We start from the raw sequence: 57,671 nt of genomic DNA, 5'->3' as shown, positions 1-57,671 counted from the left end.
GGCGATATATACCTGATTAGAGGAAATATCTATGAAAGTTTAGAACACCATGAGGATGCTTTAGAAAATCTTTTAATTGCCTTAGATATGGCCGAGTCTAAAGATGAGGTATTGATGCAGATTGCCTATGTATACCAAAACATGGGTGATTATGAAGAGGCCGTAAATTACCTTAAGCGCTGTTTAGAAAATAATATGGAAAACCAGGATGCACTTTACGAGTTGGCATTTTGTTACGATGTATTAGATAAACAGGATGAAAGCATACAGTTTTATAAACAATATATTGATAACGAGCCTTACTCTTTTGCCGCTTGGTACAATTTGGGTAATGCTTACCATAAAATTGGCCTTTTTGAAAAGGCTATTGATGCATACGATTATGCCATTTTAATTAAAGAAAATTTCTCATCAGCCTATTTCAACAAAGGCAATGCTTTGGTACAATTAGATAAATATGCCGAGGCAATAGACGTTTATAAACAAACTTTCGAGTACGAACCACCCAATGCGGATACTTACTGTGCTATTGGCGAGTGTTACGAGAAGTTAGAGAAAATGGACGAGGCTCGTTCTTACTACAAAAAAGCTGTTAAAATGGATACTAAACTGGCTGATGCTTGGTATGGTATTGGTGTAACGCTTGATTTTGAAGAACGCTATTTTGAATCTTTACATTTCTATAAAAAGGCGCTCCATCTTGATGATCAAAACCCAGATTTCTGGTTCGCTATGGCTGATGCTTATTATAAGTTAAACAACTTAGAAGAGTCTGTTAAAGCTTATGAAAAAGTGGTTGAGCTTAATCCCCTAGATGTAGAAGCTTGGCTAGATTATTCGTCTATAGTTTTTGAGCAGAGTAATCTTAAACTATGTATCGAAATTATTGCAGAAGGCATTAAAAATAATCCGGATGCTGCTGAGCTTTACTATCGGTTGGTAGCTTATTTATTTGCTGATGGGCAGTATAATGAGGCTTTAACGCAACTACAACTGGCATTACACACTGATGTTGATAAACATTATTTATTATTCGAATATCTGCCTCAGTTGCAAGATAATAAGGTTATTATCGATATCATTAACAGATTCTCTAAATAAGATTTCAAGAATTAGTAAAATCAAAAGCATCTAGTTAATAGAGTTTTGAATTTTTTTTTGAATTTTTGCACCCGAATATGAATTACACACTTAAAAATATTCCTGAGCGTACGCAAAAGCCACGTGAGAAAGGATTAACCATGGTCATGGATAAAGGCTTAAGCCTTCGCCAGGTAGAAGACTTTCTGGAAGTTTCGGGTACACATACAGATATTGTAAAATTAGGATGGGCTACTTCTTATGTTACACCTAATTTAAAAGAGAAGTTAAAACTTTATAAAGATGCCGGTATACCTGTTTATTTTGGCGGTACTTTATTTGAAGCTTTTATTGTAAGAGACCAGTTTGATGATTATCGTCGTGTTTTAGAACAATACGGTATGGAGTATGTAGAAGTTTCTGATGGTTCTATAGAAATCCAACAGGATGAAAAATGCGAATACATAAGAAAGCTAAGTGCAGATTTTACAGTAATCTCTGAAGTAGGCTCTAAAGATGCTACCAAAATTTTTGCTCCTTATAAGTGGATACAGCTCATGAAAACCGAAATTGAAGCAGGCTCATGGAAAGTTATTGCCGAAGCAAGAGAAGGTGGTAATGTAGGTATTTACCGTGATTCTGGCGAAGTAAGACAAGGTTTAGTTGATGAAATACTAACTCAAATACCAGAAGAAACTATCATTTGGGAAGCTCCTCAAAAAGCACAACAAGTTTGGTTTATAGAGTTGATAGGTACTAATGTAAATTTAGGAAATATTGCTCCGGCAGAAGTTATCCCGCTAGAAACCATCAGATTAGGTTTGCGTGGCGATACATTTAGTCATTTTTTGAATAAGAAGTAAAGGATCCGGTTTAAAACCGTTCCAGACAGATTGATGAAGAAATTTGGATTAATTGGCTACCCTTTAGGCCACTCTTTTTCTGAGAAATATTTTACAGAAAAATTTGAGAAATTAGATTTAGCAGCGCATGAGTATAAGCTTTATCCGCTTCAAAATTTAAGTGATTTTCCGGCACTACTGAAAGATGATAAAGATATTTGTGGATTAAATGTAACCATTCCGCATAAAATAGGTATCATGTATTATCTGGATGAAATAGATCCTGTAGCCAAAGAAGTTGATGCAGTAAACTGTATTAAAGTAACGCACCACCATGCAGTAAGGTCTTTATTTTCTGGCGAGTTATGCACCATGAATGCGCATAAACCAAAATTAAAAGGCTATAATACGGATGTTTATGGTTTTGAGCAATCCTTAAAACCGATGTTAAAAAGTTACCACAAAAAGGCTTTAGTTTTAGGAAATGGTGGTGCTGCAAGGGCCGTTAAATATGTGCTAGAGAAGTTAAAAATAGATTATACCTTCGTTTCCCGTAAGCCTTATGGTAATATCATTTCTTATCAGGATTTAGGTAAAGAACTCGTTAAAGAGCATAAAATCATTATCAATACCAGTCCAGTTGGCACTTACCCAAATACAGAAGAAGCACCTGCTATTCCTTATGATTTTATAGATGATAAACATTTGCTTTACGATTTAATTTACAATCCAGAAGAAACTGCCTTCTTAAAAAAAGGGAAAGAAAAAGGAGCGCAGATAAAGAACGGTTATGAAATGCTAGAACTACAAGCAGAAAAATCTTGGGAAATCTGGAATTCTAAATAATCTACACCATGAGGTTAGTAAAAATAGGTATTTGTATAAATTTCATAGCATTTATACTAGCATGTAATCAGCCTCATTATAGTCCAAAACCAAGAGGATATTTCAGGATAGCATTTCCAGAAAAGCAATATCAAACTTTTTCATCATCAGCACCATTTGAATTTGAGTATCCGGTATACGCCAGTATGTATCCCGATAGTTCTAAAAATGCTCAGCCATATTGGTACAATTTAACCTTTCCGGCCTTTAATGCTCGCTTACATATTAGCTATTACCCTATTCGTTCTCCGCAAGAGTTTACACAACTAACAGAAGACTCAAGAAAATTAGCCTTTAAACATACCGTTAAAGCTACAGGGATAGATGAGGCTTTAATTACCAACAGACAAGATCAAGTATATGGTATTTATTATACCATAAGTGGTAATACCGCATCGTCCAGCCAATTTTTCTTAACAGATAGTAGCCAGCATTATCTTCGGGCAGCTTTATATTTTAATGAAAAGCCACAGCAAGACTCTATACAACCTGTGATAGATTTTATCAAAAAAGATATGGATAAAATGATTAGAACCTTTAAATGGAGATAGAAAATATTTTTAATATAAATTTATTCTCTTTTTGAGAAATAAATAAACATTGATATAACAAAAAAAGAAAGTTATTTATTTTTATTAAAAATTAGTTTGTATTATAAATTAAATTAATAGTTTAGCTTCAATAAACTTAATTGTATGAAAAAAATAATTTTTACTTTGTTAACAGCGGTTTTAATAACGCTAACTTTTAATCAAACAAGAGCTGCATTCCCTGTAGCGCAAAAATCAAACGAAACTTCTAAAGTAATAAACACTTCGGCTACTCCGATTGCTGTTGAGGAAAAAGTTGTTAGTTCAGAAACTGCTAAAGAAAATCTTAAATCAGACACTAAAAAGAAGGTTAAAAAAGAAAAGAAATCTTTTATTGAGCGTGTTATGGCTGCTGGTGGCAAAAGTCAGCTTATAGCTTTATTGCTAGCATTTTTTGTTGGTGGTTTAGGTATTCACCGTTTTTATCTAGGTTATACTTGGCAAGGTGTTGTTCAACTATTAACTTTGGGCGGTTGTGGTATTTGGTCTTTAATTGATTTTATTAGAATTATTTTAGGTGATCTTCAACCAAAGAATGGTCCTTATGATAAAACGCTATAATTTAAAGCATAATAAGTATTTTTTAGCCGCTAAGTTAGTTTGCTTAGCGGCTTTTCCTTTATGGTTAATTTCAATTCCTAAATCATCATTTGATGACCATAGTCAAACTTTATGTTTGTTTACTTTATTAACGGATATAGAATGCTACGGTTGTGGCTTAACAAGAGCCTGTATCAGATTAATTAATTTAGATTTTGTAGGCGCTTGGAACTTTAATAAAGTTTCTTTCATCGTTTTTCCTATTTTGTGTTTTTTGCTACTTCAAGAATTCATTTTAACAAGCAAAAAATTTTATAAAGCATACCAATCTTCATGAAGCAGTTTCTTATTGTTTTTATTGCCCTTTCTATTTTCAAGACATTAGCTCATGCTGCACCTGTAGAAGAAGAATACTTAGGTACTATTACCGTAAAAGGTGTAGGAGATTATACCTATAAATTAATTCTGCTCATTAATGGAGAGCAACTAATAGGTACATCCGTAACTAATAGTGGTAATAAAGACGAAGCTGTTGTTAATATTATAGGTTCTATGAGTCAAGATGGAGCTATAAAATTCAGAGAAACGAGCATCATTAAAACTAAAATTAAAGAAGATAAATCTATTATTTGTTTCGTAGAAGCTACGTTAAAAAGAAAAAATGTTGATGGTATCGATTTTTTAGAAGGCACTTTTATAGGAAGAGATAAAAGAAAAAATATTTGTGGTAGTGGGACTATCAGATTATTAAAGAAAGTTTCTAATATCCAACAACTGTCTAACAGCTTTTCTATTGCGAATACTTCTACCTCTATAGAGAGGTTATCTAATCATTTAGTTAATACCATCCCATGCGCTAGTAATAAAGTAAAAGTTAGAATTTTTGATAATGGTAAATTGGATGGCGATGAGCTTAAAATTATCTATAATAATAAAGTGTTGAGTGAAAAACTAAATCTTAATAATGAGGGGAATATTTTTGAGCTGGAGCTAGGGCAGAGTAATAGTAATGTAATGCAGATATTTGTTTTAAGTGAAGGAAATTATCCCCCAAATACTGCAACTATAGAAGTTACATCAAATAATCAGGTAAGGGTTTATCAATTAAATTCTTTATTAAAAACCATGATTAATATCAAATTTGAATTGATAAACTAAAAAGGGGAAAGAAATTAATCCTCCCCCTTTACTAACCTAACCCAACCAAATTTTAATCATATCCCGGATTTTGTCCAAATTCTTCTGCATTTAGTAAAGCATTTAACTCTTCCTGCCTAATTGGACGTAGGCGGTGGAAGGGTTGTACTTGCGTAATATCAGGGTTTTGTGCTTTTATAAAATCAACAAATGCTTGTCCGTTATTAGCACCTAACATTCTTTTTAAATCAAACCAACGAAGATGCTCACCAGCCAATTCTCTGGCTCTTTCTTTCAATATAAAATCTTCATTGATGTTGGCTGCACTCACCTGCATGGCAGCTGTTTGGTTAACCGGCGTTTTTTTAGCTGCTCTAGTTCTTAAAACATTGATATAATCTGCTGCTGCACCTGGGTTATTTAATTTCCACTCGGCTTCGGCAGCTATTAAATACATTTCTGCTAAACGCATCACAATAACATCTTTAAAACCAGGTTGTGCATTGGCCGCAGTACGATCTGGGTCTCTAAATTTCTTGAAATTGATATGGTCTGCACCAGTAATAATGGTTCCGTTGGTATTGTAAACACTATCTCTATCAATAACGATATAAGGTTTTAACCTATCATTAGGAACAACTTTTTTAGTGATGTATAAAGCAGTATCAATACCTGCTCTAATCACTTTACCAATAACGCTAGGATCTTTCCTGTTTGCAGCAGCTAATGAAGCTGTCCAAGTGAAATTGGTATTGGCAATCCATACTTCTTGGAAAGAAGTCTCGTAACGACTATCAATATTTTCATTAAAATAATCTAAGAAACTAAGTGTAGGCATTAAACGTCTGCTGTTTTCAAAGCCATACTCTAAACTTTGTACCAAGCCAGGTTTACCATTATAGCGGGCTTGAAAAACTTGGTATAAACGGTTACCATTAGCATCGTAATTGATGGCTTGATTGGTAGAATTACTGACCACATAAAGCGCTTCTTTATTGCGTTTATTATTGGCTGGGTTCCACATATCGGCGTAGCTTGTCCAAAGATCTATTTCCAAAGCTGCTTTATTATCAATAACGGCTTTTGCAGCGTCTCTGGCTCTGGTAAAATAGGTTTGAGCATCAGTACCAGTTGAATAATAAGCTCTGGATAGTAAGGCTCTTGCTAAGAAGCCCATGGCAGATTTTTTACTTGCTCTGCTGTATTCATTGCCCCAAAAGCTTTGTAAAGGAAGATTGGCTACTGCAAACTCTAAATCAGAAATGATAAGGTTATAAAAGTCTTCAACCGGACTTCTTTGAGCTGTTAATAATGGTGTTTTGGTTTCTTCTGTACGTAACATCACACCACCGAAAGTTTCTACAATATGCCAATAGTAAAAAGCTCTTAAAAAGCGTAGTTCTCCTTCTCTTCTGTTTTTTTCTGCTTGGTTGGTAAAGCCAGCATCGTTAATACGGTTAATACCTGCATTACAGATATTTATAGCTTTCCATAAATCTCTCCATGCAGCTCTAACCGGGTTTCCCTGTAAAGGGGTTAAACCTGCGTATTGCGTTAATTGGCCAGCGTAGGTATTTTTATCTCGGTTAAACCATAAATCGGTACCAGATTCTGACATAAAAATACCGTCTTCTTTACCATACCATGCTCTTTGCTCAGAATAGGCTGCGTTAACATTGGTAACAAAACCCTCTGGGGTAGACCATACAGCGTCTGCAGTAGCACCGGATGGATTATATTCATCCAGCTTGTTACAAGAGACAGTTAATGTAATACTTGCTGCTAAACAGCTTAATTTTAAATATCTTTTAGTTTTCATTGTTTTCCTGTTTATCATTAAAAACCAACATTTAATCCAAATACAAAAGTTCTGCTTAATGGGCTGTTTTCTGCACCACCACGCTCTGGGTCGTAGTTTCTGATGAGTGAGCTTTTAGCTACGGTAAGTAAGTTATTGGCTGTAGCATATACCCTAACCCGGTTGTAAAACGATGGTCCTGATTTTATTTTAGGTAGCGTATAACCAAGGGTAACAGTTTTAACTTTGAAAAAAGAGCCATCAACAAAATTTAATGCTTGATAGCCAGTATAACCTGCGTAAGAGCTCAGGGTAGTACCTCTTCTTGGTCTAGGGAAATCGTTAGTAGGATTTTCTGGTGTCCAGTAATCTAATATTTCTGGTCCGTTACCTGTACCAGCCGGATTAAATCTTCCTAAAAATTCGGCATCAATGGTTTGGCCATAACGAGCTACTAAGAAAACACCTAAATCAAAGTTTTTGTAGGTGAAATTATTTTGTAAACCGGCAATCCAATCTGGTACGGTAGAACCCACATAAGTTAAATCAGAAGCGTTAATTAAGAAATCACCGTTAAGGTCTCTTACTTTGATATCCCCAGGTTGGAAAGTATAACCTCCAACTTTATATTTAGCAGCTTCTTCGGCTTCGTTTAGTTGCCAAATACCTAGTTTATCATACGTATAGAAAGAAGTAATAGGGCGACCAAGCAATAAAGAGCTTCTTTCAAAACCACTGCTAGGGAAAATATCTCTACCATCAATCAACTCTGTAATTTTTTCTCTTTTCCTATTATAAGTAAGTGTAGATGACCAACTGAAATTTTTAGTTTGTACATTTCTACTTGTAATTTCTATTTCTATACCCCTGTTTTTGGTGCTGGCAATGTTTTGTGTAACATCAACCATCCCGGTTGATAGTGGTAAAGTTCTACTTAATAAAATGTCTGATGTACGAGCTTCATACCATTGGGCAGAACCACTAATGCGGTTGTTAAAGAAACCAAAATCTAAACCAATATCTAAGGAAGCTGTTTTTTCCCAACCTAAATTTGCATTTCCAACTGTACCTCTAAAAACAAATGAGTTTACCGGGACATCGCCAAAGCTCATATTAGATGCCGAGTTTAGCGTATTTTGTGTGCTATAAACACCAATATTATAGTTTCCGCTAACGCCGTAACTAGCTCTTAGTTTCAGGTTGTTTATCTGGCGGATATTTTTCATGAAAGATTCTTCAAAAATATTCCAACCGATAGCTGCTGATGGGAAGAAATCCCATTTATTTCCAGGCGATAATCTGGAAGCACCATCATACCTGCCTGATGCGGTAAATAAATATTTGCCTTTATAACTGTAATTAACCCTAGCGGCGTAAGCCATATTGCTCCAACCTTCATAAGCAGAACCAATGGTTCTAGTGATAGAGGTGCTTGAAGAATTTAGGTCGTAAAACAGTTGAGATGCCAATATTTGTCCTTGTCCGGATGCAGATAAACGATCCTGATCACTCTGCTGATAACTGGTGATACCTGTTAAGACTAAGTTGTGATTATTTATATTCTTGGTATAAGTTAAAATATTATCCCAGTTGATGTAACGGTTAAAGGCGGTGTTTTGAGAAGCCACAGAAATACGTGGTCCGTTTTGTGCTAAGGATGTTCTATCGTTAAAAATACCTTGTCTGGAGTTATTAAAATTAGTACCAATATTAGACCTGAAATTTAATCCTTTTAAAGGCGATACAGACACATAAGCATTGGCTACAATATTATTTCTAAGGGTATTGTTTCTGGCAATAAACTCACTGCGCTCATCTGCTAGGGGGCTTATAGTTGTTCCGTCTGGTAAAGGGAACAACCTGATGGTACCATCCTCATTAAATGGAGTACCTAAAGGGCTAATTTGTGTAGCCTGCCCCAATGGGTTTTGACGGTTGTTGAGGGCCGAGTAAACAATTTGTGTATTGAAGCCCACTTTCATCCAGTTGTTAACCGTTTGGTCTAAATTTAATCTCAGGTTGTATCGGTTGAAATCATTCCCTCTTAACATACCGTCTTCTTTGAAATATCCGGCAGAACCAAATACAGCTGTTTTCTCTGAACCTCCGGTGATAGAAACATTATGACTTTGTTGTGAGCCATCTCTAATCACTAAATCCATCCAGTCTACAAACTGCCCCGCTTGTACAGCATCTAATTCTCCTGGGCCATCAAAAACCAGTTGATCATCGGTGATACCAATTGTTCTTGCGGCTTCACGTCTAAGTTTGATATAGCTTTCGCCAGTTCTTGAGGATGGAAAATCATAAGTATTGATACCATAGTAAGCATCATAATTAACTTTAACTTTTCCAGCAGTTCCTTTTTTAGTAGTTACAATAATAACCCCATTTGCGCCTTGGGCACCATAAATAGCTGTGGAAGATGCGTCTTTTAATACCTCAATAGATTCTATGTCATTAGGATTGATAGCGTCAATGCTATTTCCTTGGAAACCATCTACAATGATAAGAGGGCCATTTCTACTACCTACATCGTCTCTGTTACTGGTTATAGATCTGTTCCCTCTAATCACGATATTAGCATTTCCGCCTGCCGCACCTGAACTTCGTACAATATCGGCACCAGCCACTCTACCCTGTAAGGCTTCAACAGCATTATGGGTTGGTGTTCTTACAATATCCTCTGCTTTTACAGATGATACAGAACCTGTTAAATCTCTTTTTCTTACGGTTCCGTAACCAATCACTACAACTTCATCAAGCTCAGAAGCATTGGCAACTAAAACAATATTTATAGTAGTTTGGCTATTGCTAACAGTAACTTCTTGCTGCTTAAAGCCTAAATAAGTTACTACTAAAGTAGTAGCCTGTTGACCAGGGATATTGATACTAAACTTACCATCAACATTGGTTAAGGTGCCGTTAGTTGTACCTTTTATGGTAACAGAGGCGCCTGGCAAAGGTAAACCTTGCTCATCTACAATGGTTCCGTTAACTACATAATCAACCGCAGCAGTAGATGCAGATTTAATCACAATCATATCATCTATCAAATCAAAAACTAAAGCTTGGTTTTGTAAGACTTGCTTCATTACGGTTTTGATATCAGCATTTTCTGCGATGACTTTTATTTTTTTGTTGAGGTTAACCTGATCTTGCCTAAAGAAAATACTGTATTTACTTTCTTTTTCAATTTTCTGAAACATCTGTTTAACAGTAATATCTGTTTCATTGAGGTTAAAACTTTGCGAATATACCGCGGCATGTAGCTGCATGATAGTCGCAAATACTAAAAAGGTCATGAGCTTCATAACGATAAGCATTTTTAGCCAATAAGAGTTGGCAAATAGAAGTTTTCTATTTAAAAAAGTCATAATTTTGGTTTATTAGTTAATACTAGGCTTCCCCAAGCTTATAGGGTATTAGCTATTTCAATTGATTACCGGGATGTTGCAAGCTTCCCGGTTTTTTTTGCATACGATGTTTCTTTTCTATTTCATAAATGAGGGTTTAGGTTTTTGATGATACAATTGGTTAGTATTTTTCACAATAATGCGCTTCTCTTGAAGCGTATAGGTTATAGGGGTAGTTTCTTTAATGATTTGCAGAACGGTAAAAACATCTACGTCAGGTTTAAAAGTACCTGTATAATGGTAGTTTTCTAATTCTGGGTTTTCCAGAACAATTTCTACATTAAACCTTCTTTCTAAAGTATTAATGATTTCTTTGAAACTGGTGTTTTCAAACATTAAAAAATTGTTTTGCCAGCTGTTATACTCCTCTAAATAAGCCGGTTTAACATCAGTAATGATTAAAGGGGTATGAGTTTTTTTTGCTTGATGTAACTCGCTTTTCTTCTTAATATTTATTTTTAGAAGTTGGTTGGCATTGATAAATACTTTACCATCTTCGCCATCTTTCTGATTAAGTTTTCCTTCTACAGAAACCTTACCTTCTTTTACCGCAGTTTCAAAAACGCCGTCTTCCTGATAAGCCTTTACGCTAAAAGCTGTACCAATATCTCTTATGGTAAAGCCGGCGGCATAAATGATAAAAGGAACATCGGTTTTACTTTCGGCGATGTCAAAAAAAGCTTCTCCATTAAGTAAGACGGTACGTTCTGTTTTACCAAAATCTTTATTATAGCTGAGTTTAGTACCAGCATTAATCATAACTAAAGTGCCATCTGGCAAGGTTATTTTTTTTGTTTTTCCACGTGGAACGACAAGTTCTTGATAGGCTATTTTAATATTTTTTTGCTGATAGATATAAGTAATAAGTGTTATGGCACATAGCAACAATACACTAGCAGCATATTTTAGCCAGTTATAAGAAGTTTTTTTTCGGATGTTTTCTTCTATAAACCTATTGTATGCTTTGTTAGTATCAATGATGTCATGTTTTTGTGCTAATTGCTGGTGCCAATTTTCATATAAGGCTATAAATGCTTTTTCTTGCGCTTCGTTTTCGGCAATCCATTGTTTTGCCAAACGCTTTTCTTCATCAGAAGCTTGGCCTGTAATATATTTAACGAGTATTTCTTTGATACGATTTTCCATCCCTATGAAATGATATACAACTGTAAAAGGCTTTACCCCCAAAGCAGGCAGTTATTATTTTTAGAAAAAAAGTAAGCAGATAAAAGAAAGCAGGTGCTGTAACTTAAAACGAAGTTTTTCAAGGGCAATGGTCATTTGTCTTTCTACCGTTTTATGAGAAATTTGAAGTTGTTGTGCTATTTCTTTATTTCTTAGTTCTTCAAAACGGCTAAGTTTAAAAACTTCTTTACACCTTTGTGGAAGGTGTTCTATAGCTTCTTTGATGTAATGTTCAAATTCTTTTTTGTAGATAGGGTTTTCTTCAAAAGCAGGAGTTTCGGAAAGTAAATTATTTTTTTGCAGATAGTTTATATACTCATTTTCTATTTTTTTATGCTTCAAATAATTCAAAGCTCGGTTTTGTACCATTTTATATAAATAGCCCTTAAAATCTTCATCAAATTGGTATTGCTCTTTATGCTCCCACAAAAAGCTAAAAGCATCAGAAACTATTTCTTCTGCGGCATGCAAATCATTTACATATTTATTGGTAAAAAAGATAAGTTTAGCATAATAAGCTTTAAAAATAGCTTCAAAACCTTTTGCCATGTGCGTAAATTTATTTAATGGTTTAGAAAATGCTCTCACAAACATTTATCTGATTTTTTAGGGTAATTTTTTTAGACATATTACTAGCCATAAAAAACCGTAATTGGCTCTATCATTAGAGAAATAAAGTTATCGTAAGCCGTAAGAAGATTTCTGTATTATCCTTTCAGAAGTTTATAGGATTTTAGCAATTGTGTTCATCTTTGATGATTAAGAATAGGGCATGTATTTAACCATTGTAAAGTTTAATATTTTTAGAATTAATCTTATACAGCAATTTAAACTTGGTACAAGTTAACACGAAGAGTCAAAAATATATTTATAAAACATCTAATAACACTTCTAGCTTCATCCCTCTGGAGCCTTTTAATAACAGGAGACCATCTGTTAAAGGATTTTCTGAGAGGTATTGCTTACAAGCTTCGGCAGTTTCAAAAAATACGTAAGGATATTGATGTTTTAATTTATAAAAATTATGGCCAACCAAATACACTTCATTAAATTGATTATCTTTTATTTTATTTAAAATGGTAGTGTGTTCTGCCAAAGTCTCATCGCCAAGTTCAAACATATCACCTAAAATTAATACTTTGTAAGCAGCTTCTAATTTTACAATATTATCAATAGCTACTTGCATACTACTTGGGTTGGCATTATAAAAATCGCCTATAATAGTGTTTTTAGCCGTTTTAATAATTTGCGAACGGTTATTTTGTGGGGCATAGTTTGCTATTCCGTAGTTAATCTCTACAGCATTTAAGCCTAATCTTAGTCCAATAGCAATGGCTGCCAAGATATTTTCGAAGTTGTAAGTGCCTGTGAGTTGCGATTTAACCTTAAACGTTTCCTCTTTATAGTGCCATTCTACCTCTAAAAAGGGGTTATTAGCAATTAATTTACCCTGTACCAATCCTTTACCTGAAGTACCGTAGTAAATGGTTTCTTTAAATTTTCTATGTTTAAGTAGGTCTTGCAAGTGTAGGTTATCTTCATTTACAAAAACAGTTCCTCCATTTTGTTCTAAAAAAGTATAAAGTTCTCCTTTTCCCTTTTTAACACCTTCAAAACCACCAAAACCTTCTAAATGTGCTTTGCCTACGTTGGTAATTAAACCAAAATCAGGCTGGCAAATTTCACTTAACAAGGCAATCTCCTGTTGATGGTTAGCCCCCATTTCAACAATAGCTAGTTCAAAAGCTGGTGTAATGGCAAGTAAGGTTAAAGGTACTCCTATATGGTTATTTAAATTTCCAACGGTAGCATAAGTTTTAAATTTTTGAGAAAGAACAGCATATATCAATTCCTTAGTGGTGGTTTTGCCATTAGAACCTGTTAAACCAATAACTGGAATTTTAAGTGCTTTCCTGTGGTAGCTTGCTAAATCTTGTAATGTTTTAAGTACATCATCAACTAAAATAAATTTTTCGTTTTTTACAATCCTAGCATCATCAACTACAGCAAATGCAGCTCCTTGGTTTAAAGCTTCTTGCGCAAACTGATTAGCATCAAATTTATCCCCTTTTAAGGCAAAAAATAAACATCCTTGACTTATTTTTCTGGTATCTGTACACACTACAGGATGTTTAAGGTATATCTTGTAAATCTCAGAAATACTCATGCTTTTAATTTTTCACAATATTAAGTTTTATTACTCATTTTTTATATTTAAGGTTTACCAGAGATAAGAAACAGAGTTTTATATAAAAACAATATATTTTAGAATGTCTTCATTAACATCTCATAAATTAATGGTTTTTACTTAGCTCCCCCATCACATCCGGCAACGATTGCGTAGATTTTCATCTCAGCTGTTGAATTTTTAGAAATATTAATCCTTAAATTCAAATAACCAAAAACTAGATTAAACATGCATCGCAGGAAATTTATTCGTCAAACTGGCTCTGCTATGGCCGCAACTTTAATTGCTGATACTTTATTGGCAAGCACTTTAAACGCCCCTAAAAAGAAGGTGGCTTTGGTAGGTACTGGTGTTAGAGGTATTAGTATGTGGGGTACAGCTGTTATCAAAGAATTTAAAGACTCGGTAGAATATGTTGGCTTATGCGATATCAATCCTGGTAGGGTTAAAACAGCACAACAATTAATGGATTTGAGCTGCCCAACTTATACCAATCTTGATAAAATGCTACAAGAAACCAAGCCTGATATCTTAATTGTTACTACGATGGATAGCACCCATCACGAGCAAATTGTGAAAGGTTTAGAAGCTGGTGCAGATATCATTACAGAAAAACCTATGACAACAGATGAAGATAAATGCCAACTTATTTTAGATGCCGAAAAGAAAACAGGTAAAAAGGTTCATGTTACTTTTAACTATCGTTACTCGCCGCATCGTCAGAAAATATACGAGCTTATCCATAATGGAGAAATTGGTAAAGTTACCTCTGTAGATTTTCATTGGTACTTAGATACCTCACATGGGGCAGATTATTTTAGAAGATGGCATCGTAAAAGAGAATTTGGAGGTTCTTTATTGGTTCATAAATCTACCCATCATTTTGATTTATTAAACTGGTGGCTAAACTCAGACCCGGTAGAGGTTTTTGCCTATGGTTCATTAGAGTTTTATGGTAAAAATGGTCCATATAGATCTACCAATTGTAGGCCTTGTCCGCATAAAAACGAGTGTAAGTTTTATTTCGATATGACTAAAAACGACCGTTTAATTAAACTTTATGCCGATAATGAAAAGTACGATGGCTACCTCAGAGATGGCTGCGTTTTTAAAGAAGACATCGATATTTTTGATAAAATGGCGGTACAAATTAAATATGCCAACAATGTACAGGTAAGTTATTCTTTAACAGCTTATTCACCTTACGAAGGTTACAGGATATCTTTTAACGGCACAAAAGGAAAAATTGATGCTTGGATACACGAAAGTCAGCCTTGGCCAAAAGAAAAATACGACGAGATACAAATCACAAAAAATTTTGGCCAAACAGAATATATTAGAATAGACAATACCGAAGCAGGGCATGGCGGAGGAGATATCCGATTAAGAAAACAGCTGTTTAATCCTGGGGCAGACCCATTTAAGCAAGCAGCCGGAAGTAGAGATGGTGCAATGTCTTGCCTAACAGGTGTAGCGGCCAGAAAAAGTATTGATACAGGATTACCCGTGAAGATTAAAGATTTGTCTTCTATAGTTCCGCATCCTACCAGAGGAAATAGTTAAAGGTTTAAATTGACAAAGCCTTCTTTGATAAAAAGAGGCTTTATTTTTTAATATGAATAATAAATTTTTTTACCAAATTATTGAAATCGGATATTTTTCAAATTGAGCATCCTTGGTAATAATTTTTAGATTTTCTGAGATTGCTTGTGAAATAAGTATTCTGTCAAATGGGTCTCTATGGTGGGGCTCTAAATCTATAATTCCTGTAGTATGTTCGAAAGTTAATGGTAGAATTTCAAATCCGTTTTTTATAGCTTGTATCAGCAGCTCTTTAGAAGGAACGCCTAATTCTAATTTTTTGAGGCTTATTTTTATAGAAATTTCCCAAAATGAAGCAATGCTCATGTATTTAAGTTGATTGATGTCTTCTATTATTGCTTTAGCTTTTTCAGATAGCTCTTCGCTACCATTTAAGAACCATAAAAAGTTGTGTGTATCTAGCAAGAAAGACATTACATGTACTCTTTAAAATCATCAATTGGAGCGTCAAAATCACTTGAAATTTTAATTTTTCCTTTCAATTCTCCAAATTTAGGAACTTTGCTTTCCTTGTTTTTTTTCTTGTTTTTTTCAATTAAGAAATCAATAAAATCATTCGCCTCAGATTTTAATTCTGGAGATAATGTTTCAAGTTTGGCATATAAGGTTAAACTTGTCATAATAGTTCCTTTTTACATAAATTTCTATTTCCTGAGTGTCAAAATACTGTAAATCAAATTTAAGCAATAATTTCTAATCCTTTTTGTACTTAAGAGTTTTAAATCCTCATCACATACCTCTTCATGCCTTAGCTCTCCTAAAATACCTCGAAATGGCTTGCTTATTGTATCTTTGTAAAAAATATGGCGAGAAAGAAATTTTACGATACCGCACCAAAGCCCGAAAGAGCCGTTTTAGTAGGTATTATTACCCCCGGAACCACAGAACTACAGCAAAAGGAATACCTTGAAGAGCTTGCTTTTTTAGTTGATACAGCCGGTGGGGTAACAGAAAAAGTTTTTACCCAGAAAATGCAAAAGCCAGATAGGGCAACTTTTGTAGGAACGGGTAAATTGGAAGAGATACAAATTTATGTTAAGGCAGAAGAGATAGATATTGTTGTTTTTGATGATGAGCTTTCGCCGATGCAATTACGTAATATAGAAAACGAGTTAAAGGTTAAAGTACTTGATAGAAGCAATTTAATCTTAGATATTTTTGCCCGAAGAGCCCAAACTTTTCAAGCTAAAACACAAGTAGAACTAGCTCAATTGCAATATTTATTACCTCGCTTAACGCGGATGTGGACCCACTTGGAGAGACAAAAAGGTGGTATTGGTATGCGTGGCCCTGGTGAAACGCAGATAGAGAGTGATAGAAGGATGATTAAGGAAAAAATATCCTTACTCAAAGACCGCCTAAAAGAGATTGATAAGCAAAACGAGACCCAACGTAAAAATCGTAAAGAATTAGTGCGTGTGGCTTTGGTAGGTTATACAAACGTGGGTAAATCTACCATCATGAATATGCTTTCTAAATCAGAGGTGTTTGCAGAAAACAAACTATTTGCCACTTTAGATACCACCGTTAGAAAAGTAGTATTAGAGAATGTGCCTTTCTTAATGTCAGATACGGTAGGTTTCATCAGAAAATTACCACACCATTTAATAGAATGTTTTAAATCTACTTTAGATGAAGTACGTGAAGCCGATATTTTAATGCATGTAGTAGATATTTCGCATCCAAATTTTGAAGATCACATGCAAACCGTAAATGAAACTTTAAAAGATTTGGGTGCTATTGATAAAGAAACCATCACGGTTTTTAATAAAATTGATGCTTATAATCCTATAGAAGTAGAGCAAGATTGGGAGGTAGAGGATGAAGAAAAACCAACCATGGGTTTAGCAGAATTTAAAAATAGTTGGATGGCTAAAAATAGCAGTCCAGCAGTATTTATATCGGCAACAGCCAAAGAAAATGTAGACGAGTTAAGAGATGTTATTTACCATAGAGTAAAAGCGGTAAACGAAAAAATTTATCCCTACAATAATTTCTTATATTAGAAATAGTATTGGGGCCTTTTAGCTGATGATGAGTTGGGCAAAACCAAACAAAAATTAAGAAAACATGGAATCGAAAAGACAACAAAAATTTGCAAGAGTAATACAGAAAGATTTAGGGGAGATTTTTCAAAGAGATGCAGCTGCTTTTTTGCCTGGCGTTATGATAACAGTAACAAAAGTTAGAGCTACTGCCGATTTAGGAATGGCCCGTGTTTTTTTAAGTTTTTTTAATGCTCCAAATCCAAATTTAGCGATTAACACTATCAAAACGCACTCATCAGAAATTAGGTATATGTTAGGAAAGAAAATTAAAGATCAGGTGAGAGGTATTCCTCAACTAGATTTTTTCTTAGATGATACCAACGAATATGTGGATAGAATGGATAAAATTTTCAGCAAAATAAGCAAAGAAGAAGATACAGAATAAAGGTTTGGGATGCTTACAAATGCTGATAAGATTAACGAGCTACTAAAAGCTCATCAAAAGGATTTTTATCCGTTAGTTAAGTATAAGCATAAAGTAGATTTTTTACCGCTTGATTTTACGGCTTCCAATACACAGTTAACGGCATCCTTATTAAAAGATACCGCTTTATTTTCGAAATATATAGATGAAACCTTATCCAAAGCCAATGCTAAGTACGGTATAGGCGGTTACTTTGAGCATCGTACGGTTTATGCCAGAAGCCCCCATTTTGGTATTGATGAAAGCGAAGCAAGAAGATTGCATTTAGGTTTAGATATTTGGGCACCTCCAAACACTCCGGTTTATAATTTTATGGATGCTAAGGTGCATAGCTTTGCCTTTAACAGTAATTTTGGAGATTACGGCGCTACCATTATCCTCGAATACCAATTAGAAGGATTTATTTTTTATGGGCTTTATGGTCATTTGTCTTTAAAGGATATTGAACAAATAGCAGAAGGCCAAGAGCTTATGAAAGGTCAGGTTGTAGGCTATATGGGTACTTTTGAAGAAAATGGATTTTGGCCACCACATGTACACTTCCAATTGATGTGTAACATGGATGGTAAAAAAGGAGATTACCCTGGCGTAGTACGTTTTGCAGATAAACAGCAGTGGCTTGCTAAAATTCCTAATCCTAATTTGGTTTTTTCTTTTTAACAACAATTTTCATTTTTTAAACGTTATATGAGTATGATTTTGAATTACTTACATATCATACTGCTTTTGCTAAGCTCTTTTTTTATTGCTGATGTGCCTACTTTCAAAGGAGGTAAAGTTGCTTTAGAAAATTTCATTAATGAAAACATGAAATATCCTGATTTTTCTAAATCACACTGTATAGAAGGAAAAATTTTTGTGAAATTTCAGTTAGATGAGCAAGGGAATGTGCTAAACCCAAAAGTAGAGAAAGGTTTAGGGATAGATTTAGATGATGAAGCCATCAGGCTGATAAAATTAACGAGTGGTAAATGGCAAAATCCAAAGGCAGGAACAAGTTTAGTAATACCAGTAAGCTTCTACTTGCAAGATTTTAAATGTGAGAATGTTACTTCCGCTAGTATCAAAGAAGCTATTAATTATTATAAAATCAGAAAAGGCTTAGAAAGTTCTGTCATCAATTATTATAAAAATAAAGACCAAATTAAAACCAATAAGCAGGACGATGCCGTTATGCAACAGCTTAAAGAAGAGTTGGGTTTAGAAGAAGAAATATTAGAATAAATTGTGTATGTATAACAATAAAAAAAGCCTTTCGTATTTTTTTACGAAAGGCTTTTTGTCATTTATAGGTGCTTTAAGCTAAACCAAATGCTGCTTTTACTTTGTCAACAAAATCTAGTTTCTCCCATGTAAATAGTTCTACTTCAAGCGTTTTCTCTTCCCCGTTAGCACCTGTAAAAGTTTTCTTAACGACTTCGTTTTTACGTCCCATGTGGCCATAGGCAGCTGTTTCAGCATAAATTGGATTTCTTAATTTTAGGCGTTGTTCTATAAAATAAGGGCGCATATCAAAAACTTGCTCTACTTTTTTAGCAATCTCGCCATCCGTTAAATTAACTTTAGCAGTACCGTATGTATTGATGAAAATACCACAAGGCTCTGCCACACCAATAGCATAAGATACCTGTACTAAAACTTCATCTGCCACACCTGCAGCAACTAAGTTTTTAGCAATATGGCGGGTAGCATAAGCCGCAGAACGGTCTACCTTAGATGGGTCTTTGCCAGAGAAAGCACCACCACCATGCGCACCTTTACCACCATAAGTATCAACAATAATTTTTCTTCCTGTTAAACCTGTGTCACCATGTGGGCCACCAATAACAAATTTACCAGTAGGATTGATATGGTATTTTATTTGAGTATTAAATAAAGCTTGAAGTTCGGCTTTTAGCTGCTTTTGTACTCTCGGAATCAGAATATGAACCATGTCCGATTTAATTTTTGTCAGCATAGCTTCGTCCTCGTCAAAATCATCATGTTGTGTTGATATCACAATACTATCTATTCTGATAGGTTGATGATTGTCATCATACTCAATAGTTACTTGAGATTTAGCATCCGGGCGCAAATAAGTAATTTCTTTATTTTCTCTTCTTAAAGCGGCAAGTTCTATTAAAAGTTTGTGTGCAATATCTAAAGCCAAAGGCATGTAATTTTCTGTTTCGTTAGTGGCATAACCAAACATCATACCTTGGTCTCCTGCCCCTTGTTCTTCTGGTTTAGAACGGTCTACACCTTGGTTAATGTCTTGAGATTGCTCATGAATAGCGGAAAGTATACCGCAAGAATTAGCCTCAAACATATATTCAGATTTGGTATAACCAATTTTTCTAATCACATCACGAGCAATTTTTTGAACATCTAAATAGGTTTGAGATTTTACCTCACCAGCTAAAATTACCTGACCTGTAGTAACTAAAGTTTCACAAGCCACTTTTGATTCTTTATCAAAAGCTAAAAAATTATCAATTAAAGCATCGGAAATTTGGTCTGCAACTTTATCCGGATGACCTTCAGAAACAGATTCTGATGTAAATAAATAAGGCATATTTAATAAATTAATTATTCAAAAAAATAGGAAGGATAAAAGACTGCTGATAGTAAAAGCAATTTTGGCTTTAGCACTTTTTTACGTGGTTGCAATCCTGGCTTTAAAAGCGTCTCAAATCATTCCACCTGATGTGGCAAAGATATAACAATTTTTATTTTTTTAGAAAATAGAATTACTTTGCAGCCATGTACTTAATTAGGTTAAAGTTTTGAGAAGCAGGATTCTTTTTATTGTAAATCCTATTTCAGGAGGGCAGGTTAAAACCTTTATACCATCAATCATAGATCAATATCTTGATCATAACATCTATGATGCTGAAATCATTTTTACGGAATATGCTGGACATGCAACCAAAATTGCAGCAGAGGCAGTTGCTGCCCATATAGATGTTGTAGCCTCTGTTGGTGGCGATGGCACCATTAATGAAGTAGCATCTGCTTTAGAATCATCTGGTAAAACTATGGCCATAATCCCTTGTGGTTCTGGTAATGGTTTGGCTCGTACATTAAAAATTCCGCTTGATAATCGTAAAGCTATACAAAGACTTAACATCTGTAAAACAGTTAAGATAGATTCGGGAACTTTTAACGAGCGTAAATTCTTCAATATGGCAGGTATTGGTTTTGATGCTCATATCAGTGCATTGTTTGCAAAAGATAAGAATAGGGGATTTAAAGGATACATACAATCTACCTTTAAAGAAATATCTCAATACCATGCGCAGGCTTATGAAATTAGTGTTGATGGAAAAGTTTATCAAGAAAATGCTTTTATGATAAGCGTAGCTAATTCTTCTCAATATGGTAATAATGCACATATAGCTCCTTTTGCCTCCTTAAATGATGGTTTATTAGATGTTTGTGTGATAAAGCCGTTTCCGGTTTATAAGTTTCCTTTGCTGGCATACAGGATGTTTACTAAATTGACCCATACTTCTAATTATGTTGATATTTATAGAGGTAGAGATATAAAAATCACCAGAGCTACAGATGGTCCGGTACATATTGATGGAGAACCTTTATTTTTTCCAAAAGAGATAGCTATAGGTGTTAAGCCTTTATCGTTAACTTTATTAGTTTAAAATTATGAGTACTAAAAAGTCTAAAAAATTCAATAGCTTCGATGGTATAGTTTTTTCAACCAATCCAGATCATGTTTATGAAGCACCCGAAGAAGCAGTAAAAGAAACATTAGCAAATAAGCATCAGGATTTAAGAGTACAGTTAGATAAAAAACAAAGGGGTGGTAAAGCGGTAACTTTAATTACAGGTTTTGTAGGTCATGATGATGATTTGAATTTGTTAGGTAAGATGTTAAAAACCAAATGTGGCGTAGGCGGAACCGTAAAAGATGGAGAGATTTTAGTACAAGGAGACTTCAGACAAAAAATAATTGAAATTCTTTTGAAAGAAGGCTATAAAGTGAAAAGAATTGGCGGATAGCCCCAAAAAATTACAAGTTTCAACACGAATTATTGAAATCATTAGGAACTTGTTAATAATATGCACCAGTAAAACTGTATTATTTACCATTTTGTATATGAAGCTAATGTTAATTTTTTGTTCTTAATTTGCATTTTTAAATAAAAATAGTTTTAATTGCATTTGTATTGTCCTCATGAGGACAATTTTTTTTTAAAATTGCGTTAATAGAAATCCAGAATCTGCTGAAGAAGGTTAACAAAATTTTAATCGTAAATGATGTGGCAAAAGATTTGATATTAAAGGATAAATGATAAATTTGTTATTCATCTATACAAAATAAAACCAAGTAACACACATAAAAATTAATTCAAAAACTAAAAATTAAAACAAAAATGGCAAACGCACCAAAACCAAGTACAGCTAAGAAAGAGAAATCAGGCGGTTCAAGTATTTTCGCAGGATTAGCTATCGTTATTTGTATAGCTATTGCATGGGGACTTTATTTATTTGTTATGGGAAATCCAGCAAACTTTGAAGGTGGAGACCCGGCTAACCACCCACTTCCAGGAAACTATTTCGGTATGGTTTATAAAGGTGGAATTATCGTACCTTTCCTAATGGGTATGTTTTTAATGGTAATCGTATTTTCTATCGAACGTTTCTTTGTAATCAGCAAAGCAGCAGGAAATGGTAACGTTGATGCTTTCGTTAAAAAAGTACAACAGTTTTTATCTTCTAACAATGTAGAAAGTGCAATTTCTGAGTGCGACAAACAAAAAGGATCTGTTGCAGCGGTAATTAAATCAGGTCTTTTAAAATACAAAGAAGTAGAAATGGATTCTTCTATGGATACAGAACAAAAATGTTTAGCTATCCAAAAAGATATTGAAGAAGCTACTTCATTAGAAATGCCAATGTTAGAGCAAAACTTAACTGTAATTGCAACATTGGTATCAATTGGTACACTTGCTGGTTTGTTAGGAACAGTTGTAGGTATGATTAAAGCTTTCGGTGCGTTGGCAACTTCTGGTGCTCCGGATCAAGCAGCTTTAGCAAACGGTATCTCTGAGGCGTTAATTAATACAGCTACAGGTATTGGTACTTCTACTTTAGCTATTATTTCTTACAACTTCTTTACTTCTAAAATTGATAGCTTAACTTATTCAATTGACGAAGCAGGATTCTCAATTGTACAAACTTACGCTGCAACTCATAAATAATAAATTAGTGATACACGCTTTTAAAACTTAAAAGCAATGGTATTAATAAAGTAAAACACTAATTATTAAAATTTAAGAAGATGCCAAAAGTAAAAATTAAAAGAAAGAGTACCGCAATAGATATGACCGCCATGTGTGATGTGGCGTTCCTATTGCTTACTTTCTTTATATTGACGGCAACAGCTAGACAGCCGGAACCACTTCCGGTAGACACCCCTTCTTCTACCGTAACTATTAAGTTGCCAGATAGCGATATTTCTATGCTAACTGTAGGACAAGGAAAAGTGTTTTTTGGAGTTGTTGGCCAAGATGTAAGGATGAGAGCTTTAGAGAGAATGGCTGAAGAATATAAGGTTACTTTCACCGACGAAGAGAAAAAGCGATTTGCGCTTGTGGAGTCTTTTGGTGTACCTATGGCCAATTTAAAACAATTTATTGCTTTAAATGGTGCCGAGCGTAACAATTTAAATCAGCCAGGAATTCCTATGGATTCTACAAACAATGAGTTACACCAGTGGATTTTACAAGCCAGATACGCTACAAAAGAGCTTCATGGTCAAGAATTAAGATTCACTATCAAAGGAGACTCTAATGAAGAATATCCTACGATAAGGAAAGTAGTAGACATACTACAAGAACAAAACATTAATAAATTTAGTTTAGTAACCACTTTAGAAGGACTTAACTAGTAAAAACTTACAGCAATGGCAGAATTAGATACCTCCGGCGGGGGTGGCGGTAAGAAAGGGAAAAAAGTAAGAAGTAAAAAGATGTCAACCAGAGTAGATTTAACTGCGATGGTGGATTTGGCCTTCTTATTGATAACCTTCTTCATGTTAACCACTACCCTTGCTAAACCACAGGCAATGGATATGTTCATGCCGGATAAGGATGATAAACAGCAGGATGAATTGCCTGTAAAAGCTTCTAGAACCATGACCGTTCTTTTAGGATCAGACAATAAAATTGTTTGGTATATGGGCGTTATGGGTTCTACTGCACCTACAGTGGATAACTTTGGGAAAAGCGGAATTCGTCAAGCTTTTATCGATAACAACAAAAAGGTTTTAGCGCAAACTGGAGATCCTAAAAAAGGATTGATGGTGATTTTAAAACCTACAGATAAGTCTAATTATAAGAATTTTGTTGATTTGTTAGATGAAATCAAAATCGCAGGCGTTCCTTCTTATGGTATCGTAAATAAGATAGAACCTGAAGAGTTGAATTTGATGAAAGAACAAGGTGCTTTAAAAGACTAAAATATCATCGTAATTAACACGTTATTAATTAAAAAAGGAAAACATTATGTCTAAACTGGACATCCTAAATCAGAATTGGATAGACATAGTTTTTGAAGGTAGAAACAAAGAATACGGTGCTTACCAGCTTCGTAAAGAAAATGCTAAAAATACCAACAAAGCTGTGATCATAGGGGGATTGTTTTTTATCCTTGCTATTTCTTCTCCAATCATCATCAAATTATTAAGTGGTGGTGAAGAGGAAGAAGATAAAGTATTCCAACAAACAGAAGTAGTATTAGCTACTCCTCCGCCAATTGATAAAAAAGCACCTCCTCCGCCACCTCCGGTAGAGCCACCACCACCTAAAGTGGATCAGGTAAGGTTCCCGCCTCCTGTTGTAAAACCAGATGAACAGGTAGTAGAGGAAGAGCCACCAACCATTAAAGATTTGGAAAAAGCAGATCCAGGGCAAAAAACCTTAAAAGGTAATCCAGATGCTGATATTCAAATTGAGAACCCAACTTTCGGTGACGGTCCAGTTAACCAAAAAGTAACTGAGGATAGCAATGAAATCTTTACCAATGTAGAGCAGCTTCCTAGGTTTCCAGGTGGTGAGGCTGCATTCGGAAACTTCTTAAGAAAGAACTTAATGTATCCGGCGGTTGCTCGTGAGAACAACATACAAGGAAGAGTAATTGTAAACTTCGTTGTGGAAAAAGATGGTTCTTTAACAGATATAAAAGTTTTAAGAGGTTTAGAGGGTGGTTTAAGTGAAGAAGCTATCAGAGTATTAAAGAAAACTCCTAAATGGGAACCGGGAATTCAAAACGGACGTCCGGTACGTGTATCATTTACCATCCCTATCATGTTCCAATTGAGTGAATAATGGAATATCAAAAATTTAGAGATAGACAGAAATCGCCCACAAAGCGATTTCTGTTCATTTTAGGCCTAACCATGTTTGGCGTATATTTCGCTTTAGGCTTAATGATTATTTTTTGGGAAAATTTTCCTTTATTGATAGGGGTTGATAAGGTTTGGAAGATAGCTTTTGCAGTACTCTTAATTGTTTATTCTTTTTTCAGATTTGTAAGATTGATTAAGCAACAGCAATATGAATAGTTTATGTAAAGTTTTAGTGCTTCTCTTATTATTTTTTACGATAAGTTGCCAACAAAGAACGCCAGAATCTCAAGGCGAAGAAAATTATACTTTTGGTACAGCACAGATATTAGCAGATGAATCTCTTTTCACCATTATAGATGATGAGCATCAAATATTCTCTAATCAATATAAAAGAGCTCAAATTAAAATGGTGTATAAACCTTTAAAAGAGGTTTTAGATTTATTTGTTAATGATAGTATAGCTATTGCGGTTCTTCCAAGAGAACTTAAAGCAAACGAAGCTAAGTATTTTGAGGAAAAAAAAATTAAAGTTAGAGCAACTAAATTTGCTACTGATGGTATTGCTATTATCACGGGTAAAAGCAATATAGATAGCTTAATTACCTTAGAGGAAATTAAAGCCATTTTGTCAGGAAAATCTAATAAAAATACTGATTTAGTATTTGATAATCCTAAGTCTAGTACAGTAGAATACCTCATGGAGCTGGCTAAAATAAATAAATTACCAGATCATCATGTGTATGCACTAAAATCTAGCAAAGAAGTTATTCAGTATATTAAAAATAATCCTAATGCTATAGGCGTTTTAAGTGTAAGTTGGATAAAAAGACCAACACCAGATTTGGTATCGGGTTTAGAAAAAATTAAATTTATGGCGGTTAAAAATAGTAAGGGCGAGTATCAATTACCTACACAAAGTAATTTAAAAACAGGTTCTTATCCTTTGGTAAGAGATTTGTATTTAATAGATTGCCAGGGTAAAGCAGGTTTAGGTACAGGTTTTGCTGCTTTTTTAGCTAGCGATATAGGTCAAAGGATTATTTTAAAAGCTGGTTTAGCACCAGATTCTTTGCCATCTAGACAAATAAATGTTTATAATTAGAAAATAGGAACCATATATTTAAAAACGAAGATCATGAATATGAATAAGAGAGTTGCGATCGGAGTCATAGGTTTGTTAACGTGGGGAACGGTAACTATGGCTCAGAGTTTAGAAGATGCCCGCAAGGCGGTTACTGCAGAGCAGTTTCAAAAAGCAAAATCAATTTTTAATAATCTAATTACTACACAGCCTACAAATGCCGAAAATTATTATTATTTCGGAGATTTGTACTTGCAATTGAATAATCCTGACTCTGCAAAAATCATCTTCAATAAAGGTATTACAGCCAATCCAAAGTACTCCTTAAATTACATAGGTTTAGGAGCTACAGATCTTTTTGCTAAAAATGTATCGTCTGCACAAGCAAATTTTACTAAAGCTACTGCCGATATGAAAAAGAAGGACTACAAAGAGTTTATTTATATTGGCAAGGCTTATACTTATGAAGGCTCACAAGATTTAGATAAAGCTTTTGAGTGGTTCAACAAAGCCAAAGAAAATGGCGAGAAAGACCCCGAGTTACATATCGCTATGGCTAATGCCTACAAAGCACAAAAGAAAAATAGCGAAGCCGCAGATGCTTATAGAGCAGCAAAAGGCTATCAGGCCGATTTGTTAATTGTTGATGTTAATGTAGGTGAAATTTGGACTCAGGCTTATAACTTTGAACTGGCAGAAACTACTTTAAACAGCGTTATCCAGAAAGACCCAAATTTTGGTCCTGCTTATAGAGCTTTAGCAGAAAACTATTACCGTTGGGCTTCTCAATATCCAGCTAAAAGACCAGAGCTTTTACCCAAAGCAAAAGATATGTATTCTAAATATCTTGATTTAACAGATCGCTCAGCAGATTCAAGATATAGATATTTGATATTTTTGCTTAATGCAACAGATTGGGCTACTTTAGAAAAAGAAGCAAAAAGTTTTATTAGCGAAAATGGTAGTAATCCTGAGTATAAATTAGCAGAAAGATTCTTAGGTTACGCTGCCTCAGAAAATGGTAATAGTGATTTAGCTATCGAAACGCTTTCTAAATTTCAAAACTCTGTTGATAAAAGTAGATTAATTGCCACGGATTTTGTTTTCTTAGGTAGAGCTTATCAGAATAAAAAACAAGATTCATTAGCTATAAATAGTTATTTAAAAGCTTACGAATTAGACACTACCAATACAGAGGTTTTAGGTATCATTGCAAAAGCATATTTTGTTGCCAAAAAATATGGTAAAGCAGCAGAGTTTTATGAGAAAATTTCTAAGCTTCCAAATGCTTCTTTTACAGATTGGTTTTATTTAGGATACTCTAACTACTTCTATTATGCTATAGAATTAGCTAATAAACAACCCCAAGATACTGCACAAATTAAAAAGACTTTATTAGTTGCAGATAGCGCTTTTACTTATGTGGCAGAGAAAGCTAAAAATGCTGATGCTTACTTGTATTTAGCTAGAGTTGAGTATTATTTAGACCCAACAGACGCAGCACAAAAAGGGGTGGCAGCTTATGATAAGTTTATAGAACTTACTTTAGCTAAGCAAACCGCAACACCGCCTGTGGCTTTAACAGAAAGAGATAAAACAAATTTAGTAGAAGCTTACTCTTATAACGGTGGCTATTATATTACTAAAGATAAAGCCAAAGCCAAAGAATATTTTGATAAAGCACTGGCCATAGATCCAGGAAATGCAAAAATTCAGGATGCCTTAAAAGCTTTAAAATCTTAATTGTAAAAAATAAAAAGGGGTAGCTTAAAACTATCCCTTTTTCAATTTGTATTAATCATTATATTTGCGCCAAAATAAAGAATTATGAGTGCTCCTGTAGATTATCTTCCTATCATTATGCAACTTTTGGTTGCGCTAGGTTTTGTGGCTTTAACCATGGGAATTACACACCTGATTGGTCCTAAGCGTAAAACTACTGATGTTAAATTAACAGCATTTGAATCTGGTATTGAAGTAATAGGTAATGCTCGTCAGCCTTTTTCTATTAAATACTTTGTAGTAGCTATATTATTTGTACTTTTTGATGTTGAGGTTATTTTTATGTATCCATGGGCAGTAAACTTTAGAGAATTTGGTCTTAACGGACTAATTGAAATGTTTATTTTCATGGGAACATTACTTTTAGGCTTCATTTATGTGATTAAAAAGAAAGCCCTAGAGTGGGATTAAGTAGAATTATTCTAAATAAGCATAATCAGCTTCGTTTAGTTTAAATCTTAATAAATTTGCGGCTTACTGAAACATCAGTGAGCCTTTTTAGTTTTCTAAGAAAAGGGATACAGTTATGAGTGAAATTAATATTGTTGAAGCACCTGCAGGAGTAGAAGGATCAGGATTCTTTGCTACTTCACTGGATAAAGTAATTGGTCTGGCTCGTTCTCACTCGTTGTGGCCTCTGCCTTTTGCTACCTCTTGTTGCGGAATCGAGTTTATGGCAACCATGGGCTCTCATTATGATTTTTCAAGATTTGGATCAGAAAGACCTTCTTTTTCTCCTCGTCAAGCAGATTTATTAATGGTCATGGGTACCATAGCAAAAAAAATGGCTCCTGTTTTAAAGCAGGTTTATATACAAATGGCAGAGCCGCGTTGGGTAATATCTGTTGGTGCTTGCGCATCTAGTGGTGGTATTTTTGATACTTATTCTGTTTTACAAGGTATTGATGAAATTATACCAGTAGACGTTTATGTACCTGGCTGTCCGCCAAGACCAGAAGCTATCATTGATGGTTTCAATAAAATACAGGAGTTGGTTAAAAATGAATCTTTAAGAAGAAGAAATTCTCCTGAGTACGCACAATTATTAGCTAAATACGGAATCCAGTAATGGGCAAGATTTCAAATCAGCATTTAATAGAAAAACTAACAGCTAAGTATGGCGAGCAAATCTCTGCCATATCAGAGCCTTATGGTTTATTAACTTTTGAAGCTACAAGAACAGTAATTTCAGACCTTTTAGCATTTTTAAAAAATGATGAAGAACTGAAATTTAATTACTTAACTGATATTACGGCTATTCATTATCCCGAAAAGGAAAATGCTTTAGGTGTGATTTATCATTTACATAGCTTTTACAACAATGTAAGAATTAGGATAAAAGTATTTCTTCCTGTTTCAGACCCAACAATTCCTACCGCAACTTTGTTATGGGATGGAGCTAATTGGATGGAACGTGAAACTTTTGACTTTTTTGGAATCCAGTTTACCGGTCATCCAGATTTAAGAAGAATCTTAAATGTTGATGATATGACGGTATTTCCAATGAGAAGAGAGTATCCTTTGGAAGACCCTAACAGGGTAGATAAGAAAGATTATTTTTTTGGACGATAAGCTAAATCATGAGCAATTTTATTACAGAAATAACTCCGAACCGTCCGGTATATACAGATAACGACCCACAAGGTGAGTTAACAACGCTTAATCTAGGGCCAACACACCCTGCAACACACGGTGTTTTCCAGAACGTGTTGCAGATGGATGGCGAACGTATTGTAAGTGGCGTTTCTACCATAGGTTATATCCATAGGGCTTTTGAAAAAATTGCAGAGCACCGCCCTTTTTATCAAATCACCACCCTTACCGATAGATTAAACTATTGTTCATCTCCCATTAATAATATGGGATGGCACATGACAGTTGAAAAGCTTTTAGATATTAAAACCCCTAAAAGAGTAGACTACATGAGGGTTATTGTAATGGAGCTTAGCCGTATTGCAGACCATTTAATATGTAACGGTATTTTGGGTGTAGATACAGGTGCTTTCTCTGGTTTCTTATACTTAATGGAAGAGCGTGAGCATATTTACGAGATTTTTGAGGAAGTATGCGGAGCCCGTTTAACTACCAATATTGGAAGAATAGGCGGTTTTGAACGTGATTTTAATGAGATTACCTTCCAAAAAATCAAGAAGTTTATTAAAAACTTCCCTCCAATTCTAAAAGAATTTGAAGCGTTGTTTAACCGCAACAGAATATTTATAGAAAGAACATCGGGTGTTGGTGCAGTTAGCCCAGAAGTAGCAATGGGCTACAGTTGGAGCGGTCCAATTTTAAGAGCCACAGGTGTTGATTATGATGTTCGTGTAAACGAACCTTATGCTTCTTATGAAGATTTTGATTTTGAAATTCCAGTAGGTACCACAGGAGATGTTTATGACAGATTCATTCTAAGAAATGAAGAAATGTGGCAATCCCTAAGAATTATAGAGCAAGCATTAGAGAAAATAGAGAAAGAGCCAAAAGGCGTTTTCCATGCTGATGTTCCAGAATTTTACCTGCCACCAAAAGAGCAGGTTTACAATAATATGGAGGCTTTAATTTATCACTTTAAAATTGTGATGGGTGAGGTAGAAACTCCAAAAACAGAAGTTTATCATGCTGTAGAAGGTGGTAATGGCGAGCTTGGTTTTTATTTAGTAAATGATGGAGGAAGAACTCCTTACCGTTTACACTTCCGTAGACCAAGTTTTATAAATTACCAAATGTATGCACCTATGAGTGGTGGTATGCTACTGTCTGATGCGATTATTAACATGTCTAGTTTAAACATTATAGCGGGAGAGTTAGATGCTTAGAGTTGAAGAAGTACAATCGGTAGAATTTTCATCAGCATTAATTTCAAAGTTTGATGAAATTGTTAGCCGTTATCCAGAAGGAAGAAGTAAATCTGCTTTACTACCTATTCTACATGAAGTACAAGCGGTTTATGGTTGGTTAAGTTCAGCCGCCATGGATAAAGTAGCAGAATACCTAAACATACAACCTATTGAAGTTTATGAGGTAGCTACTTTCTACACCATGTTTTTCCTAAAGCCTCAAGGTAAATACGTGTTAGAGGTTTGCCGTACTGGACCATGTTGTTTAGTTGGCGCAGAGAAAATAATGGATTACATAGGTGAAAAGCTTGGCATAAAAGAAGGAGAAGTTACAGCTGATGGTTTATTTAGTTATCGCGGTGTAGAGTGTTTAGCTGCTTGCGGTTACGCTCCGGTTTTACAAATAGGTCCAGAGTATACATTCTATGAGAATTTAACTCCAGAATCTGTTGATCAATTAATAGAGGGTTTAAAAAATAAATAGAGAGAGTATTGAGATATGAGATTTTAGACCTTCATGGTCGTTTAAGTTTCATAATCACAGATAATATAAGGTTCAAAATGATGTGCGATTAAGTTGTTGGAATTTTAAATTTTCAATACTCAATACTCACATCTCATAGCTAGAAAAAGATGGGTCGTAAACTATTACTTGAGCATATTAACGTACCTGGTATCAACACTTTTCAGGTTTATAAAGAGAAAGGTGGATACAGAGCGGTAGAAAAAGCCTTAAAAACGATGTCTTCTGATGATGTAGTTGAAGAGGTTAAAAAATCGGGATTACGTGGACGTGGCGGAGCAGGTTTCCCTACCGGTATGAAGTGGAGCTTTTTGGCTAAGCCAGAAGGTGTGCCTCGTTATTTAGTTTGTAATGCTGATGAATCAGAACCTGGAACTTTTAAGGATAGGTATTTGATGACTCATATCCCTCATGCTTTAATTGAGGGGATGATAATTGGTAGCTATGCTTTAGGTGCAAATACCAGTTATATCTATGTGCGTGGTGAAATGATGCCACAAATAAGAATTTTAGAAAAAGCTATCGCTGAAGCAAAAGCAGCGGGTTATTTGGGTAAAAATATTCTAGGTTCTGGATACGATTTAGAGATTTACGTACAACCAGGTGGTGGTGCTTATATTTGTGGTGAAGAAACTGCGCTTTTAGAATCTTTAGAAGGTAAAAGAGGAAATCCTAGAATTAAACCTCCTTTTCCGGCAATTGCAGGTTTATATGGTTGCCCAACAGTGGTAAACAATGTTGAATCTATTGCGGCTACAGTGCCTATTGTGAATGAAGGTGGCGAAGAATATGCTAAAATTGGTATTGGCAGATCAACCGGTACCAAATTAATTTCTGCATCGGGCAATATTAATCAGCCAGGTGTTTATGAAATAGAGTTAGGCTTATCTGTAGAAGATTTTATTTATTCTGATGAGTATTGCGGAGGTATAGCTAACGGTAAGCGATTAAAAGCAGTTGTTGCTGGTGGGTCATCAGTGCCTATTTTACCTGCTAACCTGATCTTAAATTTAGCTAATGGCGATAAACGCTTAATGTCTTACGAATCTTTATCAGAAGGAGGCTTTGCTACAGGAACAATGTTAGGTTCTGGTGGTTTCGTGGTTTTAGATGAAGACCAATGTATTGTTAGAAATACTTGGAACTTTAGTCGCTTCTACCACCACGAGTCTTGCGGACAGTGCTCCCCTTGTCGTGAAGGTACAGGTTGGATGGAAAAAGTTCTACACCGTATAGAATATGGTCATGGTAAAATGAGTGATATTGACCTTTTAGTAGATGTATCTAAAAAGATAGAGGGAAATACCATTTGTCCGTTAGGTGATGCGGCAGCTTGGCCAGTAGCTAGCGCTATTCGTCATTTTAGGGATGAGTTTGAATGGCATGTTAAGGAGCCAAAACTAGCTTTAGAAAGAAACTACGGGTTAGCGCATTACGCTGATCCTTTAAAGATTGCAGAAGAGGTTTAAGAAACGATTAAACTTTTAGGCATCGTTTTTTTTAAATAGATAGGTTTGCGTAAGGGATTGAAGCGGCATCCTTTTTTGTCATCCTGAGCGGAGTCGAAGGATAAGACAAAAAAGATACAGCGGAAAGCCCGACCCTTTAAGGGATACGCCCAAGAAGAAAAATAGATTTAATTGAACATTTTAAATTTTTAAAATTGTCTGATAAAATTAAAGTTACGATAGACGGAATTCCCGTTGAAGTAGAGCCAGGAACCTCTATTCTAAATGCTGCAAGGCAAATAGGTGGAGATATTGTGCCTCCGGCAATGTGCTATTATTCTAAATTAGAAGGTAGCGGTGGTAAGTGTCGTACTTGTTTAGTTAAGGTGAGTAAAGGATCAGAAAAAGACCCTAGACCTATGCCTAAGCTGGTAGCAAGTTGCAGAACCACTGTGATGGATGGTATGGAGGTGCAGAATATTACTTCGCCAGAAGTAATTGAAGCCAGAAAAGGTGTGGTAGAAATGCTATTGATTAACCACCCTCTAGATTGTCCAATTTGCGATCAAGCGGGAGAATGCCATCTACAAGATTTAAGTTATGAGCATGGTGCGGCTACAACACGTTACGAGTTTGATAGAAGAACTTTTGACCGTGTAGATATCGGCGATAAGATTCAATTACACATGAACCGTTGTATTTTATGCTACCGTTGTGTGTTTACTGCAGATCAAATTACCAATAATCGTGTTCATGGAGTTTTAGGTAGAGGAGACCATGCAGAGATTTCTACTTACATAGAGAAAGCTATTGATAATGATTTCTCTGGTAACGTGATTGATGTTTGCCCAGTTGGTGCCTTAACTGATAAAACTTTCCGTTTTAAAAACAGAGTTTGGTTTACCAAGCCTGTAGAAGCACACAGAGATTGCCCTACTTGTTCTGGAAAAGTTACTTTGTGGTATAAAGGAGAAGAGGTATTAAGAGTAACTGCAAGAAAAGATGTGTATGGTGAAGTAGAAGATTTTATTTGCAATACTTGCCGTTTTGATAAGAAAAGCACAAACGATTGGGTAATTGAAGGACCAAGACAGGTATCAAGACAATCGGTTATTAACGCAAACCATTACGATACGCTACAACCTTTACCGGTAATTAAGAAAAATCCGGAGTTGATGGAAGCAAATAAAGAACAATTCGAAAGAGCAACTAAATTTTAATGGAACTAGAATTTTTAATAGAAAAGACAGCTTTGGTTTTAGTATTGTTTGTACTAACGCTAACTATTGCGGCTTATTCTACTTGGGCAGAGCGTAAAGTTGCTGCCTGGTTACAAGATAGAGTAGGGCCAAACAGAGCCGGTCCCTTTGGTTTATTACAACCTTTGGCTGATGGTGGAAAGATGTTCTTTAAAGAAGAGATTATCCCTAGCGGGGCAAATAAATATCTATTTATTGCAGGACCATCTTTAGCACTTTTAGTGTCTTTTTTAGGTACAGCGGTTATTCCTTTTGGGCAAAATATTGAAATATTTGGAAGAGTTGTTCCTTTACAAGTAACCGATATTAATGTTGGTATTTTATACATTTTTGGAGTTGTTTCTTTAGGTGTTTACGGTATCATGATTGGTGGATGGGCATCAAACAACAAGTACTCTTTAATGGGTGCTATACGTGGTGCATCACAAAATATTAGCTATGAGATTGCAATGGGGCTTTCTATCATTGCACTTTTAATGGTAACCAATACACTTTCATTTAAAGAAATTGCTGCACAGCAACACGGCTGGCATTGGAATGTTCTTTATCAGCCTCTCGGGTTTTTAATCTTCCTGATTTGTGCTTTTGCAGAAACTAACCGTGTACCGTTTGATTTGCCAGAGTGTGAAACCGAATTGATTGGAGGATATCAAACAGAATATTCGGCCTTTAAAATGGGTGCTTACATGTTTGCAGAATACATCAATATGTTTGTGTCTTCTGTAGTGATGGCAGTGCTGTATTTTGGCGGTTATAATTATCCAGGTATGGATGCTGTAAACCAAGCTTTAGGCCCAACTTGGGGTCCTTTGATTGGTGTTGGCGTTATGTTCTTCAAGATTATAGCTTTCATTTTCTTTTTCATGTGGGTGCGCTGGACAGTACCACGCTTCCGTTACGATCAGTTAATGGATTTAGGGTGGAAAGTATTAATTCCGCTTGCTATTGCCAATATTGTAATAACAGCAATTGTAATTGTAGGATTTGATTTATTTAATAAACTATAAAATTTAATACCCTTTTAGGGATTAAAGGAGGATTCATGGAATCATTAAGTGGTAGAAAAAAAGTACTAGAACAAAAGCCGATGAATTTTTGGGAGCGTATGTACCTTCCAGCAATTTTCAAAGGTATGGCTATTACTTTTAGTCATATGTTCAAGAAAAAAGAAACCATACACTATCCAGAACAACAAAGAGAGTTTTCTGAGAACTGGAGAGGTATGCACTCTTTAAAAAGAGATGAACACGGCAGAGAGCGTTGTACGGCATGTGGTTTATGTGCTTTGTCTTGCCCTGCAGAAGCTATTACCATGATTTCTGCCGAAAGGGCTAAAGGTGAGGAACATCTTTACAGAGAAGAAAAATATGCAGCAGTTTATGAAATTAACATGCTACGTTGTATTTTCTGCGGCTTATGTGAAGAAGCCTGTCCTAAAGAAGCTATATATCTAGATGGTCCAATTGTGCCTTCTGATTATTTACGTAAAGATTTTATATACGGTAAAGATAAATTAGTAGAAAAACCACTTAAAGAGATTGAAGCTGAAAAAGCGATGTCTAGATAAGGGTTATTTAATGATATAATTAAATCAAAAATTTTACCTTTGCCCCATTTTAAAGGCAAATTACAATCATAAACAAATGAGTTTATTTTACGTTGTTGCGTTTCTGTCCATAATCTTCGCTCTGCTCGTGATTTTTACAAAAAATCCTGTTCATAGTGTTTTGTATTTGATAGCAACTTTCTTCACTTTTACCATTCACTACATTATTTTAAATGCCCAATTTTTAGCAGTGGTGAATTTCATTGTTTACATGGGAGCAATTATGGTATTATTCCTTTTTGTTTTAATGTTGATGAATTTAAATACGGATACAGAGCCCATGAAGTCTACCTTATTGAAGGTGGTTGGTGCTATTGCCGGGGGCTGCTTACTGGTAACTTTGATAGGTTCAATGAAAACTTTATCAACAGCAAGTACTACGGCAATGGATAATACCGGCATTGGTTTAGTAGAAAATTTAGGTAAAGTGTTATTCAGTGATTTCTTACTTCCGTTCGAGTTAAGCTCTATATTATTGTTAGCTGCAATGGTAGGGGCTGTATTGTTAGCTAAAAAAGAAAATAAAACCGCATAATGGAAAATATAACCTCAACCATTCAGGCAGTTCCACTTAATCATTATATTTTATTAAGTGCCATTATCTTCACCATAGGTGTGATAGGTGTATTGGTTAGAAGAAATGCGATTATCATCTTCATGTCGGTAGAACTAATGCTAAATGCCGTAAACTTATTATTGGCAGCATTTTCATCATACAGTGGCGATGCATCAGGGCAAGTATTCGTTTTCTTTATTATGGCCCTAGCTGCTGCAGAAGTTGCGGTAGGCTTGGCAATTATAGTAATGGTATATCGCAATACCAGCTCTATAGATATTAATATTCTTAATAGGTTAAAGTGGTAATTATATAATAAGGATGATAGATTTAGTTTGGTTAATTCCTTTGTTGCCTTTTATAGGTTTCTTAATAAACGGACTGGGTAGAAACGTTTTACCTAAGCCTTTAATTGGTACTATTGCCAGTTTAGCAGTAATAGGCTCTTTTGCTATTAGTTTAAGCATATTTTTAACTTTTGATGCAGCGCAACCACAAGTTATTCATCTTTTTGATTGGATAAACGTTGGTTCATTAAGCATACCTTTCGCTTTTCAGATAGATCAATTAAGCATCATGATGTTGCTGATTATTACTGGAATAGGTTCTCTGATACATATTTACTCGGCAGGTTATATGAGCCATGATGCTGGTTTTGGTAAGTTCTTCGCTTACTTAAACCTGTTTGTATTCTTCATGCTATTGTTAGTCATGGGTTCAAACTATGTCATCATGTTTATTGGCTGGGAAGGTGTAGGTTTATGTTCTTACCTATTAATAGGTTTCTGGTATTCTAATGGCGCTTACGCTGATGCAGCTAAGAAAGCCTTTATCATGAACCGTATTGGTGATTTGGGATTCCTATTAGGCGTATTCTTAATCATCACCACATTTGGAAGTGTAAGCTTTACAGAAATTTTCCCTAAAGCAGCAGGAATGGTATCTGGTGATGCTACCTTAGTTTTAATTACCATATTACTATTTATAGGAGCAACTGGTAAATCAGCACAATTACCATTATTTACCTGGTTACCAGATGCGATGGCTGGTCCAACTCCGGTTTCTGCTTTAATACATGCTGCAACCATGGTTACAGCAGGTATTTACATGATAGCAAGATCTAATATTTTATTTGCTTTATCTCCAGTAACTTTAGATATCATTGCAGTTATAGGTTTACTAACCGCTGTAGTAGCAGCGTTTATTGCGTTAACACAAACCGATATTAAAAAAGTATTGGCATACTCAACCGTTTCACAGTTGGGTTATATGTTCTTAGGCTTAGGTGTTGGTGCTTTTACAGGTGCATTTTTCCATGTATTAACACATGCTTTTTTCAAGGCCTTATTATTCTTAGGCGCTGGTTCAGTCATCCATGCTATGAGTAACGAGCAAGATATGCGTAATATGGGTGGTTTGCGTAAAAAGCTTCCAATTACTTTCTTAACCATGTTAATAGGTACTATTGCTATTGCTGGTTTACCACCATTTGCCGGTTTCTTTTCTAAGGATGAGATTTTAGCACATGTATATGAGCACAATAAATTACTATGGATAATAGGTTTATTTGGTGCTTTCTTAACAGCAGCTTATATGTTCAGGATGATGTTTTTAACTTTCTGGGGTAATTTCCGTGGGACAGAAGATCAAAAGCATCATTTACATGAGTCGCCAGTTTCGATGACATTCCCATTAATTGTATTAGCTATTTTATCAATAGTTGGTGGTTTTATGGGTGTGCCACATGCTTTAGGGGGTCATCATTGGTTAAACGAATACTTAAGTCCAGTTCTAGCGGCTACTAACAATATTTTACCAGCATTAAGTTTAGACCACGCAACAGAATATATGTTGATGGGAATTTCTGTAGGTGGGGTTATCATTTCTATCATCATTGCTTATGTTAAATATGTAAGCAAAGGATATGTACCAAAAGAAGAAGAGCTGCAATCTGGTTTCAGTAAATTATCTTACAATAAATTGTATTTAGACGAGCTTTACACAGCTATCATACAAAAACCTTTAGACGCTTTATCTGCATTTTTCTTTAAAGTGGTTGATAAATCTGGTATAGATGGTTTAGTTAACGGCTTAGGTAAAGTATCTATAGAGGCAAGTAAAACATTAAGGCTTTTACAAACCGGAAATGTTGGTTTCTACATTTTTGCAATGGTAATAGGTATTGTTGCCGTATTAGTTTACAGTTTTATAATTATTTGAGCTTAGCGATTACAGATAGATGAACTTATTATTATTACTTTTCTTTCCCTTAGTGGGAGCGCTTGTAACCCTGCTAAATGGCAAGTTTGCTAAACAATCGGCTTTGATAAGCTCTTTGGTAACCTTAGCTTTTGCTTTGCTTTTAATGGGAGATTTTGTTCCAGATGCAAGCAGTCAATTTGTAGTTAACTACCCATGGATTCCGGCATTAGGAATTAATTTTGCAGTTGCCATAGATGGTATCAGTATGCCTTTAGTGCTTTTAACTACGGGCTTGTTTCCATTAATTATACTTTCAAGCTTTGGTAGAAATATTAGCCAGGCATCTTTTTATGCGCTAACCCTGTTTATGCAATTTGGCTTATTATTGGTGTTTACAGCTACTGATGCATTTCTATTTTACGTTGGATGGGAAGTTGCTTTAATTCCAATCTATTTTATCTGTGCATTATGGGGTGGCGAAAACAGGATAAAAGTAAACATGAAGTTCTTTGTTTACACCATCGCTGGTTCACTATTTATGCTTTTAGGTATTATATATCTTCATTTACAAACAGCGGATAACTCTTTCTCTATAGCCTCTTTTTATAATTTAAACTTAGATGCCGCAACACAAGGATGGTTATTTTGGTGCTTCTTTTTAGCTTTTGCTATCAAGATGCCAATTTTTCCTTTCCATACTTGGCAGCCAGATACTTATACAGAAGCACCTACAACAGGAACGATGTTGCTTTCAGGTATCATGTTGAAGATGGGTATTTACGGAGTTATCAGATGGTTAATACCAGTTACTCCTTTTGGCTTTTTAACTTGGGGTCATTTAGCTTTGGTATTATCCGTAATAGGGATTGTTTATGCGTCTATTATCGCGTTCACGCAAAAAGATATTAAGCGTCTAATAGCATATTCATCTATTGGTCACGTAGGTTTAATTGCAGCAGGTATATTTGTTTGGAATGTACAAGGCTTACAAGGAGCCATGATACAAATGATTAACCACGGTATCAACGTAGTGGGTATGTTTTTAATTGCTGATATTCTTATCGATAGATTAAAAACAAGAGAAATTGCTACAATGGGCGGTATTGCTAAAGTAGCACCTAAATTTGCTATTGCATTTTTAATTATTGTTTTAGGTACTGTAGCTTTACCATTAACGAATGGGTTTATTGGTGAGTTCTTATTACTTCATGGTGTTTACCAATTTAACATTTGGTATGCAGCTGTTGCAGGTTTAACCATTATTTTTGGTGCGGTTTATATGTTAAGAATGTATAAAGCCGTGATGCAGGGAGAAACTAATGAAACAACAGCATCTTTTAAAGATATCAACGGTTCAGAATATTTAGTTTTAGCAGTGGTTTGCCTTTTAATTATTATAATTGGGGTGTATCCAAACGCACTTCTTCATATTTCAGAAGCTTCAGTAGAAAATCTGATCAATCAGGTAAATAGTAAATTAGCATTTTAATCATAGGAATGAGTACTTTAATAGTAATATCTATATTAGCCATCGTAGTTCTTTATTTAGGATTATTTAAAGCAAAAGAAGCTTTATTGCCGGTAAGTGTCTTAGGCCTTGTTGGTGCTTTGGCATTAGCTATCATGGAGTGGAATTCTAATGCAGCTCCAATTTTTAGCGGCATGATGCATTTTGATAATTTTGCTGTGGCTTTTTCTTCTATCTGTATCATTACTACTATTCTGGTTTTCTTATTATCTAAAAATTATTTTGAAAAAATCAGTAATAACGTAGCAGAATACTATACGCTGATATTATTTGCTTTAACAGGTATCATTGTGATGGTATCTTATCATAACTTATCTATGCTTTTTGTGGGCCTAGAAATCATGTCGGTAAGTTTATACATTTTAGCGGGTATCAAAAGGAAAGATTTTGCTTCTAACGAGGCAGCTTTGAAATATTTCTTGATGGGAGCTTTCTCAACAGGATTTTTATTATTTGGTATAGCTTTAATATATGGTGCTTCAAAATCTTTTGATTTAGCAGTTATAGCGCAGTATGTGATAGACCGCCCTACAGGGATTGATCCTATTTTCTATGTAGGTTTAGTTCTGATGATTGTAGGCTTATGCTTTAAAGTAGGTGCTGCACCTTTCCATTTCTGGACACCAGATGTTTACGAAGGCGCACCAACTTTAATTACAGCTTTTATGTCTACCGTAGTTAAAATTGCCGGTTTTGCTGCATTTTTAAGACTGTTTAGCATTTGCTTTGCACCATTACAAGACTTCTGGATGCCTACTTTATTAATAATTACTATTTTAACATTATTTGTAGGTAATATTACAGCACTTTATCAAACCAATTTTAAAAGGATGCTAGCTTTCTCTAGTATCTCTCATGCTGGTTATATGCTTTTTGCAATAGTTGCTTTAGGTGCAGCGTCAACTAATGCTATTTTTATATATGCGGCTGCTTACGCCGTATCATCTATCACAGCTTTTGCCGTGTTAATGTTAGTAAAGGTCAAAACTGGTGGCGAGAATTTTGAAGATTTTAATGGTTTAGCAAAATCAAATCCTTTCTTAGCTTTTGCTTTAACAATAGCTATGTTATCTTTTGCTGGTATACCTTTAACAGCCGGCTTTATAGGTAAATTCTTTGTTTTTAACGCGGCCTTAACTCAATATCATACATGGTTAGTAGCTATAGCTGTTATAAACGCCATTATCGGGGTGTTTTACTACTTTAAAGTTATCGTAGCTATGTATTTTAAAGAAAACCAAACTAAGCAAATTGCTACACCAGTTTACTTTAACTTTGTATTAGGTTTAAGCCTAATTATAACACTTGTTTTAGGTATTTATCCAAGTTTCATCACTAATTTATTTTAATGCCATAGCTATACTGCAATAATATTTGTAGTTTTATGGCAAGACTATGCATGAATATTGGGAATATTTAACAAGCTTGGCAGACGCTCAGCAAATCATACATAAAGGTGGCTTCTACCTCATCATGTTTGTAGTATTTGCAGAGACGGGTCTTTTCTTTGGTTTTTTCTTACCAGGTGATTATTTGCTTTTTCTTGCAGGTATGTTTGTAGCAACCCAAAAGTTAGATGTAGGTATTACTACTATGATTGTTGGCTTAATAGGGGCCGCTATAGCAGGTAATTTTGTAGGTTACTGGTTTGGTTATCGTACAGGACCTGTTTTGTATAAACGACAAGATTCTTTTTTCTTTAAGAAGAAATATTTGGTAGCAGCCGAAGAATATTATAAAAAACAAGGCGCTTTTACTTTAATTATTGGAAGATTTGTACCTATTGTAAGAACATTTGCACCTATTTTTGCCGGTATTGTGAAGTTAGATTTTAAAAAGTTTGCTTTTTACAATATTTTAGGTGCGTTTTTTTGGATAACTTCTTTAACCTTATTGGGTTATTTTCTGGGAATGAAATTTGAGAAAGAAGTAAACCAATATTTATCATACATCATATTAGGATTTATTGTGATTACAACCATACCGTTAATCACAACATTTTTTAAAAAGAGTTTTAACAAATAAATACATATAAATTTTAAAATTAAATGGCCGATAATCATCCGTGGCATTCAATCCCTCCAGGAGAGGATTCACCTAATACAGTTACAGCAATTATAGAGATTCCTAAAGGTTCTAAAGCGAAGTACGAAATAGATAAAGATTCTGGTTTATTAAAATTAGACCGTATACTTTTTTCATCTGTAATGTATCCTGCAAACTACGGATTCATCCCTCAAACTTATTGTGATGATCATGATCCGCTTGATATTTTAGTTCTTTGCTCTGCAGATGTATATCCGATGTCTATTATAGAAGCCAAAGTTGTGGGTGTGATGCACATGGTAGATAATGGTGAGCAAGATGATAAAATTATCGCGGTAGCTAAAAATGATATGTCTGTTAATTATATTAATGATTTATCAGAGCTGCCTCCGCATACCATGAAAGAAATTGTTCGTTTCTTCCAAGATTATAAAGCCTTAGAAGAAAAGAATGTAACCATAGAGCACCTTCTTGGTAAGAGATATGCTTATAAAGTGATAGAAGAAAGTATAGAACTTTATAAAAAAACATTTAATAAATAATCTTTATGGACCCCGATTTTGAAATAAGCGGTTTTCAGATTTTCCTGACCCTGTTTTTAGTTTTACTAAATGGATTTTTTGTTGCAGCAGAATTTGCAATAGTTAAAGTTAGGGGTTCACAAATAGAGATTAAAGCTAAAACTGGCAGCAGGGTAGCAGGTATTGCTAAGCACATGACATCACATTTAGATGGCTACCTTGCCGCTACACAGTTGGGTATTACGCTGGCATCACTAGGTTTAGGTTGGGTTGGCGAGGAAGTGATGTCTAACATCGTTCTCAAAACACTAGGATTTTTTTCTTTACCTATTTCTGATGCTGTAGCCACTAATTTGGGGCATATATTAGCTTTCTTAGTCATCACTATTTTACATATTGTTTTTGGTGAGCTAGCTCCTAAGACTTTAGCTATACAAAGACCAGTAAATACAACCATGGCTATTGCATTGCCATTACAGTTCTTCTATTTGGTGTTTAAACCATTTATTTATGTTTTAAATGGTTTTGCCAATGTTATTTTAAGGTTATTGGGTATTAACACTGCCAATGCACATGAAGCCATACACTCATCAGAAGAGTTACAATATTTGCTAGATCAAGGTAAAGAGTCTGGTGCTTTAGATAAAGCAGAGCATGAACTGATTAAAAACGTATTTGACTTTAATGAGCGTGTAGTTAAAAATATTATGGTTCCCAGAACCAAAATTTCTGCTATTGATATTACCGCAACACCCGAAGAAGTATTAAATATTATCATATCAGAAGGCTATTCTCGTGTTCCTGTTTATGATGATACCATTGATAAAATTATTGGTATTGTACACGCTAAGGATATTTTGTCTTTAGTAGTCAGGAAAGAAAGTTTTAACCTACAAGACATCCTAAGAAAGCCTTTATTTGTTCCAGAATCTAAGAAAATAAACGATTTAATGGCCGAGCTGAAACTGAAAAGAATTCAGATTGCTATTGTGTTAGATGAGTTTGGTGGCACTGCCGGTATGGTAACCTTAGAAGACATTGTTGAAGAACTTGTAGGCGAAATTCAGGATGAGTATGATGAAGAAAAGCCTATTGTAGAGAAAGTTTCTGAAACAGAGTTTATCGTAACGGCATCTGCTACAGTTTACGATGTTAACGAGTTTTTACCTCACGATTTACCAGAAGATGAAGATTACGATACCATTGTTGGTTTGGTGAGTGAAATTTTTGAAAAAATACCTGAAGTAGGAGAAACCAAAGAATTTAATGGTTACAATTTTACCATCTTGAAAAAGATTGGTCAAAATATAGAAGCTGTTAAATTAGAGCTTTTACTTTCAGAAGATCAGGCGGTTAATAATCATTAATCAAGATGCATATTTTCTATACTCCTGATATTGAAAGTACTCAATATACTTTAAGTGAGGAAGAGAGTAAACATTGCTCAAGAGTTTTGCGCTTACAGAAAAAAGACCATGTTCATTTGGTTGATGGAAAAGGTGGTTTTTATTTAGCCGAAATTTTAGATGATCATCCTAAAAGAACTCAACTTCAAATTTTAGAAACACTGCTAGAATATCAAAAAAGAAATCATTACCTACATATTGCCATAGCGCCTACCAAAAATATGGATAGGTTGGAGTGGTTTTTAGAGAAAGCAACAGAAATAGGTATTGATGAAATTACGCCTATTATTTGCGAGCGCTCTGAAAGGAAAGAGGTAAAAACAGAAAGATTGGAGAAAGTTGTTGTAGCAGCTATGAAACAATCTTTAAAGGCTTATATCCCAAAAATTAATGAGCCTATTACCATCCAAAGATTTATAGTTAAAGCTGATGCTAGTTTTAAATACATAGCGCATTGCTTACCTCAAGATAAACAAGAAATAAAAGATTCTTTTAAAGAATATCAATCTTATACCATCCTCATAGGCCCCGAGGGCGATTTCTCTGAAATAGAAATAAATAATGCTTTGCAAAGTGGATTTCTTCCCATAACTTTAGGAAACAGCAGGCTTAGAACAGAAACCGCTGCATTACAGGCATGCTTCGAAATCAATTATTTAAACAGGTAGGGGTAAAAGTAGAAAGTCTAAAGTCTAAAGTAGAAAGTAGAAAGTACAAAGTAGGAAGTACAGCGTATAAAGTACAAAGTATAAAGTACAGCATACTCTTAGTTTTTTTTGTGGTTTTGCTCTCGGCTTTTAAATTGGATGATGCTTCTTTCAAGATAGCTAAAGTAAAATATAACGGTGGCGGAGATTGGTATGCTAACCGTACAGCCCTACCCAATTTAATAGCTTATTTTAATAGTATGTTTTCTGCTAAGATTGCACCACAAGATGCTGTGGTAGAAGTTGGCAGTCAGGAGCTTTTCAACTATCCTTTTGTTTACCTTACCGGGCATGGCAATATCTCTTTTACTGATGCTGAGGCTAAAAATTTACGAAACTATTTAATAGCTGGTGGCTTCTTACATCTGGATGATAACTATGGTTTAGATAAATACATCAGGGTGCAAATGAAAAAGGTTTTTCCAGAATTAACTTTTCAGGAGTTGCCACCATCACATCCTATTTATCATCAGAAATTTAAATTTCCGCAAGGTTTACCTAAAATTCATGAGCATGATAACAAAAGACCCCAAGGCTTAGCTTTGATTTATAAAGGTCGTATCGTTTGTTTTTATTCTTATGAGAGCGATTTAGGTAATGGATGGGAAGATTTCGGGACTTACCCAGAAGATACCAAAGAGCGTAGAGAACAAGCTTTAAAAATGGGGGTAAATTTGTTGCAATACGTCTTAACCAATTGATATGTATACTTTAAAATCGGAAAATCAACATTATAAAATTGAAGAACGTGAAGGTAAGCTTTACCTAAACGATGGCTTGATAGATCTAGATATTAGTGATTTAAGCAACCAGCATTTTCATATTATTGAAAAGAATAAATCTTATGAAGCCGAGCTGCTTGAGCTTAATAAAGATGAGAAGTATGTATTGATTAAAGTAAATACTCATGTTTACAGGTTTGATGTAAGCGACCAGTATGATATTTTGCTTAAAGAAATGGGCTTAGATAAGCTTAATCAGCACACTGTTAAAGAATTAAAAGCACCAATGCCTGGTTTAGTACTTCAATTAATAGTAAAAGTTGGTGATGAAATTAAAAAAGGCGATAATATGTTGGTTTTAGAAGCTATGAAGATGGAAAATATCTTAAAAGCTCCGGCTGATGCTACTGTAAAAGCTATTACCATAAAAGCAGGTGATAAGGTAGAGAAAAACCAAATACTTATTCAGTTTGCTTAAGCTTTACTGTTGTTGCATCTGCTGCATTTCTAAAAATCTTCGGTAAGAATTGCCATCAAACTGTATGTTGTTGATGCTATTTTCCTGAGATTCATCTTCTTTTACAATAGGGTCATTCTCATAAGAAACAATAACCTTTACTTCTAAAGTATGGTGAGAGGTACCTTTATAAGTGCCTTTTACAGGGCTAACATCAATAAAATTTCTTCCTGTGGCTAATCTTACATGGTTTTCTTCTACTATACAATTATTGGTAGGGTCTAAACCTAGCCAACCGTAATCAGGAATATAAGCTTCTACCCAAGCATGGGTAGCACCCTCGCCACGCATACCGTTTCTGTTAGGGCAAATATAACCACTAACATAACGGGCTGGAATGTTTACATAACGTAACATCACCAAAAGGATATGAGCAAAATCTTGACAAACACCTGATTTTAATTTCCAAATCTCATCTACAGTTGTTTCTACAGATGTAATGCCTTTGATATACTTAAAGTTCTCGAAAACGTAAGTACAGTACTTTTTAGCCACTTCTACCGGAGCGTAAGCAAACTGTTCATCGGGTTTGATAATGGCTTTTAATTCTTCTTCGGCTTCAAAATGCTCTTGTTTTAAGAAGTTGATATAAGGGATTTGATATTTAAGTTCTTGAAGCATTTGCCATTGCTCTGCAATAAAAATATTAGCTTCTGGTGCAGCTTTCTTTTTTACCAATACAATGGTAGACGACTCGATAACCAGCTCATTATGCATTTCTACATTGGTAAAGGTGCCAACTGTATTTTCATAATAATCTGTAAAGGTTTCTACCTTAGGGTCGTTACTGATAGTGATTTGATGTTGTATAACCTCTTGATCATCATCTTTAATAGGATAAAGCATAATCTGGTTGGCACTATCATGCACCGGATGATCGTATTTGTATGTTGTAATATGCTTTATCGTAAATTTAGACATGCTATTAGAAATGTGGAACTAAAAATGAATCAATTTTTAAATATTCTATAATTAATTTATCAACAGGAATTAGTTGAAAGCAAAATAGTAATGACTTAAAGCATCTCCTATAGCAAAAAGCTCTCCCTTTATTTTTTTTAAATATTCTTTTAATCCTATCTGTTCCAAGTCTTTTAAATCAGAATATTCTAAACTGCAACCCAGCTTACCAATCATATAACTCATGGTTTTATAACTCTCTTTATTTTTATCACCTTTAATGGTTTCAAAAGATTGTTTTAGCCTTTTTGTGGTGTAGATAATAGAACGTGGGAAGTTCTCGTTCCAAACAATTTGATGAATGATATTTCTTGATTCTAAGGAAGAGCGATAACTTTTGAGGAAGATTTCATATCCTGATATGGATAATAAAAGATATTTCCAGTAAGTAGGGTCTGTAGCTTCGTCTAAAGAATATTCAAGTTCTCTAAATTTAACATCCAAAATATCAACAGATTGTATGGCTCTTTCTAAAAATTTACCCATATTCATGAAATAATAACCTTCTCCACGTGGCATGGTAATTTCTGTACTGCCATAATAGTACATACCTTGCTTTATAAGGTTGTCTAGAACAGAGATAGGGTCATCAAAGCATAAGGCGGCAGCTAATTTATCCTCACGCATCATGTGGTAATAATCATTTAAACATTGCCATAATTCTTTGGTTACATTATCTTGTACAGAGCGGGCATTCTCTCTGGCTTTACTTACAATATTGATAACAGAATTATGGTTGTTTTTGTCTGTAACCATATATTTTAAAACGTCTCTTCCATTATATTTTAAAGTTTCTATGGTGTCATCATCCAGATTACTAAATATTTTTAATACAGGTCTCCAGCTAAAATCAGAACTACCATCTTGCGAGTAGGCGTAATTTATTCTTAACATTCTCAGGATACCATCAGAACGTTCCATGTACCTAGACATCCAATACAAAGAATCGGCAACTCTACTTAACATATTTATTTAGCTTTTATTGATTTAAACATTTAACACCCAAGTGTCTTTACTACCACCACCCTGTGAAGAGTTTACAACTAAAGACCCTTCTTTTAAGGCTACCCGTGTTAAACCGCCAGGTACTATATCTATTCCTGCTGGTCCGCATAAAGCAAAAGGCCTTAAATCAACCCGTCTTGGTTGTAATTTCTCGTTGATATAACATGGTACTGATGATAAGCTAACAATAGGCTGCGCTATAAACTGTCTTGGGTTTTGTAAAACCACTTTTTTATAAGCTTCCAATTCCTGAGCAGTGGCAGCATTACCTATAATCATCCCATAACCACCAGACTCATTAGTTTTCTTAATCACCATATTCTCTATATTTTTGAAAACGTGGTCTCTTTCCTCAGCATCAGCTAAATGATAAGTTGGTACGTTTTTAAGAATAGGTTCTTCGTTTAGGTAATACCTAATCATGTCTGGTACATGTATGTAGGTGGCTTTATCATCTGCAACGCCATTTCCTGGAGCATTTACTATAGCAACATGACCTTTACGGTAGGCAGACATAAGGCCAGCTACACCTAACAAACTTCCCGGATTAAAAACCAGAGGGTCTAGAAACTCATCATCAACCCTACGGTAAATAACATCAACCCGTTGTAAACCCGAGGTTGTTTTCATGAAAACCCGGTGATTATCTACCACTAAATCTTTTCCTTCTACTAGCTCTATACCCATTAATCGGGCTAGGGTAGAGTGTTCAAAATAGGCCGAGTTGTAGATGCCCGGTGTAAGCATCACGATGTTAGGATTGGAATTATGCCTTGGCGATAAGGCAGCCAGATTTTTATAGAGTAACTGCGGGTAATGCGTAACAGACCGTACAAGGTTTTGAGGAATAATATCAGGAAATATCCTTTTGGTGATTTCTCTGTTTTCTAACATGTAAGAAACACCAGATGGGGTACGTAAATTATCTTCTAAGACATAGAAAGTTCCGTCAGCATCGCGTACAATATCTATACCAGCAATATGCACAAAAAGCTCATGAGGGACTTGTAAATTATGCATTTCTCTGAGGTAATGCGGACAAGAATAAATCATATCCATAGGAATGATTTTATCCTTTAAGATGAACTGATTAGAATAAACATCATTCAAAAATAAGTTTAAAGCTTTTAGCCTCTGTTTGATGCCCTTTTCTATATAGGCCCACTCGGCAGCATCTATAATACGCGGAATAACATCAAAGGGGAAAATTTGTTCTACGCCTTCACCACTAGCATAGACAGTAAAAGTGATGCCTTGGCTCATGAATAAGCGCCTTGCCATTTCTTCTTTACGGGTAAGCTCGGCAACAGGCATATCCTGTAAAAAGTTATACAATTTTTTATATGGCGTTCTTACCTCATGTTTGTTATACATTTCGTCCCAAATCTTCTCTATATAAGGGTAGTTTTTAAAAACAGATGCTGAAACCATAAAATTCAATTATATTTTCTTTAATTTTTTTAGTTTATAACTATGAATGTTATAAAAATTAAGTAATTATATGTAAAATATATTATTAAAAATAGTGTAAGTATAAAATATTTTGATTTTTGTCAATAATTATATTATAAAAATGATTTTAAACAAAAAAACCTGCTAAATTTTAGCAGGTTTTCACTTAAATTAAGTTAGATTACTTGTTCTCAGCAATAAATGCTTTGTTTAGAGAGATATATTCATCATTTTTTATCTCTTCTGCAATTTTAACACCTTCTTCAGCAGTTAAAAGTGCTGCTTTTTTATCTCCTAGCTTCAATTGAATTTTAGCTTTCCATAATTTCACCCATGGTGCTTTACCCATAGTTTTTTCGGCCTCGTTAACCCAAGCCAAAGCTTGTTTTAAATCTTTATTGTAAGTGTAATAATAGATGGCAGCTGGGAAATAAGGTTTTTTATCGCCTTTCATTGCTGCTTCTATGTTAGCCATAGCTTTGGTGTCAAAATCTGTTGTAAAAGGAACGCTAACTAAAGTGTTGTCCCACGCTAATTGCAAATCCATGCTGCCAGCTTGTACATTGGCAAATTGTATGGTAAAGCTTTCTACTTTTTGTGCTGCTTTAGCAGGTTTAACCTTTACTCTTAAAAAGTCATCAGCTTCTTTATAGGCGTAAGAACCCCATTGTTCTGTGGTTTTGCTTAAAATAATGGTCCACTCTGCTTCGCCAGGGATAGTAAATAATGCATAACTGCCTGCAGGCACTGTTTTGCCAGCTAGTTTTACTTCATCAGAGAAAGTTAGTACAGTAGCAGAGTTTGCGCCTGTACGCCATACTTTACCGTAAGGAACCAAAGCTCCAAAAACTTTACGCTCTTTAACATTTGGTCTGGCATAGCTTAACTTAACTTTACCTAGTCCAAATTCTTGTTCAACAGTTTGTGTTGTACTTGGCTGAGGTAAAAAACCACTTTGTGCGCTTGCCGAAAAAGACAAGTATAATAGCCCAAGGGCTAGGGTAATTCTTTTCATCATGTTTTCTGTGTTTTAAAATTTATGTGAAATTAAACATCTCTTATGTTATGGCTGTTTTGTTATTGTCAAATTACATGTCAGCATCTTCTGCTTGTATTTGTTCAAAAACACCATCGGTTTGTTTAAAATTACTTCTAACAAAGTGGCACCATTCACATTCTTTCTTGCCGCAGCCTGTATCAAACTGGTAGGATGTTATTTTTGAATAAACACTGGTAATTTGGTTTTTTACAATTTCTACATCCTCTGGTAATATCATCACTTTTTCTTTATGATACTCGCCATCGCTTATAGGTTCAATAAAATCAAACTCGGTACTTACCACTTGCCAATCTTTGGTTCTATCGTTATCAATTAAAATACGGTAAAAAACAGCTTGTCTCCAATAATCGCCACCGTGTGGTTCTTCTTCTGATGGTTTATTAAATTTAGGTTTTGCGTTTTTAAACTTCCCGGTTTTATAATCCACAACGTTTACCATTTTACCGTTAAACTCTATCTTATCCAGATTACCGGTAATAGGTACACCTTCAATTTCTACATTTCTGATTTTACGCTCAGTAACTACAACTTTATTCCATTTACTGATGTTTTGCTCATAATAATCAGGTAATATTTTGAAGCCATATTCCATCCTTAATTTAAAATCTTCTCTGGTGAAAGAGTCTTTATTGCGGTTCATCCACCAAGAGAAATCATTCATGAAATCATCTGTGGCTGAGAAGGTTTCATTATTTTCATGCATCTTAATAAATGCTCTGTTTAATGCATGGTGCACCGCTTGTCCGAAAGTTGCAGCTGGGCTTTTGCCTGATGGCACTCTAATCAAATTCTGGAAATAGAATTTTAGTGGACAAGCCAGGTAATTGTTTAAGTGCGTTACTGATAGGGTATAATTTTGCAACAATAAATCGATGTAATTTTTATCAATGAGCGTTACTTTAGGTTTTTCTGCTTCGTTAAACTGGGTAGCATAAAAATCTATCATTTCTGCTTCTGAAACTTCCTGTTTCTGCTCTTGGTAATGCCCTGTACTGATAATCTCGCTGATAAATTGCGATGCTTCTTGCTCTTTACCGCTGCTGTTGAGTTTTGGATAAGTCACAAACAAAGAGTGTTTAGCTCTGGTTAGTGCCACATAAAATAACCTTCTAGATTCCTCTGTGTTTTCTTGTTCAGCATCGCTAGATGATGCCCCTTCTTTAAATAAGGTATCAGGGTAAGAGAAACCAAAATTACGACCTTTGCTATCCCATATTTTTTTGCTGCATCCTAATAAGAAAACGTAATCAAACTCTAAACCTTTAGAGCCGTGGGCGGTCATGAAGTTTACCCCTTCGGCAGAGAATATATGTTGGTTAAAGGCTATACTGATATTGTTTTTCTTCATCAAATCAATCAGCTCTATAAACTCGGCAACTTTTAACTCAGGGTTTTTACGGTTCTCATCTTTTAGGAAATTAAAGAAATTGGTTAAAATTTGCATGTACCAGCCTTTGTCTGGCTGTTTCATGATATAGGTTAAAATACCCATTTTGGTGATGATAGCCTGAAAAAGCTGCTGCAAAGTAAGGCTAGCAGCTGCTTTAAGCAGATATTCTATATCCTCTATCAAGCGTTTCATTTCTGGGCGGTCTACGGCATCAAACAAACCGGGTTGTTTAGGCTCTCTAAGCTCTGTAATGTATCTGCGTAGCGATGTTTTATCAACCTTTTCGTTGAAATTAGCTTTGTAAACGGCAATGCTGGCTTTGGCAATATCTATAGGTTGGATATTAAAAAAATCATAATGTAAGATTTCAAAAAGCTTTTCATCTCCACTGTAAGGCGAGTCTAGCTCCATTGATAAATACCTAAGAATAGTAATGATTTTCTCTGTAAAAGGTAAAGTAAGGATATCAATTTTTCTTTTGGTATTGATACCTATTTTCTTTTTATCCAGATATTCTACCATAGCTTCTGCCTGGCTATGATTACGATAAATAACCGCAATATGAGAAGCTTTTATCCCTTTTTTGATGAGTGCTTCTATTTGATGTGCTATCCAAACGCTTTCCTGCTCGGGGTTTTCAAAACTTAAAATCTGCGGACGAATTTGTAATCCTGTAATATCCGGATGTGATGATTTTAGCTCTTTATTAAGGTTAAGTTCTCGTGTTAAACGGATGAAATTATTCTCGATTAAGCTTCTAGACATATCTAGAATGTGCTGTGTAGACCTGTAATTGTTCAGTAAAACTACCGTTTTAAGGCTGCTTACATAATCGCCAGCAAAATCTAAGATGTTCTTAAGGTTTGCCCCTTGAAATCTAAAGATGGATTGGTCATCATCGCCTACCACAAAAACGTTAGGCACTTCCCAATAGCTAATCAGTTGTTTTAATAACTGGTTTTGCGAGCCGCTGGTATCCTGATATTCATCAACCAAAATATATTGATAACGCTCTTGATACAGTAAAAGCAAATCTGGATTTTCTTGAAAAGCCTTTATCACCCACAAAATCATGTCATCATAATCATAGCGACTTTTTTTATCCATTTTTTGAAGATAAACTGGGTAAAGCATCACAGCAGCTTTTAGTTTATCCATTTTCTCAACGGCATCGTCATATTTTTTTTGCTTTAAATCGCCAACTTTTATACCTGCTTTTGCATTGGCTTTTTTATAGATAAATTCATCACGGGTTTTAATATCTTCTAGATAATTTTCTATGGCTGCGGTTACAATTTCTACCGACCAGTTTTCGCGTTTCATGGTAGAAAACAGGTCTTTCAGTCTGGGTGCATCATAGTAAATATCGCCTGTAAACCTTTTCAAGATGTGGTTTGCAGGTAATTCATCAATGATTTCTCTGAAAAGTAAAGCCGATTCTAGGTCTGATAAAGGTTCTAAATTAAGCTTACCAAAATAATCGAGGTTTTCTTGTATAATCTCATTACAAAAAGCATGGAAAGTAAATATGTTTACCCGGTAAGCATCAGGGCCAATAAATTTAAACAAACGCTGACGCATATTTACCGCACCAGCATCGGTATAGGTTAGGCATAAAATTTCATTAGCTTGTGCATCGGTATCTAATAAAATTTTACCTATACGGGCAGCTAAAATTTGCGTTTTACCAGTCCCGGGGCCTGCAATTACCAAAACAGGGCCTTCTAATTGCTCTACAGCTTGCAGTTGTTTTTCATTAAGTTGCGCTATTGCTTTAGAAAAATCTTCGCTTAATTTTTTTTGTGGATGCATGTTTTAAAGGTACAAAATGGAAACTTTAACATTTAATTGTTTAGTAAAATAGTTTATGTAAATAACTGTTATTGTATATATTTGTGACTTAATAAAATAAACTATATGAAAAAATTTTTATTGGCAATTCTAGTAATGGCCACAATCACTGCCTCTGCACAAACAAAATTTGGGTTAAAAGGGGGCGTTAATCTTGCAAATGTTAATATTTCATCGCAAGGAATCAACCTATCTCCAGATGCTTTAACTTCTTTTCATCTGACAGGATTTACAGAGTTTGCATTAGGTGAAAAATTTGCAATTCAACCAGGTTTATCGTTTCAAGGTAAAGGATTCAAGTTTAAATTAGAAGATGAAGATTCTGGAATGAGTGTTGAAGCTCAGGCTAATCTATCTTATTTGGAAATTCCAGTAAATGCTGTTTTAAACTTGCCTGTAGGAGAAGGTAGTTTATTTCTAGGAGCTGGTCCTTATGCAGCTTTTGGTTTATTTGGTAAACAGGAAGGCTCTGTATTTGGAGAAGATGTAGTTGGAGAAGACGATAAAGTAAGTTTTGGTAGTGGAGAAGAAGATGATTTTTCCGCAACAGACTTTGGTTTGAATTTGATGGCTGGCTACAGATTAAAAAGTGGTTTATTATTTAATGTAGGTTACGGTATAGGTTTGTCTAATATGATACCAGAAAGTCAAAGAGAAGGCGATTCAAAAGCTAATAATAAAGTACTTTCTTTTTCTGTAGGCTTTGCCTTCTAGAGATTAATGTTTAAGAAGCCCTAATTAGGGCTTCTTAATTACTTCTATTCAAATTTCGGCAACAAAAGCATCAAACTTTCTAAGCTATCTGCTTCTTCCTTTTTCTTATCGGTGCGCCATCGTAAAATTCTTGGGAAACGTAAAGCTACACCAGATTTATGTCGGCTAGATTTATTAATACCCTCAAAACCTATTTCAAAAACAAGTTCTGGTTTAACGGTTCTCACTGGGCCAAATTTTTCTAAAGTATTTCTTTTGATGAAATAATCAACCTGACTAATTTCTTTATCGGTTAAACCGGAATAAGCTTTGGCAAATGGCACCAGTTTATCGCCATCCCAAACGGCAAAAGTATAATCTGTATATAAATCGGCCCTGCGACCATGTCCTTTTTGGGCATAAATTAAAACAGCATCAATAGCTAAAGGGTCTATTTTCCATTTCCACCAATCGCCACGTTTTCTACCTACTTGGTAGCTGGCCGTTTTTCTTTTAAGCATTAAACCTTCGGCTAGTTTTGCCCTAGATTGTTCTCTTAAAACAGCTAGTTCATCCCAACTATGAGCGTGTACCAGCTCAGAAATTCTAAAAATTTCTGGATAAGGGTTATCCTGTTGTAGATTTTCAAGAAGTACTCTTCTTTCGCTTTGGCTTTTATTTCTGATGTCTATACCATCGAGTTCTAAAATATCATAAGCAATAAAAGCAACGGGGTTTTCTTGTAGTAATTTTTTAGATAAAGTTTTACGCCCAATGCGGGTTTGCAAAATATTAAAAGGTAAAGGTTGATTGTTTTTAAAGGCCAAAATCTCGCCATCTAACACAGTTCCGTTGGGTAAATTTTGGATAAAACGATGCAGTTCTGGAAATTTATCGGTAGCTAAATCCTCGCCTCTACTCCAAATAAATATTTCACCATTGCGATGGATGATTTGCGCCCTGATACCATCCCATTTCCATTCTGCTTGCCAATGGGCTACTGGCCCTAAAGCATTTTCTATTTTTAAAGCTGTTTTTTGTAAGTCTGAAGTTTCTTGTATGGGATAAGCCAGAAAAAAGGGATAGGGTCTAGAATTATCGGTAGAGGCATCCTCGGCAGCTATGAGCTGCTGGAAAGTAAAATCATCCGGATTCCAATTCCCCATAATACGATGTGTAAGGGTTGCGGTGTCTAATTGGGCAATATCGGCCAAAGCCTTAACCACCAAATTTTGAGACACACCAACTCTAAAACCACCCGTAAGAATTTTAATGAACACAAATTTCTCTTGCTGGTCCATAGTGTCCCAAGCGGCTAAAAGCCAGCTTTTCTTTTCTGCCTCGCTTTTATCCTTAAGTCCTTTTATTTCTGCTATCCATTGGCTTAACGTTTTATCTTGCTGATTGCTGGGTAGCGGTAATAACAGCGAAATGGTTTCTGCCAAATCGCCCACTACATCATAACTTTCTCTAAACAGCCAATCGGGGATTTTACTTTGCGCTAAAGCCCAATCTTTTAGTTGGGTGCTATTAATTTGGCGTTTAGGTTTTCTGCCAGTGAATAAGGCCAACATATTTATTTTATCTTCATCAGAAACCTGCAAAAGGTATTCTTTCAAGATTTTGATGCGCTCATTGGTTTTGTTGGTTTCATCTAAAGCTAGAAACAAGTTGGCAAAATTTCTCATGTTTCACCTCCTTTTTCTTCTTCTAAGTTTTCATCGCCATATAAAGTATTGGCCTCATGCGCATCGTAACCAATTTCTCTTAAATACCTGCTAAAACTTGCTGTATAACCGTGGGTAAGGTAAACGCTTTCGCAGGATGTAGCTTCTATAGCTTGGATAAGTCCATGCCAGTCTGCATGGTCTGATAATACGAAGCCTCTATCTGCCGCCCTTCTTCTTTTTGCACCTCTTATGGCCATCCAGCCAGAGCAATAGCCAAAAGAATAAGGGTTTAATTTTTTCATCCAGGGGGTACCAACGGCAGAAGGCGGACATAAAACCAAGTTGCCTTTAATTTCTTCTTTAGTAGTGCTGGCTGTTATTTTATGGGTTTCTTTTAGCAAGATGCCGTTTTTTATTAAAGCATCGTGTGTGTTTTGGATAACACCATGGGTATAAACTTTACCAATATCTAGGTTTAGATTTTGCAGGATGCGTTGCGCTTTACCCAAAGAATAGCCTACTAAAACAGATGTTTTTCCTTGTTGATGATTTTGATACCACCAATCATTTATACCCTTAAAAATCTCTTGTTGAGGTTTCCAAGTGTAAACGGGCATCCCAAAAGTACACTCTGATATAAAGGAATGGCATTTTACAGGTTCAAATGGAGTAGAAATGCCATCATCTTCAAGTTTATAATCTCCAGAAACTACCCAAACCTCGCCTTGATATTCTACCCTTACTTGTGCCGAGCCAATGATATGTCCTGCCGGGTAAAGTGATATTTTTACCCCATTTCTGATGATGGTTTGGTTATAATCTAAGGTTTCCAAGGAAATATCGCCCAAGCGATATTTTAAAATCTCTTTGGATAAATGATGAGCTAAGTAATGATGGTTTCCCCAGCGGGCATGGTCACTATGGGCATGCGTTATAACTGCATAGTTAACCGGTTTCCAAGGGTCTATATAAAAATCACCTTGCTGGCAATAAATACCAAATTGGTTAAACTCTAAAAGCGGCTTTTTACTCATGTATTTTGTATAACATTAAAATTTGGTTTTGGTTGTTGCTGATGCTTAATTATTTTGGTAGCTTGTTAAATAAAACCTTCTTAATTGCTATAATTGCCTCTCTTTAATGTTGAGCTATAAAATTTTCTTAAAGAGAATTTTATGATATAGAACATAAAACGAACCAAAGTTTAATTTTCGATTTAGAAAATATAATTATATTAGTCATTACATAAAAATTTAAGGTTAGTCATTGAAAAAAAAGTTATTGTTATTTATTTTCTTATTATTTGGCTATCCATCTTTTTCCCAAACTGATAGTCTTATAAAGCAATTGGCTTTGGCAAAGAACAATTCGCAAAAAATAAATATACTTACAGATTTGGGTATGATTTATACTCATGACGGAAAGTTTGAAAAAGCTATCGAGAGTTTTAAAAAAGCTGTTGTTTTAGTGAAAAAGCAAGGCACTCCTGCTGTGGAAGCATCGTTATATAATGAGATAGGTAATGCAGAAGCAGATATGGGTAATAATTCGCCAGCATTTAATGCCTATCAAAAAGCTCTTAAAATTATCCCAGATACTGCTTTGTCTTTAAAAGCCAAGATTTATAAAAATATAGGTGCCGTCTTTTTGAGTTGGAAAAATTTGAATCGGGCACTTTACTACTATCAAAGAAGTTTAAGTTTTGCAAAATTAGCTCATGACCATAAAACAGTTGCCGATTGCTACAATAACATGGGTACTGTTTA

General features: G+C 35.0%; 58 protein-coding genes (1 of these 58 running past the window's edge). 43 read left to right on the top strand and 15 right to left on the bottom strand.

The window, feature by feature from the left end:
- The 7 genes from B2745_RS16560 to B2745_RS16535 form a co-directional block, all read left to right on the top strand.
- Window positions 1–1,101 carry the 3' portion of a tetratricopeptide repeat protein gene (locus tag B2745_RS16560; protein WP_304068959.1) on the top strand. It extends 306 nt beyond the left edge of the window, so the window shows 1,101 of its 1,407 coding nt (coding positions 307–1,407); its start codon lies off the left edge, out of view; its stop codon occupies window positions 1,099–1,101.
- A 77-nt stretch (window positions 1,102–1,178) separates the two neighbouring features.
- A complete protein-coding gene (locus B2745_RS16555) occupies window positions 1,179–1,943 on the top strand; it encodes a phosphosulfolactate synthase (protein ID WP_304068957.1) in 765 nt (254 codons plus the stop codon).
- A 33-nt stretch (window positions 1,944–1,976) separates the two neighbouring features.
- Window positions 1,977–2,768: a shikimate dehydrogenase family protein gene (locus B2745_RS16550; RefSeq protein ID WP_304068967.1), complete on the top strand. Its 792-nt coding sequence runs from the start codon at window positions 1,977–1,979 to the stop codon at window positions 2,766–2,768.
- Between the two features lie 8 nt (window positions 2,769–2,776).
- Window positions 2,777–3,358: a gliding motility lipoprotein GldD gene (locus B2745_RS16545; RefSeq protein ID WP_304068956.1), complete on the top strand. Its 582-nt coding sequence runs from the start codon at window positions 2,777–2,779 to the stop codon at window positions 3,356–3,358.
- A 144-nt stretch (window positions 3,359–3,502) separates the two neighbouring features.
- Window positions 3,503–3,958 (top strand): TM2 domain-containing protein, encoded by a 456-nt coding sequence (locus B2745_RS16540; RefSeq protein WP_304068954.1) that lies wholly within the window; start codon window positions 3,503–3,505, stop codon window positions 3,956–3,958.
- Window positions 3,933–4,274, top strand: a complete 342-nt coding sequence (locus B2745_RS17025) for a DUF2752 domain-containing protein (protein WP_414691941.1) — start codon at window positions 3,933–3,935, stop codon at window positions 4,272–4,274. The genes B2745_RS16540 and B2745_RS17025 overlap by 26 nt, the downstream gene beginning before the upstream one ends.
- Complete coding sequence (locus B2745_RS16535; protein WP_304068952.1) at window positions 4,271–5,095, top strand: hypothetical protein; 825 nt, start codon at window positions 4,271–4,273, stop codon at window positions 5,093–5,095. Before B2745_RS17025 ends, B2745_RS16535 begins: the two co-directional genes overlap by 4 nt.
- A gap of 52 nt (window positions 5,096–5,147) precedes the next feature.
- Here the strand turns inward: B2745_RS16535 and B2745_RS16530 are convergent, their stop codons facing one another.
- The 5 genes from B2745_RS16530 to B2745_RS16510 all read right to left on the bottom strand — a co-directional run bounded on the left by B2745_RS16530 (window position 5,148) and on the right by B2745_RS16510 (window position 13,640).
- Window positions 5,148–6,893 (bottom strand): RagB/SusD family nutrient uptake outer membrane protein, encoded by a 1,746-nt coding sequence (locus tag B2745_RS16530; RefSeq protein ID WP_304068950.1) that lies wholly within the window; start codon window positions 6,891–6,893, stop codon window positions 5,148–5,150.
- A gap of 17 nt (window positions 6,894–6,910) precedes the next feature.
- Window positions 6,911–10,249: a SusC/RagA family TonB-linked outer membrane protein gene (locus tag B2745_RS16525; RefSeq protein WP_304068949.1), complete on the bottom strand. Its 3,339-nt coding sequence runs from the start codon at window positions 10,247–10,249 to the stop codon at window positions 6,911–6,913.
- Between the two features lie 117 nt (window positions 10,250–10,366).
- Window positions 10,367–11,434, bottom strand: a complete 1,068-nt coding sequence (locus B2745_RS16520) for a FecR family protein (RefSeq protein WP_304068947.1) — start codon at window positions 11,432–11,434, stop codon at window positions 10,367–10,369.
- A gap of 60 nt (window positions 11,435–11,494) precedes the next feature.
- A complete protein-coding gene (locus B2745_RS16515) occupies window positions 11,495–12,067 on the bottom strand; it encodes an RNA polymerase sigma-70 factor (RefSeq protein ID WP_304068946.1) in 573 nt (190 codons plus the stop codon).
- Window positions 12,068–12,341: 274 nt separating this feature from the next.
- The gene (locus tag B2745_RS16510) at window positions 12,342–13,640 is read right to left on the bottom strand and encodes a UDP-N-acetylmuramoyl-tripeptide--D-alanyl-D-alanine ligase (RefSeq protein WP_304068944.1); all 1,299 of its coding nucleotides are present in this window, start codon (window positions 13,638–13,640) and stop codon (window positions 12,342–12,344) included.
- Between the two features lie 249 nt (window positions 13,641–13,889).
- Here B2745_RS16510 and B2745_RS16505 point away from each other — a divergent pair, with 249 nt between their 5' ends.
- A complete protein-coding gene (locus B2745_RS16505) occupies window positions 13,890–15,224 on the top strand; it encodes a Gfo/Idh/MocA family protein (RefSeq protein ID WP_304068943.1) in 1,335 nt (444 codons plus the stop codon).
- A gap of 69 nt (window positions 15,225–15,293) precedes the next feature.
- On the opposite strand, the gene B2745_RS16500 is transcribed toward B2745_RS16505, so the two are convergent.
- A complete protein-coding gene (locus tag B2745_RS16500; protein WP_304068941.1) occupies window positions 15,294–15,677 on the bottom strand; it encodes a type II toxin-antitoxin system VapC family toxin in 384 nt (127 codons plus the stop codon).
- Window positions 15,677–15,883, bottom strand: coding sequence for a type II toxin-antitoxin system VapB family antitoxin (locus tag B2745_RS16495; RefSeq protein ID WP_304068939.1), 207 nt, complete (start codon window positions 15,881–15,883; stop codon window positions 15,677–15,679). The genes B2745_RS16500 and B2745_RS16495 overlap by 1 nt, the downstream gene beginning before the upstream one ends.
- 183 nt (window positions 15,884–16,066) lie before the next feature.
- On the opposite strand from B2745_RS16495, the gene hflX reads away from it, so the two are divergent.
- The 4 genes from hflX to B2745_RS16475 all read left to right on the top strand — a co-directional run bounded on the left by hflX (window position 16,067) and on the right by B2745_RS16475 (window position 18,959).
- Window positions 16,067–17,269, top strand: coding sequence for a GTPase HflX (gene hflX / locus B2745_RS16490; protein WP_304068937.1), 1,203 nt, complete (start codon window positions 16,067–16,069; stop codon window positions 17,267–17,269).
- 64 nt (window positions 17,270–17,333) lie between these two features.
- Window positions 17,334–17,696 (top strand): 30S ribosome-binding factor RbfA, encoded by a 363-nt coding sequence (gene rbfA / locus B2745_RS16485; protein WP_026902775.1) that lies wholly within the window; start codon window positions 17,334–17,336, stop codon window positions 17,694–17,696.
- Window positions 17,697–17,705: 9 nt separating this feature from the next.
- Window positions 17,706–18,395 (top strand): peptidoglycan DD-metalloendopeptidase family protein, encoded by a 690-nt coding sequence (locus tag B2745_RS16480; RefSeq protein ID WP_304068935.1) that lies wholly within the window; start codon window positions 17,706–17,708, stop codon window positions 18,393–18,395.
- Between the two features lie 33 nt (window positions 18,396–18,428).
- The gene (locus tag B2745_RS16475; RefSeq protein ID WP_304068933.1) at window positions 18,429–18,959 is read left to right on the top strand and encodes an energy transducer TonB; all 531 of its coding nucleotides are present in this window, start codon (window positions 18,429–18,431) and stop codon (window positions 18,957–18,959) included.
- Window positions 18,960–19,032: 73 nt separating this feature from the next.
- Here B2745_RS16475 and metK read toward each other — a convergent pair whose 3' ends face one another.
- A complete protein-coding gene (gene metK, locus B2745_RS16470) occupies window positions 19,033–20,289 on the bottom strand; it encodes a methionine adenosyltransferase (RefSeq protein WP_304068930.1) in 1,257 nt (418 codons plus the stop codon).
- Window positions 20,290–20,500: 211 nt separating this feature from the next.
- Between metK and B2745_RS16465 the strand changes: the two genes are divergently transcribed.
- The 29 genes from B2745_RS16465 (at window position 20,501) to B2745_RS16325 (ending at window position 45,785) form a co-directional block, all read left to right on the top strand.
- Entirely contained in the window at window positions 20,501–21,373 is an 873-nt protein-coding gene (locus tag B2745_RS16465; RefSeq protein WP_304068928.1) for a diacylglycerol/lipid kinase family protein, read from the top strand.
- A 4-nt stretch (window positions 21,374–21,377) separates the two neighbouring features.
- Window positions 21,378–21,734 (top strand): translation initiation factor, encoded by a 357-nt coding sequence (locus B2745_RS16460; protein WP_304068926.1) that lies wholly within the window; start codon window positions 21,378–21,380, stop codon window positions 21,732–21,734.
- A 374-nt stretch (window positions 21,735–22,108) separates the two neighbouring features.
- Window positions 22,109–22,936, top strand: a complete 828-nt coding sequence (locus B2745_RS16455; protein WP_026902769.1) for a MotA/TolQ/ExbB proton channel family protein — start codon at window positions 22,109–22,111, stop codon at window positions 22,934–22,936.
- 80 nt (window positions 22,937–23,016) lie between these two features.
- Window positions 23,017–23,625, top strand: a complete 609-nt coding sequence (locus B2745_RS16450; protein ID WP_304068924.1) for an ExbD/TolR family protein — start codon at window positions 23,017–23,019, stop codon at window positions 23,623–23,625.
- A 15-nt stretch (window positions 23,626–23,640) separates the two neighbouring features.
- A complete protein-coding gene (locus B2745_RS16445; RefSeq protein ID WP_304068922.1) occupies window positions 23,641–24,195 on the top strand; it encodes an ExbD/TolR family protein in 555 nt (184 codons plus the stop codon).
- A 46-nt stretch (window positions 24,196–24,241) separates the two neighbouring features.
- Window positions 24,242–25,063, top strand: coding sequence for an energy transducer TonB (locus tag B2745_RS16440; protein ID WP_304068920.1), 822 nt, complete (start codon window positions 24,242–24,244; stop codon window positions 25,061–25,063).
- Complete coding sequence (locus tag B2745_RS16435; protein WP_304068918.1) at window positions 25,063–25,299, top strand: hypothetical protein; 237 nt, start codon at window positions 25,063–25,065, stop codon at window positions 25,297–25,299. The genes B2745_RS16440 and B2745_RS16435 overlap by 1 nt, the downstream gene beginning before the upstream one ends.
- Complete coding sequence (locus B2745_RS16430; protein ID WP_304068916.1) at window positions 25,292–26,185, top strand: PstS family phosphate ABC transporter substrate-binding protein; 894 nt, start codon at window positions 25,292–25,294, stop codon at window positions 26,183–26,185. Before B2745_RS16435 ends, B2745_RS16430 begins: the two co-directional genes overlap by 8 nt.
- A 33-nt stretch (window positions 26,186–26,218) precedes the next feature.
- On the top strand, window positions 26,219–27,907 hold the full coding sequence (locus B2745_RS16425; RefSeq protein WP_304068914.1) for a tetratricopeptide repeat protein: 1,689 nt from the start codon (window positions 26,219–26,221) through the stop codon (window positions 27,905–27,907).
- 84 nt (window positions 27,908–27,991) lie between these two features.
- Window positions 27,992–28,357 (top strand): NADH-quinone oxidoreductase subunit A, encoded by a 366-nt coding sequence (locus tag B2745_RS16420; protein WP_036691593.1) that lies wholly within the window; start codon window positions 27,992–27,994, stop codon window positions 28,355–28,357.
- A 115-nt stretch (window positions 28,358–28,472) separates the two neighbouring features.
- Window positions 28,473–29,015 (top strand): NADH-quinone oxidoreductase subunit B, encoded by a 543-nt coding sequence (locus B2745_RS16415; RefSeq protein ID WP_026902761.1) that lies wholly within the window; start codon window positions 28,473–28,475, stop codon window positions 29,013–29,015.
- Window positions 29,015–29,518, top strand: a complete 504-nt coding sequence (locus tag B2745_RS16410) for an NADH-quinone oxidoreductase subunit C (protein ID WP_026902760.1) — start codon at window positions 29,015–29,017, stop codon at window positions 29,516–29,518. The genes B2745_RS16415 and B2745_RS16410 overlap by 1 nt, the downstream gene beginning before the upstream one ends.
- Before the next feature lie 8 nt (window positions 29,519–29,526).
- Window positions 29,527–30,762: an NADH-quinone oxidoreductase subunit D gene (locus B2745_RS16405; RefSeq protein ID WP_304068912.1), complete on the top strand. Its 1,236-nt coding sequence runs from the start codon at window positions 29,527–29,529 to the stop codon at window positions 30,760–30,762.
- Window positions 30,755–31,267, top strand: coding sequence for an NAD(P)H-dependent oxidoreductase subunit E (locus tag B2745_RS16400; RefSeq protein WP_304068910.1), 513 nt, complete (start codon window positions 30,755–30,757; stop codon window positions 31,265–31,267). Before B2745_RS16405 ends, B2745_RS16400 begins: the two co-directional genes overlap by 8 nt.
- Before the next feature lie 149 nt (window positions 31,268–31,416).
- The gene (gene nuoF / locus B2745_RS16395) at window positions 31,417–32,775 is read left to right on the top strand and encodes an NADH-quinone oxidoreductase subunit NuoF (RefSeq protein WP_304068908.1); all 1,359 of its coding nucleotides are present in this window, start codon (window positions 31,417–31,419) and stop codon (window positions 32,773–32,775) included.
- 194 nt (window positions 32,776–32,969) lie between these two features.
- Window positions 32,970–33,974 (top strand): 2Fe-2S iron-sulfur cluster-binding protein, encoded by a 1,005-nt coding sequence (locus B2745_RS16390; protein WP_304068906.1) that lies wholly within the window; start codon window positions 32,970–32,972, stop codon window positions 33,972–33,974.
- Complete coding sequence (gene nuoH, locus B2745_RS16385) at window positions 33,974–35,020, top strand: NADH-quinone oxidoreductase subunit NuoH (protein ID WP_304068905.1); 1,047 nt, start codon at window positions 33,974–33,976, stop codon at window positions 35,018–35,020. The genes B2745_RS16390 and nuoH overlap by 1 nt, the downstream gene beginning before the upstream one ends.
- Window positions 35,021–35,055: 35 nt before the next feature.
- Window positions 35,056–35,580 carry a NuoI/complex I 23 kDa subunit family protein gene (locus B2745_RS16380; protein ID WP_026902754.1) on the top strand — a complete coding sequence of 175 codons (525 nt, stop codon included), beginning with the start codon at window positions 35,056–35,058 and terminating at the stop codon, window positions 35,578–35,580.
- Between the two features lie 76 nt (window positions 35,581–35,656).
- Window positions 35,657–36,154, top strand: a complete 498-nt coding sequence (locus tag B2745_RS16375; RefSeq protein ID WP_304068904.1) for an NADH-quinone oxidoreductase subunit J — start codon at window positions 35,657–35,659, stop codon at window positions 36,152–36,154.
- Window positions 36,154–36,483, top strand: a complete 330-nt coding sequence (gene nuoK, locus B2745_RS16370; RefSeq protein WP_026902752.1) for an NADH-quinone oxidoreductase subunit NuoK — start codon at window positions 36,154–36,156, stop codon at window positions 36,481–36,483. Before B2745_RS16375 ends, nuoK begins: the two co-directional genes overlap by 1 nt.
- A 13-nt stretch (window positions 36,484–36,496) precedes the next feature.
- Window positions 36,497–38,395 carry an NADH-quinone oxidoreductase subunit L gene (gene nuoL, locus B2745_RS16365; protein WP_304068903.1) on the top strand — a complete coding sequence of 633 codons (1,899 nt, stop codon included), beginning with the start codon at window positions 36,497–36,499 and terminating at the stop codon, window positions 38,393–38,395.
- Between the two features lie 19 nt (window positions 38,396–38,414).
- Complete coding sequence (locus tag B2745_RS16360) at window positions 38,415–39,866, top strand: complex I subunit 4 family protein (protein WP_304068901.1); 1,452 nt, start codon at window positions 38,415–38,417, stop codon at window positions 39,864–39,866.
- Window positions 39,867–39,874: 8 nt separating this feature from the next.
- Entirely contained in the window at window positions 39,875–41,254 is a 1,380-nt protein-coding gene (locus B2745_RS16355) for an NADH-quinone oxidoreductase subunit N (RefSeq protein ID WP_304068899.1), read from the top strand.
- Between the two features lie 46 nt (window positions 41,255–41,300).
- Window positions 41,301–41,930: a DedA family protein gene (locus B2745_RS16350; protein WP_304068897.1), complete on the top strand. Its 630-nt coding sequence runs from the start codon at window positions 41,301–41,303 to the stop codon at window positions 41,928–41,930.
- Window positions 41,931–41,953: 23 nt separating this feature from the next.
- On the top strand, window positions 41,954–42,493 hold the full coding sequence (locus B2745_RS16345; RefSeq protein WP_026902747.1) for an inorganic diphosphatase: 540 nt from the start codon (window positions 41,954–41,956) through the stop codon (window positions 42,491–42,493).
- A gap of 5 nt (window positions 42,494–42,498) precedes the next feature.
- Window positions 42,499–43,839, top strand: a complete 1,341-nt coding sequence (locus B2745_RS16340) for a hemolysin family protein (protein WP_026902746.1) — start codon at window positions 42,499–42,501, stop codon at window positions 43,837–43,839.
- A gap of 5 nt (window positions 43,840–43,844) precedes the next feature.
- A complete protein-coding gene (locus tag B2745_RS16335; protein WP_304068895.1) occupies window positions 43,845–44,546 on the top strand; it encodes a 16S rRNA (uracil(1498)-N(3))-methyltransferase in 702 nt (233 codons plus the stop codon).
- Window positions 44,516–45,286 carry a DUF4159 domain-containing protein gene (locus B2745_RS16330; protein WP_304068893.1) on the top strand — a complete coding sequence of 257 codons (771 nt, stop codon included), beginning with the start codon at window positions 44,516–44,518 and terminating at the stop codon, window positions 45,284–45,286. The genes B2745_RS16335 and B2745_RS16330 overlap by 31 nt, the downstream gene beginning before the upstream one ends.
- 1 nt (window position 45,287) lies before the next feature.
- Window positions 45,288–45,785 (top strand): acetyl-CoA carboxylase biotin carboxyl carrier protein subunit, encoded by a 498-nt coding sequence (locus B2745_RS16325; RefSeq protein ID WP_304068891.1) that lies wholly within the window; start codon window positions 45,288–45,290, stop codon window positions 45,783–45,785.
- 3 nt (window positions 45,786–45,788) lie between these two features.
- Here B2745_RS16325 and B2745_RS16320 read toward each other — a convergent pair whose 3' ends face one another.
- The 5 genes from B2745_RS16320 to B2745_RS16300 all read right to left on the bottom strand — a co-directional run bounded on the left by B2745_RS16320 (window position 45,789) and on the right by B2745_RS16300 (window position 53,503).
- Window positions 45,789–46,745: a transglutaminase family protein gene (locus B2745_RS16320; RefSeq protein ID WP_026902742.1), complete on the bottom strand. Its 957-nt coding sequence runs from the start codon at window positions 46,743–46,745 to the stop codon at window positions 45,789–45,791.
- A 69-nt stretch (window positions 46,746–46,814) separates the two neighbouring features.
- Window positions 46,815–47,750 (bottom strand): alpha-E domain-containing protein, encoded by a 936-nt coding sequence (locus B2745_RS16315; RefSeq protein WP_304068889.1) that lies wholly within the window; start codon window positions 47,748–47,750, stop codon window positions 46,815–46,817.
- A 21-nt stretch (window positions 47,751–47,771) separates the two neighbouring features.
- A complete protein-coding gene (locus tag B2745_RS16310; RefSeq protein WP_304068887.1) occupies window positions 47,772–49,220 on the bottom strand; it encodes a circularly permuted type 2 ATP-grasp protein in 1,449 nt (482 codons plus the stop codon).
- A 202-nt stretch (window positions 49,221–49,422) separates the two neighbouring features.
- Window positions 49,423–50,259, bottom strand: a complete 837-nt coding sequence (locus tag B2745_RS16305; RefSeq protein ID WP_304068885.1) for a DUF2911 domain-containing protein — start codon at window positions 50,257–50,259, stop codon at window positions 49,423–49,425.
- A 70-nt stretch (window positions 50,260–50,329) separates the two neighbouring features.
- On the bottom strand, window positions 50,330–53,503 hold the full coding sequence (locus B2745_RS16300; protein ID WP_304068883.1) for an ATP-dependent helicase: 3,174 nt from the start codon (window positions 53,501–53,503) through the stop codon (window positions 50,330–50,332).
- Window positions 53,504–53,608: 105 nt separating this feature from the next.
- On the opposite strand from B2745_RS16300, the gene B2745_RS16295 reads away from it, so the two are divergent.
- Window positions 53,609–54,256: a porin family protein gene (locus B2745_RS16295; RefSeq protein WP_304068881.1), complete on the top strand. Its 648-nt coding sequence runs from the start codon at window positions 53,609–53,611 to the stop codon at window positions 54,254–54,256.
- A 44-nt stretch (window positions 54,257–54,300) separates the two neighbouring features.
- On the opposite strand, the gene B2745_RS16290 is transcribed toward B2745_RS16295, so the two are convergent.
- Together B2745_RS16290 and B2745_RS16285 are read right to left on the bottom strand one after the other, a co-directional pair.
- The gene (locus tag B2745_RS16290; RefSeq protein WP_304068879.1) at window positions 54,301–55,923 is read right to left on the bottom strand and encodes an ATP-dependent DNA ligase; all 1,623 of its coding nucleotides are present in this window, start codon (window positions 55,921–55,923) and stop codon (window positions 54,301–54,303) included.
- Window positions 55,920–56,939 carry a ligase-associated DNA damage response exonuclease gene (locus B2745_RS16285; RefSeq protein WP_304068877.1) on the bottom strand — a complete coding sequence of 340 codons (1,020 nt, stop codon included), beginning with the start codon at window positions 56,937–56,939 and terminating at the stop codon, window positions 55,920–55,922. Before B2745_RS16285 ends, B2745_RS16290 begins: the two co-directional genes overlap by 4 nt.
- A gap of 232 nt (window positions 56,940–57,171) precedes the next feature.
- Here B2745_RS16285 and B2745_RS16280 point away from each other — a divergent pair.
- The coding region (locus B2745_RS16280; RefSeq protein WP_304068876.1) for a tetratricopeptide repeat protein at window positions 57,172–57,671 on the top strand (500 nt) is incomplete at its 3' end.

Source organism: Pedobacter glucosidilyticus (assembly GCF_002483235.1).
Classification (GTDB): Bacteria; Bacteroidota; Bacteroidia; order Sphingobacteriales; family Sphingobacteriaceae; genus Pseudopedobacter; species Pseudopedobacter glucosidilyticum_B.
This window is presented reverse-complemented; position numbering and strand designations above follow the sequence as displayed.

Coding starts and splice junctions, on each gene's coding strand:
- B2745_RS16555 (WP_304068957.1), top strand. CDS start 1,179: ATGAATTACACACTTAAAAATATTCCTGAGCGTACGCAAAAGCCACGT.
- B2745_RS16550 (WP_304068967.1), top strand. CDS start 1,977: ATGAAGAAATTTGGATTAATTGGCTACCCTTTAGGCCACTCTTTTTCT.
- B2745_RS16545 (WP_304068956.1), top strand. CDS start 2,777: ATGAGGTTAGTAAAAATAGGTATTTGTATAAATTTCATAGCATTTATA.
- B2745_RS16540 (WP_304068954.1), top strand. CDS start 3,503: ATGAAAAAAATAATTTTTACTTTGTTAACAGCGGTTTTAATAACGCTA.
- B2745_RS17025 (WP_414691941.1), top strand. CDS start 3,933: ATGGTCCTTATGATAAAACGCTATAATTTAAAGCATAATAAGTATTTT.
- B2745_RS16535 (WP_304068952.1), top strand. CDS start 4,271: ATGAAGCAGTTTCTTATTGTTTTTATTGCCCTTTCTATTTTCAAGACA.
- B2745_RS16530 (WP_304068950.1), bottom strand. CDS start 6,893: ATGAAAACTAAAAGATATTTAAAATTAAGCTGTTTAGCAGCAAGTATT.
- B2745_RS16525 (WP_304068949.1), bottom strand. CDS start 10,249: ATGACTTTTTTAAATAGAAAACTTCTATTTGCCAACTCTTATTGGCTA.
- B2745_RS16520 (WP_304068947.1), bottom strand. CDS start 11,434: ATGGAAAATCGTATCAAAGAAATACTCGTTAAATATATTACAGGCCAA.
- B2745_RS16515 (WP_304068946.1), bottom strand. CDS start 12,067: ATGTTTGTGAGAGCATTTTCTAAACCATTAAATAAATTTACGCACATG.
- B2745_RS16510 (WP_304068944.1), bottom strand. CDS start 13,640: ATGAGTATTTCTGAGATTTACAAGATATACCTTAAACATCCTGTAGTG.
- B2745_RS16505 (WP_304068943.1), top strand. CDS start 13,890: ATGCATCGCAGGAAATTTATTCGTCAAACTGGCTCTGCTATGGCCGCA.
- B2745_RS16500 (WP_304068941.1), bottom strand. CDS start 15,677: ATGTCTTTCTTGCTAGATACACACAACTTTTTATGGTTCTTAAATGGT.
- B2745_RS16495 (WP_304068939.1), bottom strand. CDS start 15,883: ATGACAAGTTTAACCTTATATGCCAAACTTGAAACATTATCTCCAGAA.
- hflX (WP_304068937.1), top strand. CDS start 16,067: ATGGCGAGAAAGAAATTTTACGATACCGCACCAAAGCCCGAAAGAGCC.
- rbfA (WP_026902775.1), top strand. CDS start 17,334: ATGGAATCGAAAAGACAACAAAAATTTGCAAGAGTAATACAGAAAGAT.
- B2745_RS16480 (WP_304068935.1), top strand. CDS start 17,706: ATGCTTACAAATGCTGATAAGATTAACGAGCTACTAAAAGCTCATCAA.
- B2745_RS16475 (WP_304068933.1), top strand. CDS start 18,429: ATGATTTTGAATTACTTACATATCATACTGCTTTTGCTAAGCTCTTTT.
- metK (WP_304068930.1), bottom strand. CDS start 20,289: ATGCCTTATTTATTTACATCAGAATCTGTTTCTGAAGGTCATCCGGAT.
- B2745_RS16460 (WP_304068926.1), top strand. CDS start 21,378: ATGAGTACTAAAAAGTCTAAAAAATTCAATAGCTTCGATGGTATAGTT.
- B2745_RS16455 (WP_026902769.1), top strand. CDS start 22,109: ATGGCAAACGCACCAAAACCAAGTACAGCTAAGAAAGAGAAATCAGGC.
- B2745_RS16450 (WP_304068924.1), top strand. CDS start 23,017: ATGCCAAAAGTAAAAATTAAAAGAAAGAGTACCGCAATAGATATGACC.
- B2745_RS16445 (WP_304068922.1), top strand. CDS start 23,641: ATGGCAGAATTAGATACCTCCGGCGGGGGTGGCGGTAAGAAAGGGAAA.
- B2745_RS16440 (WP_304068920.1), top strand. CDS start 24,242: ATGTCTAAACTGGACATCCTAAATCAGAATTGGATAGACATAGTTTTT.
- B2745_RS16435 (WP_304068918.1), top strand. CDS start 25,063: ATGGAATATCAAAAATTTAGAGATAGACAGAAATCGCCCACAAAGCGA.
- B2745_RS16430 (WP_304068916.1), top strand. CDS start 25,292: ATGAATAGTTTATGTAAAGTTTTAGTGCTTCTCTTATTATTTTTTACG.
- B2745_RS16425 (WP_304068914.1), top strand. CDS start 26,219: ATGAATATGAATAAGAGAGTTGCGATCGGAGTCATAGGTTTGTTAACG.
- B2745_RS16420 (WP_036691593.1), top strand. CDS start 27,992: ATGAGTGCTCCTGTAGATTATCTTCCTATCATTATGCAACTTTTGGTT.
- B2745_RS16415 (WP_026902761.1), top strand. CDS start 28,473: ATGAGTGAAATTAATATTGTTGAAGCACCTGCAGGAGTAGAAGGATCA.
- B2745_RS16410 (WP_026902760.1), top strand. CDS start 29,015: ATGGGCAAGATTTCAAATCAGCATTTAATAGAAAAACTAACAGCTAAG.
- B2745_RS16405 (WP_304068912.1), top strand. CDS start 29,527: ATGAGCAATTTTATTACAGAAATAACTCCGAACCGTCCGGTATATACA.
- B2745_RS16400 (WP_304068910.1), top strand. CDS start 30,755: ATGCTTAGAGTTGAAGAAGTACAATCGGTAGAATTTTCATCAGCATTA.
- nuoF (WP_304068908.1), top strand. CDS start 31,417: ATGGGTCGTAAACTATTACTTGAGCATATTAACGTACCTGGTATCAAC.
- nuoH (WP_304068905.1), top strand. CDS start 33,974: ATGGAACTAGAATTTTTAATAGAAAAGACAGCTTTGGTTTTAGTATTG.
- B2745_RS16380 (WP_026902754.1), top strand. CDS start 35,056: ATGGAATCATTAAGTGGTAGAAAAAAAGTACTAGAACAAAAGCCGATG.
- B2745_RS16375 (WP_304068904.1), top strand. CDS start 35,657: ATGAGTTTATTTTACGTTGTTGCGTTTCTGTCCATAATCTTCGCTCTG.
- nuoK (WP_026902752.1), top strand. CDS start 36,154: ATGGAAAATATAACCTCAACCATTCAGGCAGTTCCACTTAATCATTAT.
- nuoL (WP_304068903.1), top strand. CDS start 36,497: ATGATAGATTTAGTTTGGTTAATTCCTTTGTTGCCTTTTATAGGTTTC.
- B2745_RS16360 (WP_304068901.1), top strand. CDS start 38,415: ATGAACTTATTATTATTACTTTTCTTTCCCTTAGTGGGAGCGCTTGTA.
- B2745_RS16355 (WP_304068899.1), top strand. CDS start 39,875: ATGAGTACTTTAATAGTAATATCTATATTAGCCATCGTAGTTCTTTAT.
- B2745_RS16350 (WP_304068897.1), top strand. CDS start 41,301: ATGCATGAATATTGGGAATATTTAACAAGCTTGGCAGACGCTCAGCAA.
- B2745_RS16345 (WP_026902747.1), top strand. CDS start 41,954: ATGGCCGATAATCATCCGTGGCATTCAATCCCTCCAGGAGAGGATTCA.
- B2745_RS16340 (WP_026902746.1), top strand. CDS start 42,499: ATGGACCCCGATTTTGAAATAAGCGGTTTTCAGATTTTCCTGACCCTG.
- B2745_RS16335 (WP_304068895.1), top strand. CDS start 43,845: ATGCATATTTTCTATACTCCTGATATTGAAAGTACTCAATATACTTTA.
- B2745_RS16330 (WP_304068893.1), top strand. CDS start 44,516: ATGCTTCGAAATCAATTATTTAAACAGGTAGGGGTAAAAGTAGAAAGT.
- B2745_RS16325 (WP_304068891.1), top strand. CDS start 45,288: ATGTATACTTTAAAATCGGAAAATCAACATTATAAAATTGAAGAACGT.
- B2745_RS16320 (WP_026902742.1), bottom strand. CDS start 46,745: ATGTCTAAATTTACGATAAAGCATATTACAACATACAAATACGATCAT.
- B2745_RS16315 (WP_304068889.1), bottom strand. CDS start 47,750: ATGTTAAGTAGAGTTGCCGATTCTTTGTATTGGATGTCTAGGTACATG.
- B2745_RS16310 (WP_304068887.1), bottom strand. CDS start 49,220: ATGGTTTCAGCATCTGTTTTTAAAAACTACCCTTATATAGAGAAGATT.
- B2745_RS16305 (WP_304068885.1), bottom strand. CDS start 50,259: ATGATGAAAAGAATTACCCTAGCCCTTGGGCTATTATACTTGTCTTTT.
- B2745_RS16300 (WP_304068883.1), bottom strand. CDS start 53,503: ATGCATCCACAAAAAAAATTAAGCGAAGATTTTTCTAAAGCAATAGCG.
- B2745_RS16295 (WP_304068881.1), top strand. CDS start 53,609: ATGAAAAAATTTTTATTGGCAATTCTAGTAATGGCCACAATCACTGCC.
- B2745_RS16290 (WP_304068879.1), bottom strand. CDS start 55,923: ATGAGAAATTTTGCCAACTTGTTTCTAGCTTTAGATGAAACCAACAAA.
- B2745_RS16285 (WP_304068877.1), bottom strand. CDS start 56,939: ATGAGTAAAAAGCCGCTTTTAGAGTTTAACCAATTTGGTATTTATTGC.